Source organism: Mesorhizobium sp. WSM4819 (assembly GCF_055811215.1).
The window spans coordinates 1-55,462 of the sequence record NZ_JBVVQO010000041.1 but is presented as its reverse complement, the minus strand read 5'-3'; the positions used below and the strand labels follow the sequence as shown (position 1 = coordinate 55,462).

Below are 55,462 nucleotides of genomic sequence, written 5' to 3'. Positions count from 1 at the left end.
CAGATGCCCGGCTCGGCCTTGGCCTTGACCAGCGCCTTCATCATGTTCGACATTCTTTTTTCCCTTGAAACTCTTGACCCGGAATCACTTTTCGCTTCCGGCCGTTCAGGAAATCACACCAAGTTCGCGCCCGACCGCGCCGAACGCCTCGACCGCACGGTCGATGTCGGCGCTGGAATGGGCGGCCGACATTTGCGTGCGGATGCGCGCCTGGCCCTTCGGTACCACCGGAAACGAGAAGCCGATAACATAGATGCCGCGCTGCAGCATGCGCGCCGCCATCTCCTGCGCCAGCGTCGCATCGCCGAGCATGACCGGAACGATCGGATGATCGGCGCCGGCCAGCGTAAAGCCGAGCTTACCCATTTCAGACCGGAACTGCGCCGCATTGGCATAGAGGCGCCGGCGCAGCGCATCGCCATTTTGGATCAGTTCGAAAACCCGGATCGAGGCGCCGGCGATCGCCGGCATCAGCGTGTTGGAAAACAGATAGGGACGCGAGCGTTGGCGCAGCCAGTCGACCACCTGGCTCTTGCCCGATGTGTAGCCGCCCGACGCGCCGCCCAATGCCTTGCCGAGCGTGCCGGTGATGATGTCCACCCTGCCCTCGACGCCGCAATGCTCGGCCGAGCCGCGCCCGTTCTTGCCGACGAAGCCGACTGCATGGCTGTCGTCGACCATCACCATTGCATCGTACTTGTCGGCGAGATCGCAGACGCCCTTCAGATTGGCGATGATGCCGTCCATGGAAAAAACGCCGTCGGTGGCGATCAGCTTGAAGCGGCTGCCTTCGGCCTTCTTCAATTCCTCCTCGAGCGCCGCCATGTCGTTGTTGGCATAGCGAAAGCGTTTTGCTTTGGAGAGCCTGACGCCGTCGATGATCGAGGCGTGGTTGAGCGCGTCGGAAATGACCGCATCCTCCTCGGAAAGCAGCGTCTCGAACAGGCCGCCATTAGCATCGAAGCAGGAGCCATAGAGGATCGTGTCCTCCATGCCGAGAAAGCCTGAAATCGTCGCCTCGAGCTGCTTGTGCTCTTCCTGCGTGCCGCAGATGAAACGCACCGACGCCATGCCATAACCATAGCGGTCGAGTGCCTGCTTGGCCGCATCGCGCAAGTCGGCGCTATCGGCGAGGCCAAGATAATTGTTGGCGCAGAAATTCAGCACCCTCTCGCCGCCTACCTCGATCTTAGCCGATTGCGTCGAGGTGATCACCCGCTCGGATTTGTAGAGGCCGGCCGATTTCAGCCCTTGAAGCTCGCTGTCGATATGGGAGAGGAATGCCGCGCTCATGATCTGGCCCTGTTGAGATTGAATGGACTGTCGCCCCGCGCGGGCGAAAAATCCACCGCAAAAGCGACGGCTTCGGTGACCCGACGGTCAGTGGCCAGAATGCCGCCCCAGAATGCCGCCAAATGGCAGATGTTCAAATGCAGCTGCGGCGCGAAAGAAGGCGATAACCATTTTGCGAGCTTTCCACCGCTGCTGCTGTGTCGGCTTCCGGAGCTGTTAACCTTTCAAGCCAATGGTTCTCATACCCAACAATCTGTCGGCGAGAGGGACCGCCCCAGAAAATGTCGCAGCAACCGATGCAAACCATTTCGGGCAAGCTCATATTGCTGATCAAGGCAGGCTATTGGCTGGCGCTGCTGATCATTGCAGCCATGGTGATGGCCTCCTTCATCCTTCTCCAGCAGATGATGGCTGGCCATCGGCACGACGACACGCTGCTCGATATTGTCGGCATGCAAAAGGTGCTGTCGCAACGCATTGTCTTCCTTGCCAACGCGGCAGGAGCAGCTACGCCCAACCAACAACCGGCTCTGGTCACCGCATTCAAACAGGCCACGGCCGACTTCGAGAGGAACTACGACCTTCTGCTCGAGCGTGTGGTCGCCGACCCGGCGTCACCGGCAAGGGTCGATCCAAAATCAGTCGAGAACGTCCTTTTCGCCAAGCCGTTTCATCTCGATTACTTCTCGGTCGGGCTTATCGCCAACGGCGAACGGCTGGTTTCGGCGTTTGAATCGCAACTCGGCATGGCCGACAATGGCGGCTACAAGGGTGGCGGCGAACGCGTCAACCTCGACGCTTCCGTCGCCAATGCGGCCCTGTCGGGCTATGCGGCACTCGGCCAGCGCATCAGCGCCCAAGCCGACGCGCGATCGGAGGGCCTTCTCGCTCTCCATCAAACGCTGTTCTACTCCACCCTCGGCGTCATCGTGCTGGTGGCACTTTTCATCTTCAGGCCGATGTCGAACACCATCCTGCGCAAGACGCGTGAACTGATCGATACCCGCAATTCCATGGCCTTCATCGCCGTGCATGACGGCCTTACCGGCCTGCACAACCGCACCTTCCTGACCGACCATTTCGATACGCTGATCAAGGGCGCGCAGCGCCGGCGGGAGCGGCTTGCGGCGGTCCACCTCGACCTCGACCGGTTCAAGCAGATCAACGACACGCTTGGCCACGCCGCCGGCGACTATGTGCTGGTGGTGACGGCGCAGCGTATGCGTGATTCCTGCCGGGCGTCGGACCTCTGCGTGCGTCTCGGCAGCGACGAATTCGTGATGATCCTCAACGGTGCCGGCGGCACCGAGGACATCAACACGGTCGCCGGGCGCGTCCTGTCGCAGATCAACGAACCGATCGTCTATCGGGGCGCGACCATCCTTCCGGGCGCCAGCGCCGGCGTCGCCGTCTATCCGGTCGACGCCGACAATGCGCAAGATCTGCTCGTCCACGCCGACCTCGCGCTCCACGCCGCCAAGAAGCAGGGTGGCGGCAGTCTCTCATTCTTCTCCGAGGAGTTGCGGCATGAACTCGACTACCGCAAGCGGCTCGAGCATGACATCAGGATCGCTATCGCGGAAAAGACGTTCCAGGTCTATTTCCAGCCACAGGTTTCGTTGTCGAACGGCACGATCGGGGGCATCGAGGCGCTGGTTCGCTGGAGACATGCCGAGCGCGGCATGATCGCACCGGGCGAGTTCATTCCCATCGCCGAGAAATGCGGACTCATGCCTGCGATCGGCCGCATCGTCATCGCCAAGGCAATCGGCGAGGCGGCGGAGTGGAACCGTGCCGGCATTGCCTTCGGACGGCTCGCCGTCAACGTCTCCGGCGCCGAATTGCGTGAGGCCAATTTCGACGCCTTCCTCTTCGGTGCGCTGGAAAAGGCTGGGCTGCCGCCACAAAAACTGTCGCTCGAAATCGTCGAATCCGTCATTCTCGACGACGAGAAGACCGGCATCGCGGCAAAGCTGCGGCACATCCGCGCCGCCGGCGTTCATCTTGAACTCGATGATTTCGGCACCGGCTACGCGTCGCTCAGCCACGTCAACCCGAACGAGATCGACAGACTGAAGATCGATCGCCGCTTCGTCCAGAACATCAATGAGAACGGCGACAACACCAAGATCGTGCGTGCCATCACCGAACTCGCCCGCGGCCTTGGCATCTCGATCGTCGCCGAGGGCGCCGAAACCGAGGCTGAACTCGATTCGCTGATGGCGATCGGCTGCGACCAGGTGCAGGGCTACTCGATCGCCTTCCCGATGCCGCAGGACCAGGTACGCGAATGGCTGGTCGCGCGGGCGCCGAAGAGAGCCAGGCTGACGGTGCTGCAGGGAAGGCTGGCGTAAGGCGCCAACCTGACACGCCGCTTCGGAAATGTCGGCCTGATGGGGTTACGGCCGGTCTGTAGCTGGCACCGCTACATCTTGGGCTCGCTGAAACAATGCGTTCGGCGGTTGGGATCAATCGACATTCGCCCGCAGCGTCGCCAAGACTTCCGCGAACTCCGCCAGCCTGTCGTCCGACAAGCCGGTCCGCAGCCGCTTGTCGAAGGCAATGGCTGCCGTGCGCAATTTCAGGAACAGCGCCTCTCCCGCTTCGGTCAGTTCGACCTGATGGACGCGGCGGTTTTCCGGATCGCGGCGCCGGGTCAGCAAACCTTGCGTCTCCATCGCGTTCAGGTGGTGGGTCAGCGTCGCGCCTTGGATTCCGATCATGCCGGCGAGCTCACGCTGGTTGGCCAGTTCGCGCGACTTGATCGACAACAGCGTGACCCAGACCGGCAGCGTGCCGCCCGCCTCGACCAACGTGGCGTCAAAGGCCTGGGCGACAAGTTTTGCGGTGCGGGCGAGATTCATCCCGACTGGCGGGCGGTCAAAAAGCGTCATGATCCGACACTAGAGTAAGGGAAAGGGCGATGGAACTGGCCCTTTGACTTTACATTGACATCTAATCATTTGATATCTAACTTTGTGGTTGACGGTAGGAAAGGAGGAACGCGGTCATGCAGTATGTCTACATCATCGTCCTCGGCCTTCACGTATTGGCCGGTGTGTTCTGGGCTGGAACGACCATCGCTGTCGCCCGCGATCCGGAGATTCGGATCCAACGGTTTTTCCGGCCGCAAATGAACGCGGCCGGCATGGTTTTCCTGACCGGCGCCCTGCTCTGGTATTTCTTCCACAGCGGCTCTTTCGGTTCGATGGAAATGATTCTGGCCCTGGGTATCGCGACGGCCTTGATTGCCGCCGGTGTTCAGGGAGCGCTGGTCGGCTCTGCCAGCAGGCGGCTTGCCGGCACTGACTCGGCGACGGAAACGCAGTTGCGCGCGAAAATGACAAGGGGCGAACGCATCGCTGGTGGGCTGCTGGTCATCACCGTGCTCTGCATGGCCACCGCCAGAATGTTTTGAGCGGCCAGCCGCTATCGCGGTTTAAGAGATCGTACGGTGTCTGGCTGCAAGCCGGCGGCGTGCGCAGCGCGCAGATCGGACCGACGTGCCTGGTGGCTCTCCGTGCGGAGGTTCGGCTGCGCGCCATCAAATCAAATCCGAAGTGATCTTCAGATCCATACCGTCCTCGGAAATAGGCCGGTTCGTGGCTGGTCGACATGACCCGGTTCTTCAGCGTCAAATGTTTGAGCTGATAGGGCTGGAGAAGCGGATCGCTGGTGGTCATCGTCTTCCTGTTTCAAATTGTGCTAATGAGCGGCAAATTTTTGTTTTTGCGCATGTCGTACCCAAGTCCGCGCACCCTCGGGTCGGGCCCGTGGGCAGGCTTTTGGGCGACATGCAGTAAGGAACCCGCCGATGACCGATACGAAAAACCTTACCCAGCTCGGCACCAACGTCGAGGCGCCAAAGAACCCTGACGCAGCAGTCCTGGAGACCGTGCCGTTTTCGCGCGGCGACGGGCCGCCAGCCATCGTTCGCTTCACCTGCCCGGAATTCACTTCGCTCTGCCCGGTCACCGGCCAGCCGGACTTCGCCCACATCGTCATCGACTATGCACCCGACGCGCTGCTGGTGGAATCGAAGTCGCTGAAGCTGTTCATGACCTCGTTTCGCAACCATGGCGCCTTCCATGAAGAGTGCACCATCATGATCGGCCGCCGCATCATCGCTGCGACCAAACCACTGTGGTTGCGGATTGGCGGCTATTGGTATCCGCGCGGCGGCATTCCGATCGACGTATTCTGGCAGACCGGCGCGCCGCCGGAAGGCGCATGGCTGCCCGACACCGGTGTTGCGCCCTATCGCGGACGCGGCTGAATTCTGCTGCGAGATGTCCGGCGGGACAGCAGGATCGCCAACTCTGGTTTCAATCGCCATCAGGCGATCAACTCATCGGTCCGTTCTCACTCACACTGATATTGGCTGAGCGCCCATTCGCCGGTCACCGACAGAAGGTCCGATATCTTCCAGTCGCCGTCGACCTTTTTGAACTTCCATTCCAGCCGGTGCGGATTGCCGGCAACGGTAAAGGCGACGATGACCTTGGCCTCACCGCCTTTGACCGTTTCAACAGTCTTCGGGCTGTTGTCGATCTCGGCCCTGTCGTACGCCGCATTGTCGAGCGCCATGTTGGGATCGAGGCATTCGCCCTGCCCCGATTTCCGCAGCGCATCGCTTTTGTCGAGCACCGACTTCGCGGGATCGACGAAATGGCGGCGCTGAGCCGGATCGAGCTCGAGCCCGACATGCTCGTAAAACGGTTTCACCACCGCCGTCGGCGAATCTGGCCGCAGCGGGGCTGCCCGTGCATTTTCTGCTGAGAGCGGCGCGCTGAACAGGCCCTGGCCAGCGGTGCTGCTCAAACCCGCGGCCAGCAGGCACGCAGTCGCCAGGGCCAGGGCGCGAGCCATGGCGTCACTCCGGAGTCTGGCCCGCCAGGCATTCGAGCGCACTCAGCGTCCAGCCGCTGGTCTTCGAGGTGATGTCGGCTACCTTCCACTGGCCGTCGACCTTCTTCAGCGACCAGACCATTTCGCGTTTGGATTCATCGCCTTCCGGGAAAAGGTTGAACGTCACTGTCACGTTGGCGCTGTCGCCATCCACTGCTTCGGACAGCTTCAGCGTCTTGGCGACTGTCTTCTCGTCAAAGTCCTGCGCGTCGAGACCGGGGGCGAAGTCGATGCAAGGCACCTCGTCCGGCTTGTTCTTCTGCGCCTGGTCGTTGAGGTCGAACAGCCTTGTCACCGGCTCGGTGAAACGGTCGCGGTATTTCGCGTCGGCCTCGAACTTGACCTCGGGCATGTAGAAGAACTTCACCGCATTGGAGGCCGGCCCGGCCAGGGCGGCCGCAGGCGCTGCGATCGAGAGAGCGGCGGCAAGCACAATCAGTCTCATCCGATAATCTCCAAGCTTTCGTGGTGGGTACCCGTTCAATACCACGAATCCATAGCGAGCGCGGTGACGTGAGGCCGCCCGAAGAAGTCAGCGAGCAAGAGAGCAGCTGCTCAAGAGCTTTTGGCGAGCCAGCTCGCAAAAAGCCGCGCTTTCGAACCTGCCCTGGGATGGATTTTCAGATAAAATGCCCTGGGTGAGGGAATGTTGTCGGGTACAAGTGTGACCAGCCGGCCCTGTTCCATCAGGCTTTTGACCAATCCATCCCACCCCAAGACCGCCCCGATATCATCCTGAGCGGCCTGGAGGGCAATCATGTAGTTGTTCACGGAAAACCTGCGGCCTTTTGGGATGGTGTGTCCAAGCGCTTGAAACCACTCCGGCCAGTTCGTCCAGTCGGTTTCCTCGTTGTTCATATGAATCAAAGGCGCCTTGAGCAGATCCTCAACTCGCCCAATGCCGTGCTCGGCGGCGAATTTTTGAGTTCCAAGCGCGACAATGCGATCTTGAAAAAGTTTGTGACACTCCTCGGGACTTTCCTGCGCATCTCCGTAATGAATACTTAGATCACAGCGGATCGCTGTTGCGGGCACGTCGCTGACGATCTGCGAGACAGTGATGGTGGGATGGCTCTTCCAGAAGGCTGAAATCTTCGGTGTAAGCCATAGCGAGCTGACGGCCGTCGTTGTCCGGATGGTCACGTCGGCGGTTTCCGGGCGATCGCGCATGTGAGTGACGGCGTCGGAAATCGTCTCAAGCCCGCGCTGCACGGCAACGAACAGGAACGCCCCTTTCTCAGTCAATTCGACGCCGCGGCTCAAGCGCAGGAACAGGTTGCATCCCAAGTCACCCTCAAGCGCCTTGATCTGGTGGCTGATCGCCGCGGGCGTCACATTCAATTCCTGGGCGGCGTTTTTGAAACTCGCATTTCGGGCGGCTGCCTCGAAGCAGATGAGAGCCGTCACCGAGGAGAGATCGTACGGTCTTGGCATCAACGCTTCTTCGGACCCGCTTTTTGGATGGCTCGCTGAGTGCAACAGATTAGCTGAACTAAATCGTTCTGAAAATTAGTGCTGTTGCGCAAAAGGCCTTCAGGCAAGAAAATTTCATCTCAAATGTGCATGCCATCTATGGAATTCCGCATGAACGCCCCCTCGCCCTCGATCCAAGAGTTGCTAGCGCGCCGCGTCTCGGGCTATGCCCTTGAGCAGCCCTTTTACACTTCGCCGACGATTTACCAGCTCGATCTCGAGCACATCTTCTACCAGGAATGGCTCTACGCGGCCCCGGCATGCCAGCTTGCGAAAGCTGGTAGCTACGTGACGATGCGCGTGGGTGCCTATGAGGTGGTCATTGTGCGCGCCCGCGATGGTGAAATCCGCGCCTTCCACAATTCCTGCCGCCATCGCGGCTCGATGATTTGCAAGGCGCGCGAAGGCCAAGTGGCCAAACTCGTCTGCCCCTATCACCAGTGGACCTATGAGCTTGACGGCAAGCTCATCTGGGCAAATGACATGGGGCCCGACTTCGACATGTCCAAACACGGGCTTAAGCCGGTCCATCTGCGCAATCTTGCCGGCCTGATCTACGTCTGTCTGTCCGCTACGCCCCCAGACTTCGAACCGTTTGCCGACCTGGCCCTTCCCTACCTAGAGGTCCATGACCTCAACAATGCGAAGGTCGCGCATACGTCGACCATCATCGAGAAGGCCAACTGGAAGCTTGTGTGGGAAAACAACCGCGAATGCTACCACTGCAGCAGCAACCACCCGTCGCTCTGCCGCTCCTTCTCGCTCGACCCGGAAGTGGCCGGGGTGTCTACCGACGGGTCGGTCTCGGCGACCCTCCAGGCGCATTTTGACCGTTGCGAAGCCTCAGGCGCGCCGGCGCAGTTCCGCCTTGGCGGCAGCGGCCAATTTCGCCTGGCGCGGATGCCGCTGCAGCAAAAGGTGGTGAGCTACACGCTCGACGGCAAGACTGCCGTTCGCAAGAATCTTGGCCAGGTGGCGCTGCCCGAAGCAGGCTCGCTGTTGATGTTCCATTATCCAACGACCTGGAGCCACTTCCTGCCGGATCACTCCTTGACCTTCCGGGTCACGCCAATCAGCGCCACGGAAACCGAGGTCACCACCACCTGGCTGGTGAACAAAGATGCCGTCGAAGGGCTCGACTACGACCTCAAGCGCCTGACCGAGGTCTGGATTTCTACCAATGATGAAGACCGTGATATCGTCGAGACCAACCAGCAAGGGATCTTCTCTCCTGCCTATGTTCCCGGACCATATTCGCCGGTTCAGGAAAGCGGTGTGACCCAATTCGTCGATTGGTATGCGAACTGGCTTGGGCGCTCTCAGGCCTCGATGCGATTGGCCGCGGAGTGAAGCAATGAACGTGGTGGCAAAACCCAGGCTGGTCTTCTGGACCGACGCGGAAGAACTCGAATGTGCCTCCTTTCTTCCGGAGGCGCCGAACGTCCTGACCTTTTGTTTCCGGTCGCCGTCCGGAGCGCTGTTCAATTTTGATCCAGGGCAGTTCCTCACCTTGGATCTGCCCACTCCCGGCGGTCCAATCTACCGGACCTACACGATATCCTCATCTCCGTCGCGGCCGACCTCGCTGACCATTACCGTAAAGGCGCAGGCCGACTCCGTCGGAACGCAGTGGATGTTTGACAGCCTCCGTCCGGGAATGCGCCTGCGGGCAATAGGTCCGGGGGGCACCTTCTCGATGGCGCATCAGCCAGCCGAAAAGTATCTTTTCATCTCGGCCGGCTCGGGCATCACACCGATGATGTCCATGACTACACATCTGTATGATTCCGGAGTTGATCCGGACATCGTCTTCGTCCACTGCGCGCGCCGTCCTTCTGAGATCATCTTCCGTGAACGGCTGGAGCATATGGCATCGCGCGTAACCGGCATCGACCTGAAATGGGTGGTTGAACAGACCGATCCATACAGGCCGTGGACCGGCTACAGAGGCATGTTCAACCAGCTGATGCTCGGACTGATGGCGCAGGATTATCTTGATCGCGAGGTGTTCTGCTGCGGGCCCGAGCCCTTCATGCAGGCCGTGCGGGAGGCGCTGGCCGCTCTCGGTTTCGACATGGCGCATTACCATCAGGAAAGCTTCCGCGCGCCGCTTCCTGAGGCCGAGAAGGTCCCGGATGACTTCGTTCCCGCCGAGAACAACGAGGCCGAGATCGAATTTGTCCTATCCGGCGTCTCGGCGAAATGCGTCGAGACGGATACGATCCTGACTGCGGCACGGGCTGCCGGTCTGGTGATCCGATCGGGTTGCAGTATGGGGATATGCGGGACATGCAAGGTTCGCAAAACCGAAGGCGATGTGCATATGGTCCACAATGGCGGCATCACCGACGAAGAGATTGCCGACGGCTATATCCTTGCTTGCTGTTCCAATCCGGTTGGCCGTGTGAAAGTCGAGATATAGCAACCATTTCGCGATCTTTGATCAAGGCGCTTCTTCGAAATCGGCAGCGCCTTGACGGTCCGCGGTCAACCGAAGTCGATGATGAAGCTATTGATGAGCCACGCGCTTCACCCGCAAGGCGGTCTTGGCTCTTCCTCGGCCGGTAGCCGGGTTTCGGGCAAGCTCAGTGATGCGTCTGGTCCACCAACAGCGCCCAGAATGCGAACAGCGGCCGATCCAGCGATCTCATTGCGTGTTTGATGCCTGGCGGATTGTAGAGTGATCCACCGATGCCGGGCGAAAACCAATCCATGTCAGCCTGCTTGAACTCGCCATGCGAAAGCACGAGGTAGGTTTCTTCCGGCGGATGATCGTGGTCGGGATACCGGACGTGAGGAGCCATCAAAGTGACGCCGAGCCACAGATCGGTTCTGTCCTCGAGGCCGCCCGGGCCAAGAATCATCGCGTTGGCGTGACCGTCGCGGAAATTGCTGCTGGCAGACGGGGCGGGATTTGATTTCAGCCGCCATTCGAGCAGCGGCTCGATCGCCTTGAAGCGCTCAATCAAGTTGCGGAGCGTAGACGGGATCGCCTCTTCCGCCAACGCCGGGCCGAGATAGGAACAGACCGGCAAACGGCTCCCGGCCCTGGTCTTTTCAGGCCCGGGAACCTCCGATTGGGCGAAGAGCTGGATGATCGATCTGCGCGATCGCAGGTCGTGTGAGAACTGGTCAAAGGCCACGAACGCTGTGTCTACAAAATATTGCAGGGCCTCACTTCTGTTCATCTTTCAGCCCTTGTTGTGAGCGGACGCTATGGTCCGTTGCCGGATGTTAAATATCTTTCGCCAGTCGCAGTGCATCGTAGATCGCGGCGTGGGTGTTGCGAGCTGAAACGGCGTCGCCGATACGAAAGAGTTGGAATTGGCCCTGCGCATTCCGCACCACCGACTGCGGCTGCCCGGCGATGAGCTCATCTTGCGAAATCTCGCCGAGATTGGTCGATTTCGGTTTCAGTTCGAAATAGATGTCGTCCAGCGGAATGGTGCCGTGATTGACGACAACCTGATCCACGACGCGCTGTTTGGATATGCCGCCGTAGTCACTGCCGACATTTGCAATGAGCTGATTGCCATTCTTTTCAACTGACTCGAGCCGATAGGTAACGGTGAAGGTCACATCGAGTTTTTGAAGAGACCTCATGTAGGGCACGAGGTTCATAGCCATGACCTCGGGTGAGAATGACCGGTCCGGTGTCATGATTTCAACCTTCGCTCCGGCGCCGGCGAGGAATTCCGCGGCCTGTAGTGCGGCGTGGTCACCGGCGTCGTCGAAGATGAGGACATTGGTTCCCGGCTTTGCGTCTCCGGAGATGATGTCCCAAGACGACACCACGAACTCGTTGCCCTTGGAAAGGACGTCGGTGTGCGCCACCCCGCCCGTTGCGACGATGACAACGTCCGGATTTTCCGCCTCGATGGTTTCGGCTTCCGCCCAGGCATTGAACCTGATGGTCACTCCGTGTTTTTCGCACTGGGCCATGCGCCAATCGATGATGCTCATCATCTCCTTGCGGCGCGGGCTCAGCGCTGTCAGCCGGATCTGCCCGCCAGGGTCGCTGGCGGCCTCGAAGACCACGACCTCGTGTCCCCGCTCACCCGCCACGCGGGCGGCCTCGAGGCCAGCCGGACCTGCACCGACCACGACAATCTTCTTGCGGCTGTCGGCCTTGGCGACAATATGCGGCATGGTCAGCTCACGGCCAGTCGCGGCGTTATGAATGCAGTATGCCGCCCCGCCCTGATAGATACGGTCAAGGCAATAGTTTGCGCCCACGCATGGCCTGATTTCGTCTTCGCGCTTTTCGATGATCTTGCGCACGATGTGAGGGTCGGTCATGTGCGCGCGCGTCATGCCGATCATATCCACCTTACCCGACGCAATCGCGTGCCGGGCAGTCGCCACATCCGGTATTTTCGCTGCATGGAAAGTTGGGAAGTTGGTTGCCGCACGAATCTCGCCGGCAAAATCAAGATGCGGCGCATTCGCCATTCCCTGAATTGGAATGACGTCCGTCAGGCCCGCATCGGTATCGATGTGCCCGCGGATCACGTTGAGGTAATCGATCAGTCCGCTTTCCTTGAGACGCTTGGAGATTTCCATGCCCTCGGACTTGCCAGTGCCACCGGGGAGACGTTCATCCGCAGTATATCGCACGCCCAGGATGAAGTCCTCGCCGACCCGTGACCGGATCGCCTTCAAGACATCCATGCAGAAGCGCATGCGGTTATCAAGCGAACCGCCATAAGGGCCGTCAAGTTCGTTCGTGAGAGGAGACGTGAACTGGTCGAGCAGGTGGCCGTAAGCCTCCAACTCGACGCCATCCATCCCGCCCGCCTTCATCCGCTCAGCGGCGTCCGCAAAGTCCTTGATGATGCGCTCGATATCCCAGTCTTCAATTTTCTTGGGAAACGCGCGGTGGGAGGCTTCACGATGATGGGACGGCGCCAGAACGGGAAGCCAGTCACCTTTGTCCCAGCGTGTACGCCGTCCAAGATGGGTTAGCTGGATCATGATGGCGGCGCCCTCTTCGTGCACCGCATCTGTCATCTGCCTGATCCACGGCACGATCTCGTCCTTGTAGGCGAGCAGGTTGTTGAAAACCGGGGGGCTGTCCTTCGAGACCGCAGCGGACCCGGCTGTCATCGTCATCGCCACACCGCCCTTCGCCCTTTCAACCGTATAGGCGAGATAGCGCTCCTTCGGCATCCCGTCCTCCGGATAAGCCGGCTCGTGGGAGGTCACGATGATGCGATTGCGCAGGGTCAAATGCTTGAGTTTGTACGGCTGCAGGAGGGGATCGCTCGACATCTGACGGACTCCGGGCTGAGATGGCAAGTGCGAACGCTATCGAAAATGTACATGCATGTCAAGTTTCGCTTCTGAGAAGTCGATAGAGTCGACATGTGTGTACATTTTGCTGGTTTTCACTTTGATATTTTGTTAGGCTGATCACTCATGGAGCAAATTTCGAACGATAGCGGATGGCGCGGATCGCCTGAGGGGTGGCTTGAAGCCGCCTACGACCTGCTTCTTGAATCCGGCGTCGACACGGTGAGAATATCGCCACTGGCCAAGAAATTGGGCCTGTCGCGCACCAGCTTCTATTGGTTCTTCAAGGATAGAGAAGAACTGTTGGCTGCCCTCGTGACCCGTTGGCGGGACAAGAACACCGGCAACCTCGTCAAGCAGGCTGAGGCATATGCCGAGACGGTCGCCGAAGCGATGCTGAACGTTTTCGACTGCTGGCTCGACAAATCCTTGTTCGATTCCCAGTTCGAGTTCGCAGTCAGAAGCTGGGCGCTTCAATCCCCTGACATCCTGGCGGAAGTGCAGAAAGCCGACCAGACGCGTCTCGATGCGTTGAGCCAGATGTTTGTCCGCTTTGGTTACGACGAAGGCTCAGCCGATGTTCGAGCGCGCACCATCTACCTCGTGCAGATCGGCTACATCTCAATGCAGACCAGCGAAGATCTCGCGGACCGCATGAAGCGCATTCCCGGGTACGTGGAGATTTTTACAGGTAAGGCCCCGCGGAAGCGCGAACTCGACCGGTTCTTCGCCAGACACGGCCATTCGGCGGGCTGAGGAAGCGTTTCGACAATGGGTGAACCCCTGAGCATCGGAATAATCGGCGGAGGTGGCTGGCTTGGACGCGCTATCGCCGAGGCCATTATTGATGCGCAAACAGTCGCCGCAGAGCACCTCACGCTCTCTCATAGAAGTGGGCAACCCGACTTTCTGCCAAACGCTACATGGACCGGGGACAACCAGGAACTGGTGGATCGATCTGATGTCATCATCGTCTCGGTCCGGCCCCAGGATTGGCCTGCCATCGACATTGCTGCGTCCGGCAAGCTCGCCGTGTCGGTTATGGCCGGGATCACTCTCGACCAACTGGCGGGACGTCTTAAAACCGACCGCGTCGTCCGCACGCTTCCGAATGCAGCGGCAGAGGTGCGGAATTCCTATACTCCCTGGATAAGCTCTCAGAGCATCACCGCGGATGACCGCAATGTCGTTCGCCGGATTCTGGAGGCCTGTGGCGCGGCCGATGAAGTCAAAAGCGAAGCAGATATCGATTATCTGACAGGCCTGACTGGATCCGGCCCGGCGTTTCCGGCGCTTTTGGCGTCGGCGATGATAGACGACGCCCTCAGCCGAGGAATGGATCCAGATATTGCCCGGCGGAGCGTCAGCGCGGTGCTTGTTGGAACCGGAAAACTCCTCGAGGCTCGTCCAGACAATCCCCAAGATATCGTCCAGACCTTCCTCGACTACCGCGGCACCACCGCGGCAGCGATCGAGGCCATGCGCGCAGCCGGGTTTGAATCTGCCGTGGCAGACGGCCTTGCCGCGGCGCTCCAGAAATCCGTGACTATGGGACAAGCCACCTGACTGCCGAACGAGCCGGGCCTCCCTCCGACCGCTGGTGAGAACTATGTCAAAACTCTTTCCGCATCTGTTTTCACCTGCAAAGCTAGGCAGTCGCACGCTCCGAAACCGGATCGTGTTCGGGGCTCATACCGCCAACATGGCCGAAAATGGCGTGCCGACCGAACGACACGTTGCCTACTATGCCGAGCGAGCGCTCGGTGGGGCCGGCATGATTGTTGTCGAACCCATGCCCGTCCATCAGGCCGCCGTCCTGACACGCGGCAATTTTCGACCTGGCGACGATAGCGTCATTCCTCATTTCCAGCAGGTCACACGCGCAATCAAGGACCACGGGGCGATCGCCATCCAGCAGCTCTATCACATCGGAGCGCACGGGGATTCGGACAATTCATTTCATGCGCATTGGTCGCCCTCGGGCCTGCCGAGCTATCATGACAGCGACGGTTCCCACGCCATGTCCGAGGGTGAGATTTGGGAAACCATCGACAGCTTCGTTCAGGCGGCGCGCCGCTGCCAGGAAGCCGGTTTCGACGGCGTCGAAGTCTGGGCTGCCTATCTCGGACTGGTCGATCAGTTCTGGACGCCCTGGACAAACCGACGCGAGGACCAATGGGGAGGGTCGCTCGACAACCGCACGCGGATCTCGCGCGAAATCCTAACCCGCATCCGCGAAACATGCGGCCTCGATTTCATCATTGGACTCTCGGTCAGCGACGAACCCGACTACACAGTAGCGCTCAGTCGCCAGGAACTGGCGGAGATCATTCGGCTGCACGATGAGCAGGGGCTGATCGATTACGTGACCTGCGGCACTGGCAGCTACCTCGATTTCTACAAGATAATGCCGACGTTTCTCTATCCGGAGAAGCTTGGCACCGATCTCGCGACGACCCTCAAGGCCGCGGTCAAGAAGGCCCTCGTGGTCGCCGAAAGCCACATCAGGACGCCTGAAAACGCCGAAACCGTGCTCGGCGAGAAGGCTGCAGATCTGGTCTCGATCGTCCGGGGCCAGATCGCCGATCCGCATCTGGCACGCAAAGCCGCGGCAGACCGGCCCGAGGATGTGCGCGGATGCATATCCTGCAACCAGATGTGCTGGGGCCGTCGTTCGCGCGACTACTGGATCAGCTGCCTTGTCAATCCCTCTGCGGGGCGCGAGTTTGAATGGGGTGGTGACCGGTTCACGTCCGCTGCCATCAAGAAACGGGTGCTTGTCGTCGGCGGCGGTCCCGCCGGCCTCGAGACGGCTCGGGTTGCCGCCGAGCGAGGGCACGACGTGGTGCTGGCCGAAGCCTCCAGTAGGCTGGGCGGGAACTTTCTGCTCGCAGGACTGCAGCCGCGCCGCGGGCAAATCCTCGACCTTCTCGGGTGGTATGAACGCCAGCTCAGCAAACTGAATGTCGACGTACGACTGAACACCTACGTCGAGGCCTCGGAAATCGCCTCTTTCCAAGCTGACACCGTTATCCTGGCCACGGGGTCGGTGTCTCCCGACACCGGCTTTCAGAAGGCTTTGCCGGCAGTGCCGAGCCTGCCCGGCATAGAAAGGGGCAATGTCTTCTCGATCGAATCCGTCATGGCCCGCGTTGTGCGGCCGGGTAAGCACGTGCTTTTGCTCGACGAGGGCGGAGGCTGGCGCGGTTGTGGCACCGCCTGGAAACTTGCCGAGGATGGCCATCAAGTGACCATTCTCACGCCCGATCCGTTGGTCGGCAAGGAACTGCAGCGGACGGCTGCCGATTTCCCGCTGCGACGGACATTGCGCCAGCTTGGCGTCACATGGTTGTTGGATGTCAGCGTGCTGGAATGGCACGGGGACGGCGTGACCATCGTTGACCACAACACGCGTGAAGAAAGCTTCGTGCCTGGCGATTGCCTTGTACTTGCAACCACCAATGTGGCGGCGAATTGGCTGGCGAAAGAGCTGGAAAAGACCCCCCGGCCGTTCATAGAGGTCGGCGACGCCGTCGCTCCGCGCCAGGCGCCCTACGCCTTCCACGAAGGACGGAAAGTTGCCTTGCGGCTATGATACGCGCACATTGTGCTTGCGCTTCATGAAATCCTTGGCGGTTCGACTGCCACGGCCGCGTCGCGGCAATAGGCGTCGGCGCCGACGGCCTTGCCGAATTCCTCGTTGAGCGGGGCACCGCCGACCAGCACGACGTAGTCGTCGCGGATGCCCTTTTCCCTCATCGTGTCGATGACGACCTTCATGTAGGGCATGGTCGTCGTCAGCAGCGCCGACATGCCGATGATGTCAGGCTGGTGCTGTTCGATGGCGTCGAGATATTTTTCCACCGCATTGTTGATGCCGAGGTCGATGACGTCGAAGCCGGCGCCCTCCATCATCATGCCGACAAGGTTCTTGCCGATATCGTGGATGTCGCCCTTGACGGTGCCGATCACCATCTTGCCCTGCTTCGGCGCGCCGGTGGCGACAAGCAGCGGACGCAGGATGAACATGCCCGCCTTCATCGCGTTGGCCGACAACAGCACTTCCGGCACGAACAGGATGCCGTCGCGAAAATCCTCGCCGACGATGCGCATGCCTTCGACCAGTGCCTCGGTCAGCACCTTGTAAGGCGCCCAGCCGCGCTCGAGAAGGATGTTGGTGCCTTCCTCGATCTCCTCCTTCAGCCCGTCATAAAGGTCGTCGTGCATCTGCTGCACGAGTTCGTCGTCGGAAAGCTCGGAAAGGATGATCTCGTCGTCGGCCATGTTTGACGCACTCACTGATTTCAATGGCTTGCGGTCCGCCGGCACCTGTTTTCTGCAACGGGTGCCGGCGGGTCATTGCCAGCCTTGGGAGCTAACTCAGGCGTCCAGCCAGACGTTCTGAAGATCCATCTCGAAAGTCTGGTGGACCGCGTAGTTCTTCACCTTCTTGTTCATGTGGCTGTACAGCTTCTGCCAGAACGGCTGAATGATGACGCCAGAATCCTGCAGGATCTGCTCGACGTCCTTCATGACCTCGCGGCGCTTCTCCACGTCGATGAGTGAGAGGGCCTGCTTGAGCTTGGCGTCGAAATCAGGATTCGAATACGCCGTCTCATTCCAGGCCTCGCCGGTGCGATAACCGAGCGCCAACACCTGAATGCCGAGCGGGCGCATGTACCAGATGGTCATGGAATAGGGGTATTTCGTCCAGTCGTTCCAGAAGGTCGACCCCGGCAGCACCGTGCGCTTCACCTTGATCCCGGCATCGCGCAGCTGGCCGGCAATCGCGTCGCCGGTGTTCTTTTGCCAATCGTCCTCGACGGTGATCAGTTCATGCTCGAAATCGGCCTGTCCGGCCTCGGCCATCAGCTTCTTGGCGCCGGCCGCATCGCGTGTCTTCTTGGGCAGCGGAAAATATTCCGGATGGATCGGGCTGACATGGTGGTTTTCACCTGGGGTGCCGCGCCCGGCGTAGCCAAGTTCGAGCACCGCATTGTTGTCGACGGCCATTTGCAGGGCGTTGCGTACCCGCTGGTCATCATAAGGCTTGTGCGTGATGTTGGTGCGGGCAACGAGCGTGGTTGCTGTCGCGACCTCCGATTTCACCAGATCCATCTGGTCGAGGATGTCGATGAAGTCGGCGGGCGTCTCGAAATTGACGTCGATTTCCTCGGATTCGAATGCATTCACCGAGGCGTTGAAGTCGGTGCCGTAGTCGATGAATTCGACGCTGTCGAGCGGCGCTTCACCGCCCCACCATTTGCCATTCTCGCGACGCTTGACGACCGCGTTCTGGCCGACCGAATAAGACACAAGCTCGAAAGGCCCTGTGCCGATCGGCTTGGCGAGCGGATCGGCGCCATCGGCATCGAATTTGCGGTGGACGACGAGCGCTGGATAGTCGGTGAAGTTCGGGATCAGCGAGATATCAGGTTCGTTCAGCGTCAGCTTGACCGTGTTCTCGTCGACCTTGGTGATCGCCCCGTCCCTGGCCTTGCCGGTTTTGACGTCGATCAGCGCACCGACGCGCGCGGCCATCGAATTGCCGGCGGCATCCTTCTCGCACCAGCGCGTCAGATTGTAGACCACGTCGTCGGCGTTGAAGGCGTCGCCATTGTTCCAGGTGACGCCCTTGCGCAGATGCAGCACGTATTCGGTGGCGTCGTCGTTGACGTCCCAGCTCTCGAGCAGGACCGGCTCGAAAGTGAATTCGCGGGTGTAGCGGACAAGCGGCTCGAGCCAGCAGCGCGAAATGTTTGCAAGTTCGACCCAGTCGTAAGTACGCGGATCCTTCTGCGCCTTTACCGACATCGATACGCGCAGCGTTCCGCCTTTCTTGGGCTCTTCGGCCAAAGCCCGTCCCGGCACCGCAAGACCGATCATAGCGTAGGCAAGGGCAGTCGATGCCCCGAACGCGCTTGCCAGCGCCAGAAACTCGCGCCGGTCCATCCGGCCTGAGCGGGCTTCTTCAGCCATCGCCTCGATAACGCTGGGGACACGATCACCGTTGTTTCTGAAGAGTGCCATTATTTCCTCCCTTATGGTTGCCTTTGGGTCTTCGCCCGTGGATTAACTAACGCTGTCCGGCAGCTTCTCCTCGCGCAGCGCGATCAAATCTTTGAGACCATCGGCGATGCCGTCATCGAGCTTCGGCTCCTCATAATCGGCGAGCATGTTGCGCGCTTTCTCGCGGCCGCGCGTGTCGTGGTCCTTTGCCCCTTCAGCCTTCCACTGTTCGTAGGAATTGAAGTCCATGATGCTGGGCATGAAGAAGGCGGACTGGAAATGCTCGAGTGTGTGCTGGGTGCCGAGGAAGTGGCCCTGCGGCCCGACCTCACGGATTGCCGCCATCGCTTCCTTGAAGTCGTCGAACGGCAGGCCGCCGGCATATTTGTACCAGCCGACAAGCTGTTCGCAGTCCGTCGCGAATTTTGAATAGCCGCAGGTCAGGCCGGCCTCGAGCCATCCGGCGGAGTGCCAGATGTAGTTGGCGCCGGCAAGGATGGCGGCATGCATCAGCATGTTCGCCTCGTAGCCCGCCTGGGCGTCGTTGAGTTTCGATCCGACATGGAAGCCCGACGTGCGCCAGGGCAGCCGGTATTTCCGCGCCAGTGCTCCCATCAAATACATCATCTGGGCGGCCTCGGGCGTGCCACCCATCGGCGCGCCGGTCTTCATGTCGACCGTGACCATGAACTGTCCGTAGATCTGCGGTGAACCCGGACGCAGCAGTTGCGTGAAGGCGACGCCCGCCAGCGCTTCGGCATTGACCTGCGCCACCGCTCCCACAGCCGAGGCCGAAGTCGAGGCGCCGCACAGCGCGAACGGCGCCAGGATCAACGGCTGGTTGTGACGCGCGTAGACCTTCATCGCGTCCAGCATGGTGGCGTCCCATACCAGTGGCGAGTTGCAATTGGTGATCGCGACCAACACCGGGTTGTCACGGACAAAATCCTCGCCGAACACGATGCCTGCCATCGCCATCGTGTCTTCGGCGCGTTCCCTGGATGTCACGATGCCCATGAACGGCTTGTCGGAATGCTTCAACGCCGAATGGATGATGTGGAGGTGACGCTTCGGCACCGCAATTTCCATCGGCTCGCAGATGATCGAGCTCGACGAATGCAGCGCCGGCGCCATATAGGCGAGCTTATGGAAATTGTTGAGATCGGCGAGCGTGCCATAGCGCCTGACATTGTCGAGGTCGCGCACGTAAGGCGCGCCGTACATCGGCACGAAGATGGAATTCTTGCCGCCGACGCGGACCGAGCGCTCAGGGTTGCGCGCATTGAGCGTGAACTCCGGCGGGACTTTCGACACCAGCTCCATCAAGAGCGCGCGGTCAATGCGGACGCGCGTCTCAGAGACATCGGCTCCGGCGGCCTGCCACAGGGCTATGGCCTCATCGTCGCGGAACTCGCAGCCAACCTCTTCGAGGATCGACAGCGACTCCTGGTGGATCAGCTCGACAGCCTCGTCCGGGACCATTTGGTATGCGGGTATGTTGCGAACCAGCGTCGGAAACGACGCCATCGGAGTTCCCCGCAGCGCCTTGCGGCCCAGGCGGCCGCCACCTCGGCGGCTGGCGTGTTCGGTGACTTCGGCGGCCGGTGCGTTCATGGCAACTCTATCCTCCCAATGACGACCAGCCTAGCGAGAGGAAATATGGCTGTGACGCTGGAAAATCCTGATCACTTGTATAAGCTCAGCTTATGCGAAGCTTGCGCCATCTGCTGCCCTCGGCCGGCAGCCTGATCGTTTTCGAGGCCGCCGGCCGGCTGTCGAGCTTTACCGCCGCCGGGCGGGAGCTCGGCATGACGCAGGCTGCCGTGTCCTATGCTATCCGCGGGCTTGAAGAGCAGCTCGGCGCGAAACTCTTTCAACGCCGCCATCGTCAGGTCAGCCTTACCGAAGCCGGCGAGCGTTTCCACGCCGACGTCTCGCTCGGCCTGTCGCACATCCGCAAGTCGGCGGAGGATTTGCGCCTACAGGCGACCGGCGGCCATGTGACGCTCGCTGCCTCGACCGCCTTCGCCTCTTTCTGGATGATGCCGCGCCTGCAGCAGTTCCGCGACGAACTGCCGGGCATCGACCTGCGCATCCAGACCGCCGACCGCGATCTCGACATCATCGCCGAAGACATTCCCCTCGGCGTTCGTGGCGGCGAACCCCGGGAATGGCGGGACTATCATTCGCTGCCGCTCGCCGATGAGGAAATATTCCCGGTTGCCGGCGCGAGCTATGTGGCGCGGTTCGGACTGCCGGAGAGCGTCGAGGATCTGCCATCGCACCGGCTCATCCATCTCGAAGAGCCGTTTCGCGAAGCCGCGAGCTGGGACGAGTGGTTCGCCTCGGCCGGGGTCAACATCACCGATGCCGGGCGCGGCTTGCGCATCAACGATTATGCGCTGGTGATCCAGGCGGTCATGGAGGGGCAAGGCATCGCACTCGGCTGGGGCCACCTCGCCGAGCGCCTGCTGGCGTCGGGACTGCTGGTGCGTGCGACCGGCCACACGATGACGACCGGCAAGGGCTTTCATGTCATCTGGTCGAGAACCCGCGAGCTCAGCGACAATGCCCGCAAGGTGCGGGACTGGCTGGCGGCGCAGGCGTGAGGCTCCCATTAATGCTCAACCAACCGTCACGACGATCTTGCCGAATTGCTCGTTCGACTCGAGAAAGCGATGCGCTTCGACGATCTGCTCGAAAGGAAAGGTTCTGGCGATTGCCGGCTTTAGCGAACCCGACATCAATCCGTCGAGGATAAACGCCTTGGCAGCTTCCAACTTCACCGGATCGCCAGTGATCTCGTGGACGAGATAGCCGCGCAGCGTCAGCGTCTTGGCCAGCACAGCGAACAGCGGGAACGGCGTCGGCTCGGGGCTCAAGCCGCCATATTCGATGAGAATGCCACCCCGTGCCATCGCCGCCGTCAGAGGTTCGAAAATCGGGCCACCGACTGCGTCGAAAACCACTCGGATGTTGTCCGGACTGGCGATTTCCTTCAGCCGGGCTTCCAGATCTTCGTCCGCTGAAGCGACGACATGGGCCGCCCCGAACTTGAGCAGGGCCTGTCTCTTGGCAGATGTCCGCGTCACCGCGATCGCGGTCGCACCAACGATGTTGGCAATCTGGATCGCGGCAAGTCCGACACTGCTCGATGCCGCGGTAATGACGACAAAGTCGTCTCTGCTGAGCTTGGCAATGTCGATCAGTGCGCCATAGGCGGTGAGATATTGCATCCAGACGGCTGCCGCCTCTTCCCAGGTAAGCGATGGCGGGTGCTTGGCCACGAGATGGGCGGGATATGTGGCAATCTCACCATAGGCGGGCCAGCGGGCCATCGATAATGGCGGCACGACGCTGACGGCGTCACCTGGCGCAAAACCGTGCACGGCTTCGCCGACCGCTTCGACGACACCCGCTGCCTCAAGGCCAAGACCGGAAGGCAACGGCGGCGTCTGGATATAAGTGCCCGAACGCAGCAGCGCCTCGGCCCGGTTGAGACCCAATGCCTTGACCCGGATCTGAATCTCGCCCCGACCGAGCGCGGGAATATCGAGATTCTCGATGTGCAGAACCTCGGGACCACCATGCTCATGAAAGCGAACAACACGTGCCATGCGGCCATAACTCCAAAATATTTGAACCGAATATGCTATGCCATCGGCCATCCGGCAGATAAATGCTTGCTTGGGCAAGACAGTAGAAACTGGGAGTTTTGAATATGGATCGCCTTACGAGCATGGCCGTGTTCGTCAAAACCATCGATCTTGGCTCGTTCGCGGCGACTGCTGCCGCTCTCGATCTGTCCGGACCGATGGTCGGCAAGCATGTCCGGTTTCTCGAGGAGCGTCTGGGCGTGCGCCTCATCAACCGGACCACACGCCGCCAGAGCCTGACCGACTTCGGGCGCGCCTACTATGAGCGCTGCCGATTGGTACTCGCTGAAGCCGAAGCTGCGGATGCACTGGCGGCTGATCAATTTTCCGAACCACGCGGAAAGCTGCGCGTCATCATGCCCGTACACTTCGGCCGGCGCTGCGTTGCCCCGATGCTGCTGGAGCTTGCGCAGCGATATCCCGCTCTGGGACTCGACCTGTCTTTCAGCGATCCCATCGCCGATCTTGCAGAGGATGGCTGCGATCTTGCCATCCGGACCGGCAATCTGGAGGATCAGGCCGGCGTGATGGCGCGTCGCGTCGCGCGCCAGCGCATGGTCGTCTGCGCGTCGCCATCCTATCTCGAGATGCACGGGCAGCCACGGCGGGTAGAGGATCTCGGCAGCCACCAGACCATCATCTACCGCCGTTCGGGCCGTGTCGTCCAACCGTGGTTGTTTCCGCGCCACGGCCAGCCTGCGCTGGAGGTCATGCCGGTCAGCCGGCTGCGGTTCGACGACCTCGCTGCGATCGCCGATGCTGCGGCAGCCGGCATGGGGCTCGCCTGGCTGCCATACTGGCTGGTCCGTGAGCGCATTCAGGCCGGCGCACTTGTCGTGCTGTTGCCGGAACAGCCGGGATTTCTTTACGACGCCTATGCGCTCTGGCTGCAGACGCCTCACTTGCCGCTGAAGGTCCGCCTTGCCGTCGACGCGCTGGCAGCGGCACTGCCCAGGCTGATGACGTGAAATGCAGGAGCACGGTGAGCGGCGCGGATTCCTGAATTCGCCCCTCCCGCTTGGGCGACGAATCCGCGTATAGTATCCCCATGCCCATTCGCCAGCTTTCCGAAACGATGATCAACCAGATCGCCGCCGGCGAAGTCATCGAGCGTCCGGCAAGCGTGGTCAAGGAACTGGTCGAGAACGCACTCGATGCCGGCGCTGCGAGAATAGAGATCGTCACCGCCGGCGGTGGGCTGAACCTGATCCGCGTCACCGACGATGGCTCAGGCATCCCGGAAAAGGAACTGCCGCTGGCGATCGCACGCCATTGCACCTCGAAGCTCGCCGATGACATTCACGACATCCACTCGCTCGGCTTTCGCGGCGAAGCGCTGCCGTCGATAGGCTCGGTGGCGCGGCTGTCGATCCGCTCGCGCCCCGCCAACGGCGACAGCGCCGCCGAGATCGGCATCGAGGGCGGGCGCGTGTCCGCCGTCAAGCCGGCGGCCGCCAATCGCGGCACCACGGTCGAGGTGCGCGACCTGTTCTTCGCCACGCCGGCGCGGCTCAAATTCATGAAGGGCGAGCGCGCCGAAAGCTCGGCGACCAGCGACGTGATCAAGCGTATCGCGATCGCTTTCCCGGCCGTGCGCTTCACGCTGGCCGGTTCCGACCGCTCGACGCTGGAACTGCCGGCGACCGACGACAGCCCGGAAGGCCGGCTGCGCCGCGTCGCGCAAGTGATGGGCGCCGACTTTCCGCCCAACGCGATCGCCATCGACGCCATGCGCGACGGTGTGCATCTTGCCGGCCACGTTTCGATCCCGTCGTTCAGCCGCGCCAACGCGCTGCAGCAATACGCCTATGTCAACGGCCGGCCGGTGCGCGACAAGCTGATTGCCGGCGCTATCCGTGGCGCCTTCGCCGACGTGCTGCCGCGCGACCGCCATGCGGTGACGGTGCTGTTCCTGACGCTCGATCCAGCCATCGTCGACGTCAATGTCCACCCGGCCAAGGCCGACGTCCGCTTTCGCGATCCGGGGCTGGTGCGCGGGCTGATCGTCGGCGCCATTCGCGAGGCGCTGGCCAATGCCGGCATCCGTGCCGCCACATCAGGGGCGGCCGGCATGATGGCGGCATTCCGGCCAGGCGCAGCATCCTATGCGCATCCAGGACCGGCCAACGGCCATCGCAGCTACGAAGCGGCCTACCGGGCCTCCGGCTTCGCCGGTTTCGATCCGGCCCGCTCGCCGCAACGGCCGCTGGATATGGGCTCGGAAGGCTGGGGCCTTGACGATGCAGGATCTGCAAATGGCGGCTTCGGCGAAAACGATCAGGCGGCGTTCGATGCCGGTTCGCTTCACAGCGCCGACGCGCGCGCCGGACAAGACGAAGCGGCGGAGACGCTGCTCGGCATGGCGCTGGGTGCCGCACGCGCGCAGGTGCACGAGAACTATATCGTCGCGCAGACCAGGGATTCGCTTGTTATTGTCGACCAGCATGCGGCGCATGAGCGGCTGGTCTACGAGGCACTGAAGAACGCATTGCATGCGCGCGCCGTGCCGTCGCAGATGCTGCTTTTGCCCGAGATCGTCGATCTGCCGGAAGAGGATGCAGAGCGGCTCGCCTTGCATTCCGAAACACTGGCCCGCTTCGGCCTCGCCGTCGAACGCTTCGGCCCGGGTGCGGTCGCGGTGCGCGAGACGCCGTCGATGCTCGGCGAAACCAATGTCCAGCAGCTGGTGCGCGACCTTGCCGACGAGATAGCCGACAACGACACCGTCGACACGCTGAAAGAGCGGCTGGACAAAATAGCTGCGACCATGGCCTGCCACGGCTCGGTGCGTTCCGGCCGCCTGCTCAAGCCGGAAGAGATGAACGCGCTGCTGCGCCAGATGGAGGCGACGCCCGGGTCCGGCACCTGCAACCACGGCCGCCCGACCTATATCGAGCTCAGGCTCGCCGACATTGAGAGATTGTTTGGGCGGCGGTGAAGAGCTACTGGTTTGGCGGGATCTATGCCCCTCACCGGCCGCTTCGTGGCAACCTCTCCCCCGTTTCACCGGGCGAGGAACCAAAGCTGTCTGAGGTCGCGCTGTGCAACGGATCGTAATTCTCGGAAATGCCGGAAGCGGCAAATCAACTCTTGCACGGGAAATGGGCGAAAGGCTGAAATTGCCGGTCGTGCATTTGGACAAGCTTTTCTGGGGGCCAGGCTGGAGCAAACCGCAAAACGAGGTTTTCCGCGCACGCGTCAACGAGGCCATCTCTGGTGACGACTGGGTGTGCGAGGGAAACTATTATCGGCAGACTTTCGATTTAAGGCTTCCCCGAGCTGACCTCATTGTCTGGCTGGACACCCGTCGCACAACCTGTTTGAGCCGGATCGTATTGCGTAGCGCATTGAACCGGCCTCGGCCTGATCTCCCGGTAGGATGCAGCGAGAGGCTGGACAAAGAATTTTTGTCGTTTCTGCGCTACGTCTGGAATTTCGATCGCAAGAGTCGACCGCACATCGAGGCGGAGCGGTTGGCCAGTGGACCGCTCGTGCCGGTGATGAGACTGCGTGGCAGCCGTCAGATATCAGGCTTCGTAAGCTCGCTTGCTCGCGAACCAACGCCCAGGCGCTGACCAAACGGTCATTTCGATTCAGGAAAATCTTACAACTATTTGATTCACCTCTTCAAATTGACCACGATGACGCCGCCGAGCGCCAGCGCGCCACCGATGATGCCGAGCAGCGTCGGCACCTCGCCCAGCCAGAAGAAGCCGATCAGCGTCGCCACCGGCGAAACCAGATAAAGGAAATTCGAGGCGCGCGCCGCCGGCAGCCGGGAAAGTGCTGTCGCCCAGGCGGCGTAGGCGATGAGGCTTGGCACGATGCCGAGAAAGACGACGGCGCCGAGACCGGCGGTATCGGCAACTGCCGCCTGCGCCAGGCCGTTCGGCAGGAAGGGCAGTAGGCAGAGCGCGCCGAGCAGCATGTTCGAGGCCGAAATGGTCAGTGGATGATGGCGGGCAAACAGCGGCTTTTGCACGATGGTGTTGACCGCCGAGCACAGCGCTGAGCCGAGGACCAGCAGCGCGCCATTGTTGAAATGCAACCCTTGCCCCTCGCCCATGGCGATGATGCCGATGCCGGCGAAGGACAGGAATGTGCCGGCCCAGGCCAGGCCCGAGAAGCGTTCGCCAAGCAGCGCCATCGCCATGATCGCGGTGAAGATCGGGCTGACATTGATGATGAAGCCGGCAGCACCCGCCGAGACGGTCAGCTCGCCGAAATTGAGCATCGCCGTATACAGCGCAACGAAGACGGCGCCGCCGAAGGCAAAGCGCCACAATTCATCGAGCCGGGGCAGCGCCGGCCGCTTGACGGCGAGGAAGATTGCCGCCGGCACCGCCGCGATGGCGAAGCGCAGCGCGCCAAGTTCCAGCGGCCCGAAAGCGACGAGGCCGGCACGGATCGCCGGAAAGGCGGAGGCCCAGCCGACCACCGTCAACGCCACCGCAATGGCCGCCGTGGTGTCGATCCGCTGTGTCGTATTCAACGTGCCGGTACAAGCGTTCATTTCATTAATCCCGCGTTTCATGTCCTCAAACATACAAAGCGCCTTTCCCGATCGGTTGACAAACGACCAAATCGAGGGTCAGCTGTGATTATGGATCACAGCTCAGACGCGATGCTGCCGCTCGAAACCCTGCGCGCCTTCGACGCCGCGGCACGGACGGGCAGCTTTTCGGCCGCTGCCGAAAAACTCAACCTCACCCATGGCGCCGTCAGCCGGCAGATCGCCAAGCTCGAGGACTGGCTCGGGCTGAAAGTGTTCGATCGCGGCGCGCGAGGTGTCTCGCTGACGATCGAAGGCAACCGCCTGCATCTGCGCACCACTGAGGCCTTCGCGCTGATATCGAGCAATTCGGACCGCTGGATCGAGCCGCGCGGCACCGCCGTGGTGCGGCTAACCTCGATTCCCTCGGTCAGCGGGCTGTGGCTGATGCCGCGCATGGCGGCGCTGGAAAACAATCCGTCCAGGCTGCGCATCGTGCTCGACGTCGATATCCGCCAGGCAGACCTTGCCGACGAGGGCATCGATCTGTCGATCCGCTGCGGCCGCGGCCGCATCCCCGGCCGCGTCTCGGTGCAGCTGTTCGAGGAACATGTGTTTCCGGTCGCCTCGCCGGACCTCGCCCGCGAGATCGGCCGAGGCGACCCTGCCCGGCTGCTCAAATTCCCGCTGATCAACGATTCCGACGCCTCGGCCTGGCGTGCCTGGTTTGCCGCACAGGACATCGATTACCGCCCGCGTCCGCAGGACCGCCGTTTCGAGGACTACAATCTGGTGCTCGGCGCCGCAGCCCATGGTCTCGGCATCGCGCTGGCGCGGCCGCCGATGACCGAGGATCAACTGAAGTCTGGCCGTATCATCGCCGCCGACGAGCGCGTCGTCCTCAGCCCGATATCCTACTGGCTCGACCGGCCAATCGGGCGCCCGCGCGCCGCCGCAGCCGAGCTTGCCCGGCGCATCGCGGCCCAGGCCGGACTGGCGGCGGAAAAGATCGAGGATTTCATCGCAGCCGAGCAGTAGGATGCGGGGCATTCACTTTGCCGGCCTGCCCGGCTGGTTGCCGTTCGAAACGAAGCCGACTGAAGCCAATCTTGCCTCGCTCGGAGCTTGACCTTGCCGGCATTTTGTGGCGATGACATCGTCATGAACCTTGGCTCCATGTCATGATGAATCGCTTTGAAGGCCCCGGCGGCAAGGAAGCCCGTATCCGCTACCTGGACGGCGACTTCCAGGTGACCAGCCCCGGCGCCTTCGTGCGCTGTGCGGTCACCGGCGAAAGCATCCCGCTCGATGAGCTCAAATACTGGAGCGTCGCCAGGCAGGAGCCCTATGTGAGTGCCGCGGCCTCGCTGCGCCGCGAGATCGAGGCACATCCCGAACTGCGCAGCCGACGTTAGGGCGGCGCCATCAAAGCCGTTCAGTAGCGATCCTTCGCGCCCCCTCTGCCCTGCCGGGCATCTCCCCCACTTGGGGGGAGATCGGCAGCTTTAGCGCCCTGCTCATCCTGCGACGTTGGTGATTGGCGAAAGCCGGGGTGACGGCCGATCTCCCTCCTTGTGGGGGAGATGTCCGGCAGGACAGAGGAGGGCGCTGTCCCGCCAGCGTCAAACAGCTCTACCAACGACGCAATGCTCCAAGATCAGCCCTGCAGCTTGCGCTGCCGCCAGGCATCCAGCGTCTCGTCAATGATGCGTTCGGGCACGTGGTCGGGATCGAACACGGTGTTGATCTCCAGCACATCGAGCTGTCCGAGGAAATCGGCCGACGCGGCATCGTGGCGCAGCCGGGCGGCGTCCTTGGCGGTGGTGATGAGGCCAAGTCCGGCACCTCGCGCTGTCATTGCCAGTTCGGCCAGTTCGTCCTTGCCATAGAAATGATGGTCAGGAAACGACCGGGCCAGCGCAACCTCGCCGCCGGCCTGACGGACCGTGTCGAAGAATTTGTCGGGGTGGCCGATGCCGGCAAAGGCCAGATATCGCTTGCCGGCCAGCCCCGCCTTGCTGGTTGGCAGCGTATGCGCCTCGAAGATCGGCCGACCGGCGCGCGCCGCCTGGCGAACGACGGCATCGGCAGCAAGGCCCTCGCCCATCTTCAGCAGCGCGCTGGTGAAAACCAGTTGGTCGACGATGCCAGCCCTGAGCGGGCCGCCAGGAATGACGCGGCCGTTGCCGACGCCGTAGCGTGCGTCGACGACGACCAGCGCATAGTCGATGTGGATGCGCGCGCTCTGGAAACCGTCATCCATGATCAGGAAATCACAGCCATGCTTTTCCAGCAGGAGGCGTGCGCCGGCGGCACGGTTCGGCGTCACTGCGACCGGCGCGTGCTTAGCCAAAAGCAGCGGCTCATCGCCGACATGCTTGGCGGCGTCATGGTGCGGATCGACGACATGCGGCCGCGCGAAGGAGCCGCCATGGCCGCGCGACAGGAAACCTGGATTGAGCTGCATGCGCCTGGCTTGCCGGGCCAGTGCGATCGCCACCGGCGTCTTGCCGGTGCCGCCGACGGTGAAGTTGCCGACGCAAAGCACCGGCGCCTCGATCTTCTCGCGCGCCGCTGAGCGCATGCGGCGGCCGGCAACCAGCGCATAGACAGCCGACAGCGGCGCCAGCGCCAGCGCCCGCCAGTCCGGTTCTTCCCACCAGAAGGGGGGCGCTTCGCTGGCCATCTTAACGGCCGTTGGCGCCCTTGAGGCGCGATTTGACGACCAAAGGCTGAATGTAGGGTTCGAGCGACTTCAAGGTGAGCGCCAACGCGCCGCGCATCTCTTCGACAGTCGCCGCACCGGCGGCCATCATCTCGTGGCGAGCCACCTCGTTGGTCAAAAGGAAATTGACGGCGCCGGCCAGCATGTCGCGGTCGCGCACCAGCTTGGCGCCGCCGCTGTCGAGCAGGCGTTGATAGGTCTCGCGAAAATTCTGGACATTGCGGCCGGCCAGCACCGCCGTGTCGAGCATGGCCGGCTCCAGCGGGTTCTGGCCGCCCTCCGAGGTGAGCGACCGGCCAACGAAGGCGATCTCTGTCAGCCGGAGATAAAGCCCCATCTCGCCCATAGTGTCGCCGAGCAGAATGTCCGTATCGGCGATGATCCGGTCGCCCTTGCTGCGCCGAGCGAGTTTCAGGCCCATGCCGGAAATCTGCGCGGCAAGCGCTTCGGCGCGATCGGGATGGCGCGGCACGACGATGGTCAAAAGACCGTGGTGACGCTTGTGCAGCATCGCGTGAACCTCGGCGGCGACCGCCTCCTCGCCGTCATGGGTCGATATCGCCGCCCAGGTCGGGCGGGCACCGATCTGGCGCTTTAACGTGTACAGCGCCCTTTCATCGGCCGGCGGCGGCGTGGTGTCGACCTTGAGATTGCCGGATACGGTGACCGGCCGGGCGCCGAGCGAGAGGAAGCGCTCGCCGTCGACATCCGACTGGGCGACAACATGGGCGAGATTCTCGAACAACGCCTCGGCGATGTTGGCGCGCTTCTTCCAGGATTTGTACGAACGGTCCGACAGCCTGCCATTGACCAGCACCTGCGGCACACGGCGTGCGCCGAGCTCGAGGATGGTCATCGGCCAGATCTCCGATTCGGCGATGATCGCCAGATCCGGCCGCCAATGGTCGAGGAAGCGGCTGACCGCCGGCTTGAGGTCGAGCGGCACGTATTGGTGGATGATGCGGTCGCCGAGCCGTTCCTCGGCAACCTGAGCGGAGGTGACAGTCCCCGTCGTCAGCACGATGTTGACACCGAAATCGAGGATGCTCTCGACCAGCGGTACGACGGCGATCGTCTCGCCGACGCTCGCCGCATGGATCCAGATCAGCGGCCCTTCGGGGCGCTCGCGCCCGGCGATGCCATAGCGCTCGCGCCGGCGAATTCGATCCTCCTTGCCTCTGGAGGTGCGCCAGGCGACATAGGGCCCGACCAGGGGATAGGCGGCTGCGCCTGCGAAACGATACGCGGTCAGGAAAGTGCGCGCCCAGCGCTCGCTCATTTTGGGCCATCCACGAGGCGGTAGGCCTCGGCGGTCGCGGCGTTGAGCGCGGCCGTGACCTCCTGGCGCTTGCGTTCCATTTCAGCCTCGTCGGCATTGGCCGGAACGAATACCGGCGCTCCAAGCACGATAGAGGAGCGGCCGAACGGCAGATTGATCGTGGTCTTGTCCCAGCTGCGCTCCAGCACCTTGCGGCGGCTGGTGGCGATGGCGGCGGGCAGGATCGGCCGGCCCGAAAGCCGCGCCAGGAGAACGATGCCAAGCCCAGCGTCGCGCGGCGTGCCATGCGGAATGTCAGCGATCATGGCGACGTTCTTGCCGGTGGCGAGTGACTTTTTCAGGGCGATCAGCGCTTTGGCGCCGCCCTTGTCGCGACGCTTCGAGCCTTCGCGTCCACCCGAGCCGCGCACCGCCTCGATCCCGAATTTCTCGATCATCAGTGCGTTGAGCTCGGCATCGGCACTACGCGACACCATGGCGACCACTGGCCGTCCCCCGGGATAGTAGGCCGGAGTCAGAAGATGCTGGCCGTGCCACAGCGCGATGATGGCGGGTTCGAACTGCGAGTAGGCGCCGCCCGACATCTGCGCCGATCCGTCGACAGCACGATTGGTCAGGCGGACGAGGCGAACGAACTGCGCAAACAGGCTGGCGATGGCGTTCTTGACGAATCGCGATTGCGCCAGCGGTTCGCGTATCTTGCGCCAGAATGTCTTCGGGGTGCCACCGCGACGCCGCCTTGCCGCGGACCTCGTGGCCGGCCCTTTCACGCCTTCATGATCCATCCATGTCAACCGGCAGGCTTGTTTTCGGGGTCGAGCAACCGGTGCAGGTGAACGACGAAATAACGCATGTGGGCATTGTCCACGCTGGCTTGGGCCTTGGCTTTCCACGCCGTTTGCGCGGATTGATAATCCGGATAGATGCCGACGATATCGAGCGTCTCGAGATCACGGAATTCTGTCCCGCCAAGCGTCTTCAGTTCGCCGCCGAACACCAGGTGCAAAAGCTGCTTCTTTCCGTCTTCCGCGGTCATGTCGGTCCTTCACATATCGTGAGTTTGTGACAGGTCTAGACCAAAGCCGCCGACTTTGGAACCATTGATGATACGTTCAGCCGTCCAGCCCTGCGACGACGGCGGAGAGGACGGCGAGCAGTTCGCCGCTGCCGGCAACCAGCGCGCCGTGCTGGATCACTTCGCCGGCATAGCGCGGTGCGCGGCCCTTCTGGTCGAGCAACGCGCCGCCGGCCTCGCTCAGGATGAGATCCGCCGCGGCGATGTCCCAGTCATGTGCGCTGGGTTTGACGAAGGTCGCGTCGAGCCGGCCATTGGCGACCATCGCCAGCCGGTAGGCGAGCGAGGGAATATAGGGCACGCGGCTCAGCCGGCCCTGCCATTGCGCCGGCATCAGGGCGATCAATGGCTTCGGCCCGCCAATTTCGACCATCGCTGCCGGGCGGCGCACGGCAATGCGCCGGCCATTCAGGAATGCCCCCTCACCGGGCAGCGCCCAATAGGTCTCCTCCGTGGCGGGACATTCGAGCACGCCGGCAAGCGTGCGGCCGTCCTCGACCACCGCGACGCTGACGCACCAGGAGCGCAGGCCTTCGAGGAAGCCGCGCGTGCCGTCGATCGGATCGACGACGAAGGTGCGGCGGGCGGCAAGCCTTGCCGGATCGTCGGCCGTCTCCTCCGACAGCCAGCCATAGTCCGGCCGCGCTGCAAGCAAGGTTTGACGCAGAAAGGCGTCGGCGGCGTGATCGGCCTCGCTCACCGGTGAGGTGCCGCCCTTCATCCACACTTGCGGATTGTTGCCGAAATAGCGCATGGCGATGGCGCCCGCCTCGCGGGCAGCGTCGCGCAGCAGCGGCAGATCCTCACGAGCCCCGGCGGCGGAGGCGACCTGGTCAAGCTCCGGCAAGGGTCATGCCTTCGATCAGCAGCGTTGGTGCGGCGGTGCCGAAATTGCGATCGAGATCGCTCGCCGGAACCATGTTGAGGAACATCGTCTTCAGGTTCGAGGCGATGGTCACTTCCGCAACCGGATAGGCGAGCTCGCCATTCTCGATCCAGAAGCCGGAAGCGCCGCGACTGTACTCGCCAGTCACCATGTCGACGCCCTGGCCGAACACTTCGGTGACGTAAAAACCTGATTTGAGCGACTTGATGAGGTCCTCGGGCGTCCGCTCGCCCGGCTCGATGGCAAGATTGGTCGATGACGGCGAGACCGAGGAGCCGTTGCGCGAGCCGCGCCCGTTGGTGGTCAGCCCCAATTCCCGCGCGACTGAGGTCGACAGGAACCAGTGGTTCAAAACGCCCTTCTCAACCATAAGCAGCTTTTCACCCTCGATGCCTTCGCCGTCGAACGGACGCGACGCCTGGCCACGGAGCCGGAGCGGCTCGTCGGTGACGGTGATCGCGGCCGCCGCCACCTGCTTGCCCATCATATCGCGCAGAAAGCTGGTCTTGCGCGCGACGGAGGCGCCATTGATGGCGCCGGCGAGATGCCCGGCAATGCCGCGGGCGACGCGCGGGTCGAACACCACATCGACCGGCCCGGTCGCCGCCTTGCGCGCGCCGATGCGCCGCGCCGCGCGTTCGCCGGCCTTGCGGCCGATGTCCTCGGGCGCGTCGAGATCGGAGAAATGCTGGCGCGAGGAGTATTCATAGTCGCGCTCCATGCCGGTGCCCTCGCCGGCGATGACGCTGGTCGAGCGCGAAAAGCGCGAGGCGACATAGTGGCCGACGAAGCCATGCGAGGTGGCGAGCACCAGCCCGCCAAGCCCGGCGCTGGCGCCGCTGCCGGCCGAATTGGTAACGCCCTTGACGGCAAGGGCCGCCGCTTCCGCGGCCAGCGCCGCTTCCTTCAACTGGTCGGCCGAGACTTCCGTCGGATCGAACAGATCGAGGTCGCGCGGCTTCTTGACCAGCAAGGCCGGATCGGCGAGGCCCTGATAGGGATCTTCCGGCGAGACTTTCGCCATTGCCACGGCGCGCTCGGCTAGCGCTTTCGGATCGGAGGCAGCGGTTGCCGAGACGCTCGCCACCCGCTTGCCGACGAAGACGCGCAGCGAGACATCCTCGCTCTCGGACGCCTCGGTGCCCTCGACCTTGCCAAGCCGCACCGACACGCCGGTCGAACGGCCGCGCACCGCAACCGCGTCGGCGGCGTCGGCGCCGGCCCGTTTGGCAGCCTCGACCAGGGCCGCGACCCGGTCGGTCAATTTCGCTGAGTCCAGCGTATCGGTCATGCGCATAGTCCTGTTTTTCCGCCTGACATAAGGGGCGGCCGCTCCGCACCATCTATTGTTCTGATGTGGCTTGTGCAATGGCAGAAGTGGCAAGCGGGGTAGATCGGCCAGCAGACACCCGGTTTTGGGCGGCATGATCGAAGCGGGTCCTCAAAGGTTGCTTCGCGGCGGTTTGGGAGGGGCGATAGCCCATTGACGCCGTGCTCCGACCACAAGTGGACGTTCGATTGCGGTAACGCCTGTGTTCCTTTCCACGCATGATCGGCACCTGGCCGAAACCGCTAAATTTAGCGATTTCTTGTATGTCCTTGGAACTTTGTAGCTTTCGTTCCATTTTCAATGGCATGCGAGACCCTGTGATCCAAAGCATCAGGACTGCGGTGAACGTGTCGCCGCCGCGGTACTCGCTGGTCCTTCCCATATACAATGAAGAACAGGTGCTGCCGCGACTGATCGAGCGGATCAGTTCGCTGATCGGCCGGCTGGACGGCGAGACTGAGGCGATCTTCGTCGATGACGGCAGCCTCGATGGGAGCGTCGAATACCTTCGCAACGTCGTCGCCGTCGAGCCGCGCTTCCGGCTGATCGAGCTTTCCCGCAATTTCGGCCATCAGGTCGCCATCACCGCCGGCATGGATGCGGCTGCGGGTGATGCCGTCATCGTCATGGATGCCGACCTGCAAGACCCGCCGGAGGTGGTCCTCGATCTGGTGGCGAAGTGGAAGGAAGGCTTCGAGATCGTCTATGCCCGCCGTGTCAAGCGTGAGGGCGAATCCTGGTTCAAGCGCCTGACGGCGAGTCTCTTCTACCGCCTGCTGGAGAAGATGACGTCGGTCGACATCCCCCGCGACGTCGGCGATTTTCGCCTGGTCGGGCGCAAGGCTCTGGAAACCTTCAAGCAAATGCCCGAACACGACCGTTTCGTCAGGGGTATGTTCGCCTGGATGGGGTTCAAGCAGACGGCGGTGCCTTTCGAACGCCCGGCGCGGACCCTTGGCCAGACCAAATACCCATTCTGGAAGATGATGCACCTTGCCGTTCACGGCATCGTCAGCTTCTCCGAGAAGCCGCTGCGCATGGCGCTGTGGGGTGGATTGGCGATCTCCGCGCTTGCGGTGTTGTTCGGCATTTACGCCATCTTCGCCTGGATATTTGAAACCGGCATCATTGCCGGCTGGACATCCACCGTGGTGATCGTGTCGCTGCTTTGCGGCATCAATCTTTTCATGACCGGCGTGGTCGGGCTCTATGTCGGCGGCATCCACGCCGAGGTGAAACGCCGTCCGCTTTACGTGATCGAGCGGGTGGCCGGCTTCGACAAGGCGATGCGTGCCGCCAGTGAGGGCCGTCGACCGTTTCGAAAACCCAGGAACGGAGCCTCGGCTGATGGCCGAACTCTTCGACAGCTATAAATCGAACTATGGCGAGGCGGTCGCAGGATCCATCCGGTTTTCCGGACTCAGGCACGACTTTTTTCTGATCGCCAAGGCCGACCTGCTGCGGCGTCTCGCCATCGAGCGTGGGCTTCGACAGGGCGGGGTGCGGGCGCTGGATATCGGCTGCGGCGTCGGGTCGCTCCACCCTTATCTCGAAGGCGCGTTCGAGAGCCTGGATGGCTGCGACGTCTCGGAACAATCGATCCTGCGCGCCGGCCAGGACAATCCGTGTGTGACCTACAGGGCCTGCACGACGCCGCGCCTGCCTTATGGCGACGGCGCGTTCGATCTGGCTTTCGCCAGTTGCGTCGTCCATCACGTTCCGCCCGCCTCCTGGCTCGATTTCTTCCGGGAAATGCGGCGTGTCGTGCGGCCGGGCGGCGTCGCCTGCATCATCGAGCACAACCCTTATAATCCGCTGACGCGTCTCGCGGTGTTGCGGTGTCCGTTCGACCAGGACGCGGTCCTGCTCAACGCCGCCAAAGCAAGATCGCTTTTTCAGGAGACGGGTTTTCAGGATATCCGATCCGAGCACTTCCTGCTGCTGCCGTCGGCCAGGTCCTTCGCCAGACGACTCGAGCGCCTGCTCGCGCCTCTGCCGCTCGGGGCCCAGTATGCGTGCAGCGCGCATGTCTGAGGACCGTTCGACTGCCGGTGCCGGGCTGAAGCTGCTGGCGCGCTTCGGGTTGGTCGGCATCGCCGCGACAATCCTGTATGCTGCCCTGGCTATCGGTTTGGTCGAATCGAAATGGATCGGCCTTTCGCCGGTCCAGGCGTCGCTCGCGGCTTACGCCGCGGCTGCCGTGTTTTCATATTTCGCCCATAAATCGGTAACCTTCATGTCGAATGGACCGCATCGATCGGAAGCCGCGCGTTTTCTCCTGCTGACGGCGACAGGCTTTGCCGTGGCTTACGCGGCGCCGGCGATTTTGACGGCGAAACTCGGCCTGCCGCCGATCATTGCCATTGTGGTTACATGCCTGCTTGTTCCGGCGGTCAATCTTCTCATGCTCGACCGATGGGTTTTTGCGCAGCGAGGACCCGGCGAGCACGGCGACCGCTCCACCTGATCCATGACCTTCTGAGTTGGCCTCAGCCGAGGGCCTGGCTGGCCAGGGCAAAAATGCGTGGGTTCGTGGAACCCGGGATATTGCTTGCGCCCCGAAGCATGGCAACCGGCCCGCCCACATGGGCGAGCCCCAGTCCTTCGAGCCAGGGTGAAAGGCCGGCGTCTTCAGGGATGTCGATGCGCACGAAGCGGCCCTGCATTCCGGAGAGAATGAACGCGATCAGGGCTCTCGCCTGATCGCGATCCTCCGCCACGACCGGTCCGACGACCTCGCCCCTGCCAAATGCCCTCACAGCCGCGAGGGCCGCGATGCCGTCCTCGTTGGTGATGGCCGCAAACCGTCCCTCGCCTGCCAAGGCGTTCATGAGCGCGGCGCGATCCGCACCGAAGGCGGCGCGATCGAGCACGGTGAGTGTCGGAAGGTGCTCGGACCCGATCCATTCCACGGCCGGAGGCGCACTGACCTGCCCGACGGTGCCCTGGTGCTGCCGAACATCGTGCGTCGCGACAAAACCCAGCTTTTCATAGAGAGGCAGTCCGTCGGCCGTGGCGGTAAGGCGGCACTCGCGGTCGCCGGCCTGCTCGAGCGCGGTGGTGGTCAGCCGCCGTCCCAGCCCGCGACCACGCATTGCCTCAGCGACGATGATGGTGTTGAGCGTTGCGCAGGTTTTTCCGAAGGGCGTCATGAAGGCGGTTCCCACCACCCTGCCGCCATCCAACGCGACCTGACCTTCGCTCAGGGACCAGATCATGGCCCAGTCTTCCTTCCGGTGCGGCCAGCCGGCCGCTCGCGACAGGTCCGTCGCTTCCTCAAGATGGTGCGCTTCAAAAGGTTCGAATGTGACGGACTGGGTGTTCATGAGCACCAGGACTGTTGGAGTGGGAAGACTGACAGGACGATAGAACCGCCTCTTCCGCGCCACCCGCCGAATGCCGGCGAGATTCGGTGCAAAATGCCAAAATGCCGCTGCAGTCAGTGCATTCTACGGCGCCGGTCGCCGATACTGCGAGCTATCATTGATTGCCGAGGCCGCCATGTCCCCTTTAATCCACCAAATCAGCAGCGATGAAACGCTGCCCAGGTCAGCGGACGTCGTGGTGATCGGCGGCGGGATTGTCGGCGCCAGCGCGGCCTATTCCCTGGCGCGGCGCGGCCTGTCGGTGGCGCTGATCGAAAAGGGCTATGTCGGCTGCGAACAGTCGAGCCGGAACTGGGGCTGGTGCCGCCGGCAGAACCGCGATGCACGTGAATTGCCGCTTGCCAATCTGGCGCTGCAGCTGTGGCAAGAGCTGACCGAAGAGATCGGGCACGACCTTGGCTTCCGCCGTTGCGGGCTCATCTATGCGACGGACGATCCAAAGCAGCTCGCCGAATGGGACAAGTGGCGCGCGGTTGCACGGCGGTTCGACGTCAAGACGCGGATGCTTACGGCCGAGGAGGCCACTGCCGCCGTTCCCGCGGCTGGCGGCCGCAAATGGCTGGGTGGCGTCCACGCGGCAGACGATGGCAAGGCCGAGCCCTGGCTGGCCGCCCCGCGGATCGCCGAGGGCGCCCGCAAGCATGGCGCGACCATTCATCAGAACTGCGCGGCACGCGGCCTGGATATCACCAATGAGCAAGTGAGCGGCGTCGTCACCGAGAAAGGCCTGATCCGCACCAGCGCGGTGCTGTGCGCCGCCGGCGCCTGGGCTTCTGCTTTCCTGCGCATGCATGCGGTTTCGCTGCCGCAGGCCAGCGTCCGTCAGACCACCTTGCGGACCGGTCCGGCACCGGATCTTGGCGGGGCAATCTTTACCTCTGACGGTGCCCTGACGCGCCGGATCGACGGCAGCTACACGATAGCCGCCAGCGGCAGGGCGACGCTCGAGATCACGCCGCAGGGGATCCGCTTTGCCCGCCCGTTTCTGCCGATGTTCATCAAACGGCTGAAGGCCGTCGAGATCGGCATAGGCCGCTCGTTCTTCGCAGGCCCGGAAACACTCGGTCGCTGGCGTCTCGACAGGCCGACCCCGTTTGAGCGCATCCGCGTCCTCGATCCCGCTCCGGACAAGCGGATGGCGGCAAGCATCATGACGCAGATAAAGGCCCTCTTCCCCGCCATCGCCGATGCCGGCATCGTGTCCTCCTGGGGCGGGTATATCGACTTCACACCGGACGCAGTGCCTGTGATTTCGGCGGTGGACAGCATCGGCGGAGCGTTCGTCGCCGCAGGCTGTTCCGGACACGGCTTCGGCGCCGGCCCCGGCATTGGCCATCTGGCGGCGGATCTGGTCGCCGGTGACGCGGCAAGCGTCGATCCGACGCCATTCCGCCTGTCACGCTTCGCGGACAGATCCAAAATGGAAGTCGGCGCCTTCTGATGCGATCGACCGCTGGCGACAGCAAAGCGCGCTGAGCGATCGTTACCTACGGGCTCAGGCGCGATCTGGACCGTTTGATGACCGCTCTCGCCGATGCGGTCGCCGCCGCCGCACCTCTTCCGGCATCCAATACATACAGGCGCGCTTCAGGCACACAGCTTCACCGCGTCCACGGCGCATGTCCGCCATAGTCCGGCGTGGCAGTTCGTTCCTTTCGGACAGAGGAAGCTGTGGTCAGTTCTCAGCGATGACGAAGATCTTCTTGAGTGGACCCTTCGGGGCGAGCTGATTGACTGTTCCGTGCGCAACGAAGATCGCGTCTCGAGCTTTGTTCCGTCGCCGTCGGTCATTTCGGCCCGGCCTACCAGCGCCATGGCACGCGCGTTCCCGTGCCCCGGCTCCTGGCCTGTCGCCAGAGCATATCCGCGACCGTCAGATCCTGCAGCGCGAGCCCGGTCATATCGAAGACCGTGATGTCGGCGGCATCGCGCGTGAACGGAATTTTTCCGGTCAGAAGATCGCCGATTTCGATTGCCCGGCAGCCGGTGTCCCACTGGCCTTCGCCGACAGCGGCCGATTGCTCGCAATCGTCGGCAAAGAGCCGTACCCGGCGAAGCAGGCCGTCGGGTAGTTCCCGCTTGCCTTGCGTATCGGCACCCACGGCGTTGATGTGCGTGCCGGGCCGCACCGCTTCTGGCGGAAACAGCGGCCCGCTGCCAGGGGTCGCGGTGATGATGATATCGCTCGAGCCGACAGCTTTGGCGGCTTGGTTCGAATGGGCCGGCGCGAAATCCTCGAACGCCGCCTCGAACGCCGCGTCGGGCCGGCCGTCCGCCGTCAGGTAATGGATGGTGTCCAGACCGGGCATGGCATGCAGTGCCAGGCGCAGCTGGATCCGGCCCTGGGTGCCGGTGCCGAAAATGCAGATCGACCGGCTTTCGGGGCGGGCCAGCAGGGTCAGGCCAATGGCGCCAGCCGCCCCTGTACGCAAGGTGGTGATGGCGTTCCCGTCGATGATGCACAAGGGACGCCCGGTGTGCGGGTCGAAAAGCACGATGGTCGCCTGATGCGGCTCCTTGCCGGCCTCGCGGTTGGCTGGCCAGAAGCCTGCCGCCTTGAAGCCCAGAAGATCGGCTTTCGGCACGTCGCCCGACTTGATGCCGAAAATGCCGCCGGTATGCAGCTTCTCGCGCACAAGCGGAAAGACCCTGCCTTCGCGCGCACTGTGAAGCTCGAAGGACCGCCGCACGGCATCGAGGACGGCATCCGGCTCCAACAGCGGCGCGACCTGATCGCCCGCAAGCAGCACCAGCTGCGACTCGTCTGCGGTGACGGACATGACATCTCCCCGGCTTTCCCTCATTCTAGCCAGCGGTTCTCAGGGGAAGACAGCGGTGTTGGCCAACGAGCCGCATTTCCTGCGGTTTGTCGCCCGCCATTCGGGCGAATGTTGCGCCGAGCTTCCCATCGAATGCGATCGCCGGTTCGCGCAAACACGTATTCTCGCAGACAAGCCAACCCAGCATCGGCCATCAGCTAGCCCACCATCGGCCCAGCCCACCATCGGCAAAGTGAAGAAGGCGACCCGCAATGCCCCTCAATATCCCGACATTCGACGATGTTCTGACCGCCGCGGCGCGCCTCGCCGGATTGGCCCACGGGACGCCGGTGCTGACCTCGCGCACCTTCAACGAGCTGACCGGCGCCGAGGTGTTCTTCAAGTGCGAAAACTTCCAGCGTGGCGGCGCGTTCAAGTTCCGCGGCGCCATGAACGCGCTTCTGGCCTTGGATATTTCGGCGCGGGCGCGCGGGGTGGTGGCCTATTCTTCGGGCAATCATGCGCAGGCGCTGGCCTATGCGGCCGCGATCAAGGGCGTGAAGGCAGTCATCATCATGCCCAGGGATGCGCCCGAGCTGAAGGTGCGTGCCACCCACGGCTATGGCGCCGAAGTGATATTCTACGACCGCTACAGCGAGAACCGCGAAGAGATTGGCGGCAGGATCGCCGCCGAGCGGGGAGCCGCCCTCATTCCACCCTATGACCACCCCGATGTGATTGCCGGGCAAGGGACGGCGACACTTGAACTTATCCAGGAGGCCGGCTCTCTCGATGCCCTTTATGTCTGCCTTGGCGGTGGCGGCCTGCTCGCCGGCGCCGCACTGGCGGCGGCGGAATGCGCGCCCGCCTGCCGGGTCGTCGGGGTTGAACCGGAGGCCGGCAATGATGGTCAGCAATCGCTCGCCCGGGGTGAGGTCGTCACCATCGAAGTGCCGAAATCCATCGCCGATGGCGCAGTCGTCACTCATCTGGGCGCGCATAATTTTCCAGTCATCCGCGACAAGGTTGCCGCTATCACCACGGTCAGCGACGACGAGCTCATCGAAATGATGCATTTTTTCGCCGAGCGCATGAAAATCGTGGTCGAACCCACCGGCTGCCTTGCAGCGGCGGCGGTTCGCAGGGAATCGCATAGCCTGCGCGGCCAGCGCATCGGAGTCATCGTCAGTGGCGGCAATGTGGATCTCACCCGCTTTGCCAGCTTGATCATGGCGGCCGCAGACAAAACGCCGCGCGAGCAGGCCATGGCGCGCCCCGGGCCGGAGACCTTTCGCTAAGGCGCGCTCGGGCGCAGCTGGTACCGTGCGGCCCTGTACCGGTCGCCAGCGCACGGCAATGCTCGCGCGTCATGAGACGCATGGACTGCAGGCCGTTGAGCGTGATCAAATGGCATCCAGCCGCAACGACACCAGCTTGATGGAGCGCTTGTAGATGTTGCTGGCGGCCGGAGTCGGCGGAATGCCGTCGAGATAGTCGAAGGCGATTTCGAGTGTATCGGCCTTGCCGAGAGCCGCCGGTGGAACGACGAACGAGACCGTTCGTGGTTCTTTGCCAGACAGCGTCTCCGCATGCACCCGAACACCGTTCACCGAGATCACCACCCTTTGCGTGATCTGCGGTGGACGAATGACGGCGGCCATTTGCAGCGTGGCCATCAGGCTGTCGCGGAGCGGCGGTATCTTCACGCGAAGCCGCGAGGTCTCGCCTAGCGAATGGGTGCCGTCGCCTGCCGACCCCGACCAGCCGCAGACCTTTATGCTGGCTGCCCGTTTGGCGCCGTCGCTCCGGAACGACACCGTCTGGCCAAGTGTGTAGCTGCCGGTCGCATCGCGATTGAGGCAGGTCGTTGTCTGATCGATGTAAAAGGCGCGGTAATCGGCGTTGACGTTCGGATTGAGAGCAAGCGCCAGGATGACGACCTCGGACCCGGCCAGAACTGCCGCAAGCGCGTAGCCGCCAAGCGAGGCGGCGCGCCGATACGGGGCCGGAATGTCAGACCAGGGCAAGATAGCCTCCGATCCACGCCACAGTCATCAAATAACAGGCGCCAAGGAAGAGAACCAAAGCCGCGAGCCAAAGGAGCCTCGACGCCGACAACAGGACGACGAACAACATTGTCAGAGGCGCAAGCCCAATCACATATCTGACCATCGAGGCCAGGTTGGTGATCAGCGGCAGGATGATGCAGAGCGCGCAGAACAGTGCCGCGCCATATTGCCTGCGAGCCGCCAGACCGGCCGACAGCGCCAGCCCGGCGATCGCGGAGAGCGCGCTCCATTGCGGCGCCGTGGGCAGCCATCCGGTGGTCGGAACAGCTGAGAGCCCGTCCCATAGAAAGACCAGCGGATTGCCCGCCACCCGTCCGAACGCGCGCTGGATGTGCAGGAATGCAAAGCCGTCTCCGACGGTGAGGTACAGAAACAGGATGTAAGCGAACAAACCGGCAGGCGAGATGAGGACAGCGACCAGCAGATCCGGTCGGCCAAGCAGCCAGCGTGGGAAAGACAGCGCCGATCCGCCCTGCCGGCGGTGCTCGCTGAACATTTGAATGACGGTCGCAAAGACGACGAAGACTCCGACCAGCCTGGTCGCCGACAGCAGCGCGGATGAAACGCCCGCGGCGAGATAGCTGGAGCGTGTGAGCGCCAGAAAAACGCACGAGGTCAGCAGCACGAAAAGCGGTTCGCTCAGGAAGGTCGTGAAGTGAAACGAGAACGGGCCGCTGAGCAGAAACGCGCAATACAGCACATAGGCCCGCATGTTGTTCTCGAGCAGCGGCCACGCCACCAGACAGGCGGCGTAGCTGCACGCAATCGAGGTGACCGTCGCGATCAGTATCGTAGGGTATGGGAAAACAAACCGGATCGCCGCCACCAGCATCGGATAGAGCGGGAAGAAGCTCCAGCGACCGACATTGCTGTGGTTTGGAATGGGAAAACGCTCATAGCCCTGTTCGCTGATGCCAATGTACCAGGCGCAATCCCACCGGCACAGCGCGCGGGCATAGGCCGCGAAACCTGTTTCCTCCGATACCGAAGCAAAAGCCGCATAACGGATGGCCAGTCCACCGATCACGAACAGCAACGGCACCGCCGCGATGGTCATGACCATGGCGCGAGCACCAGCGCTCGGACGCGCGACATCTTCGAGCGCCAACTCTGCCTCCACCCATTCGAGTGGCTAGCGCCACTCTCCCCTCTAAATTAGCGCCGCCGGGGCAAATTCAAGACATCCCTGTCGTAGGCGGCATCATCATCGTCCCCGGATCACGAGTCTCTCAGCCAGACCAGCATCTCGCCGGGATCGCGGTTGTCCCAGGCAAAATACGGCACGGCGGTGATTTTTGCTTCTTCAACCGGCGGCGGTTCGGGGCGGTAGAGGCCGTTGTCCCAGTCTTCAAACTTCTCTTTCCTGGCAACAGCCGAAAGCGTCACGACGCCGCCCAAAAGGTTCGGCTGCTGATGCGCCTCGATCTCGGCTGTCGGCGGCAAGGCGATGCGGTGCAGCTGGCCGGCATTGTCGGTCTCCTCGACGCAATAGATCAGCGGGCCGCGGGCAAGCGCGACGCGGCCGATATCCTGCCGCACCTGCGGGTTGGCATAGAGCCGGTCGATGGCCATTTCGAGATCGAGTTCGACCTGGTCGCCCTTGCGCCATTCGCGCCGGATCGCGGCATAGCCGTCGCTGGTGACCGCCGGCAGATCGACCGCCTCCCCGTTCACCTTGAGCGCCGCCTTGCGGCACCAGGCCGGCAGGCGCAGGTGCAAGGTAAATGTCGTCGGCGCCTCGGGCTCGATCGTGATCGAGACCGCGCCGTCCCATGGATAGTTGCTGGTCTGGCGCAGATCCGTTTGCGTTCCTGCGATATCGAAACGAGCCGTGCTGTTTCCATAGAGATGGACGGCAAGGGCATCGCCGGACAGGCCGTAGAAATAACTGCCGATCGAGGCGACCATGCGGCCGATATTGGGTGGGCAGCACGGGCAGCGGTGCCATTTCCAGCGGTTGTGCTTGCCCCGGCTTTCCAGCGGATTTTCATAGAAGAACAGCGAGCCGTCGAGCGACAGGCCCGAAATCGAGCCGTTGTAGAGCGCCCGCTCCATCATGTCGGCGTAACGCGCATTGGGGCCCATGCCGAGCATGCGGCTCGCCCAGAACACTAGTCCGACCGAAGCGCAGGTCTCGGCATAAGCGGTTTCGTTGGGCAGGTCGTAGTCTGATGTAAAGCCCTCATTGTGCGACGACGGCCCGAGGCCGCCGGTGATGTAGAGGTTCTTGGTGGTGAGGTCGTCCCACAGCCGGTCGAGCGCCGCCCGCAGCGTGTCGTCGCCATATTCGGTGGCGATATCGGCCATCCCGGAATAGAGATACATCGCCCTCACCGCATGGCCGACGACCTTGTCCTGCTCGCGCACCGGCTTGTGCGACTGGCTGTATTCGTAGGTCTTGAAATGATAGGCTTTTGGGTCGGCGCCGCGGGCACGCGCCTCCTCGTCGAAATAATGCGGCTCAAGGCCGCGCTGGTCGATGAAGTATTTGGCCAGGTCCATGTACTTCTGCTCGCCGGTGACCCGCGCGAGCTTGACCAGCGCCAGTTCGATCTCCTCATGGCCGCAATAGCCTTTCCTCTTGCCGGGCTCGGCGCCGAAGGTCTCGGCGATATGGTCGGCATAGCGGCACATGATGTCGAGCAGCTTGCGTTTTCCCGTCGCCTGGAAGTAGGCGACCGCGCCCTCGATCAGATGGCCGGCGCAGTAGAGCTCGTGGCAATCGCGCAGATTGGTCCAGCGCAGGCCGGGCTGGATACGCTGGTACCAGCTCGACAGATAACCGTCGGGTTGCTGCAGCTTGGCGTACATGTCGATGACGGCGTCGATCTTCTTCTCCAGCGCGTCGTTGCGGCGGCGGTACAGCGAGTAGGCGGCGGTCTCGATGGTCTTGCCCCAGTCAGAGTCCCAGAACATCTGGGTCGTCACCGTCGATCCTGTGAATTCGTTGCCGGCGGTGGCTGCTTCGTCCGGCGAAGGTGAGTGGAACGGAATGACGACGCCCGGCGATGGCCGATCCGGATCGATCTGCTCGAGCATGCGCGCCTCGACGCAGCGGTCATAGAGGATGCCGGCGGTCGTGGTGGCGACGGCATCGGCACGGTCGCCCCAGAAGCCGCGCACATCGACCTGCGGCACCGGCAGCGGGCGGAAGGCACGTTTCGGCTTGTCCAGCTCGGCAGCCGGCTTGGCGGATTGCGATGCGGTCATCAATTTACTCCGGTTCGGTTCGAATGGTCACTTCACGGCCCCTGCCATGAGGCCGCGGATGTAGAAGCGCTGCAGCAACAGGAACAGCACCAGGCATGGCACCATCATCACGGTGACCCCGGCCTGCACCGCGCCCCAGTCGATGGCGCCGAAGCGGCCCGACTGCAGCGCCGTCATCATGATCGGCAGCGTGAATTTGGACTGGTCGGTCATCAGCACCAGCGCTGCCAGAAACTCGTTCCAGGCGCCGAGGAACGCGAACAGCGCTATGGTGACGATGCCCGGCCAGACCAGCGGCAGCATTACCCGCAGCAGCATGGTGACATTGTTGGCGCCGTCCATGCGGGCCGCCTCCTCGATCTCGCGCGGCACCGCGTCGAAAGCGTTGCGCATCATGAAGATCGAGAACGGCAGCTGCAGCGTGACATAGACGCAGACCAGCCCGGTCAGCGTGTTGTGCAGGCCGATCTTGGTCAGCACCAGGAAGATCGGCGTCAGGATCGACTGGAACGGGATCATGATCGTCGACAGGATAAGGACGAAGAGCAGGTTCTTCAGCGGAAAGCGGAAGCGCGAGAAACCGTAGCCGGCCAGCACGCTGACGATCACCGACAGCACCACGGTCATGACCGAGACATAGATGCTGTTTTGCGCCGGCAGCCAGAGGCCATCGCCAAAGGTGTTGAGCGTGGCATAATTCTCGACCGAAAAACCCGTCGTCGGCCAGGGCGGCAGCGGCGGCTGGCGCGATTCCTGTGCCGGCTTGAAGGCCGAAAGCACGGTCCAGACGATCGGCGCCAGAAACAGCAGCGAGGCGATGATGCCCGTCGCGTGCTCGGCGATCTGCGTGCCGATGCGGCGTTTGCGGCTTCGTGCCTGCGCCATCAGTCAACGCCCTCCGGTTGGCGCAGCAACCGCAGCTGGATCAGACTGAGCGCGACCAGGATGACCAGCAGGACCATCGACAGGGCGGCGCCGTAGCCGAGCTTGAACGACACGAACGACTGGTTGAAAATCCAGTAGACGGCGGTCAGCGTCTGGTTGCGCGGTCCGCCGCGCAGGATGATGTAGAACTGGTCGAAGGCGAGCACCGAGCCGGCAACCGACAGGATCAGCGCCAGCGCCAGAGTGCGGCGCATCAGCGGCAGGGTGATGGCGCGAAACCGCGCCAGCGGCCCTGCCCCGTCGATCATCGCCGCCTCCTGCAGATCCGGCGGGATCGATTGCAGGCCGGTCATCAGGATGATCATGGTAAAACCGGCCACCTTCCAGACGACCATGGCGATGATCGACCAGAACGCCGGTTGGAACGTCGCCAGCAGATTGACCTTCCTTTCGGTCAGGCCGAGTTCGAAGGCGGCCGGGCTGAACAGGCCGGAATCGACATTGAGCAGCCACGACCACAGCAGGCTGGCCGAGGCGAAACCGATGACGGCCGGCATGAAGAACGACGTCCGGTAGAAGCCGGTCAGCGGCCGCGGCCTTTCGATGAACAGTGCCAGCGGAAAGGCGACGACGAAGATCGCGATGGTGACGATCACCGTATAATAGCCGGTGAATTTGAGCGCGTTCCAGAACCTGGTATCGCGCAGGATCGCCCAGTAATTGTCGAGGCCAATGAACGAGTGCGCGCCCATCAGCGGCCAGTTGTGCAGCGACATCCACGCCGTCATGCCAAGCGGAATGATGAAGAAGACGACGACCAGCGCGACGGCCGGCGCGACATAGAGCAGGCCGACCCACTGCCGGCGGCCGGCGCCGACCAGTTTTCTGGGGCGGGCTGGGGTGGAGATGGCTGCGATGGAGGTCATGCCTGCTCTCTCGTTAGCGCTACGTCCCCCTCCCCCTTGAGGGGAGGGTCCGGCCGAAGGCCGGGGGTGGGGTCGCCTGTGCAGCGCGCCGACGCAAAGAGAACGTCGAGCATTTCCGCAACGACCCCACCCGGACCTGCGGTCCGACCTCCCCTCAAGGGGGACGTAAGCCGGCGCTTACTGCTGCGGCGCCGAATCGATGATCGACTGCATGGTTTCCTGCGCGTTGGCGATGGCGCCATTGACGTCCTCGCCGAAGAAGACCTCGTTGACCATCTGGTTCCACGGACCGTTGGCGGAGTTGATCAGGTCGTTGAACACCACCGAATAGGGCGTGCGACCCTTGGCCATCGCTTCGGCGGCGATCTTGTAGCGCGGGTCCAGATCTTTCAGCGCCTCGTTGGCGATGTCGCCGCGCACCGGCAGGCTGCCGTATTTCGCCAGGATAGTCTGGCCCTCGAGCGAATAGGCGAAATCGAGGAATTCCTTCACGACCGCAACCTTGGTCGTGCCCTTGGTGACGACGAAATTGTCGCCGCCGGCAAAGGACGACCAGCCGCCATCCTTGCCTGGCAGGAAGGTGACGCCGTAGTCGATGTCCGGGTATTGCGTGTTCAGCGCGCCGATGGCGAAGGCGCCGGACGGCGAGATGCCGATATTGCCGGCGGCAAACGCCGCAAAGAAGTTGGAGCCGGTATCGGTCTGCGCGCCTGCCGGCACCAGGTCCTTCTTGACCATCGACCGATAAAGATCGATGGCGCCGCGCAGCTGCGGGCTGTCGAGCGTCGCCTTCGAGCCGTCCTCGGTGAGGATGTCGCCGCCCGAGGCCCAGATCAGCGGCGTGAAGGTGAAGATGTTGCAGCCGCCGCAATTGCCGGAGAAATAGAAGCCTTTGATATCGCCGCCAAGCGCGTTGACCTTTTCGGCATAGGCCTCGATCTCGGCCCAGTTGGTCGGCCCCTTTTCAGGGTCGAGGCCGGCCTGCTTGAACAGTTTTTTGTTCCAGATCAGCACCGAGCTATCGGCGGAGAACGGCAGCCCGTAGATGCGGTCCTTGTAGGTGCCGGTTTTGACGTGCGCCGGCGACAGGCTGTTGAAATAGGGCAGCGATTTCGCCCAGTCGGTGATGTCTTCCAGCTGGCCGGCGGCGGCGAAGGACGGCGTGTAGATCAGATCGAGCGACAGCGCATCGGGCGCCGTGCCGCCGGCGGCGGCAGCGCCGTATTTCGGGATGATCTCGGCATTGGGGATGATGTCCAGCTTGATCTGGTTCTCATGTCCCTTGTTGAAGGCATCGACGATGCGCGGCATGAAGTTCGAGCCGTCGGCGCGGACCCAGATGTTGGCGGTCTCGGCGGCCGCGGCCGACCCGACCGCTGCGAGCGTGGAAAAAAGGCTCGCGGCAATAGCGAGCCCGGCAATGATAGTTCTCATGGTTCTCCTCCTGATGGTTCTGCTTAGGCCGCGCTCCCCGCGCGGCGTCTTAATCTCAGCCGTCCGGTGGACGGCCGCATGACTGACGCACCACCAGCCGGCACGGCAGTTTTCGGATGCCCGGCTCGGCGGGTTCGCCGCCGACGAGCGAAAGCAAGGTGAGGCCGGCCTCGCGCCCCAGTGCCGCCAGGTTCATGTCGACGGAGGTCAGCGGCGGGCGGGTTGCCTCGGCGACGATCTGCCAATTGTCGAAACCGATGACGCCGACATCGTCCGGCACGCCAAGCCCGCGCTCGCGCAGCGCGTCGATGACGCCGCGCGCGATCTGGTCGTTGCCGCAAAACACGGCGTCGGGCTTTTCGCCCCCGCGCTTCGACAGCCTGCCGTCGAAAAGCGTCTTCACCGCCTCGTGACCCCACGCTTCCGACCACGATCCGAGCAATGGTTCCATGACCGGCAAGCCTTTCTCGGTCAGCACGTCACGATAGGCCTGTGCCCGCGCGTGCACCACCGCAAAACTCGCCGGCCCGCTGACATGGGCGATGCGCCGCCGGCCAAGCCGCCAAAAATGCTCGACCGCCAGGCGCGCACCGCCGGCATCATCAGAGACAAACGCGATGGCGCCGGGATCGGGCTGGGTGAAGGCGTAGATCACGGGAACGCCGAGATTGGACAGGTCGACCGGCAGATGGCGATCGATCCGCTTGCCGGTGGCGATGATGCCGTCGACGCGCTTGTCGAGCATGGCATCGACATGCAGCTGGCCGAGACGCTGGTCATCCTCGACATTGCACAAAAACACCGAGACGCCCTTGTCGACCAGCGCATCCGAAATGCCCGACATGACCGGCAACGAAAAACGGCCATAGGTATCGTTGGTCAACAGGCCGACGGTAAAGGAGCGCCGGCGCAACAGGCTCTGCGCCAGGCTGTTCGGGCGAAAGCCGAGCCGCTGCGCCGTCTCGCGAATGCGCTCGCGGGTCTCGGCCGTCATCCGCCCCTGCCCGTTGAGAGCCTTCGACGCGGTGGCCACGCTGACGCCGGCGGTGGCGGCCACCTCACGGAGGGTGACCGGGTTTTTGGCGGGCGCTGGCGAGGCGTCGGAAACCATGGTGCGCGGCGAGTTCCTTGGTTGGGAAAAGGTTTTCTCTAATCACCCTGCGAGACGCCGACTGGTGAGGTCAGCAGATGCAAGCTGATTTGGGAAAAGGTTTTCTCAGAGGAGATTAGGGGAAGGTGGTGGGGATGGCAAGAGGGGATGACAAGCAGGCGACGCGGTTGTTCGTCAATGACTGCCTTGCGCCATAACCTGTCATTCGCGGCGCTTCTCCAAACCTCCCCTTCGCGCAATGGCTCGAGCCGACCCCTTGCCGTCATTCGCGACAGTGCAATGAATGACTTGATTGAGCCCCGTCTCGGTCTTTCCGGGATGGGTCGCACTTTGCGGTCTTCAGGACAGATTTATTCCAGATGCTCCACGAAGGCCGCCAACTGGTCGATCGTTGTGCCCCAACCCTCCTGAAAGCCCATTTCTTCGTGCTTGCGGCTGTCAGCGGCGTTCTTGTGCATCACGCGGGCTGAATAGTGGGTGCCGTTACCTTCGGCTGCAAATGTGATGATCGCTGTCAGTGCCAGCCAGGGTTCTGTCGGCCGCCAGCCCTCGCCGAGAGTCGTCGTCCACACCAGACGCTGCTCAGGAACAATGTCGAGGAAACAGGCTTCGACATGGGGCTTGAAGTCTCCGTCGCCCTCGCGCATCCGCGTCTCGAAGCCGCCTCCAGGGCGCAGATCCAACTTGACGACCTTGCACTCGATTGGATGGGGTATCCACCACCTCGCCAGATGTTCGGGCTTGCTCCACGCCTTCCAGACCTTGCTCGGCGCGGCATTGATGAGGCGCGAGATGGATAGCTCATTGTTAACGGCAGTCATTCGTCATCGTCCTCTGTCATTTGGTTTTCCACATAGGTGGCAAGCCGATCGGCGCCTGCCTGCCAGAGTGCACGTTGCTCAGAAAGCCATGCCTCTGCTTCCGACAAGTGCTTGGGCCGTATCCGGCAAGTTCGAACACGGCCGCTCTTTTCGGTCGCTATCAACCCGCTTTCCTCAAGCACGCGTAGATGCTTCAGGAATGCAGGGAGACCCATGTCGAAGGGTTCAGCGAGTTCCTTGACCGGGGCCGGCCCCTTCATCAAACGACTGATCACCGCCCTTCTGGTCGAGTCCGCGAGCGCGTGAAATGCAGTGTCCAAAGAGAAGCTACAGTTTTCCATGTGGTGAACTATAGCATTCAGTTCACCACTTGGCAAACAAAAAGGCTGTCTGTGACAACGGGCCCGGGGCGCGGTCCGACTCGCTCTGACGTTTCATCGTCAATATCCATTTTGTACGCATCCCGGCCATTCCGTGAGTTCGCGTGGAGCGTCGACTCACCACCCAGGCCGGACCTTGCCGAGCCTCATCAGGCAATCTGAAGTCGGAACGCACCAACTGCCCACGTGCGCCATAACCTGTCATTCGCGGCGCTTCTCCAAACCTGCACTCGGGCCGACCCGTTGACGACCTTGGGCGTTGCAGACTTGAACCTCCAAATCGAGGTCGGGAACCTGACCTTCAGCGCAAGAGCATTCGGGAGTGCGCTCGCGTAAGGTAATTCACCACATTTGGCGGCACCCGCGGATGCTTTTTCGTGTTAGGATGGGCTTGCAACGCGCGTAATCTCGACCTCGGCAATATGGCAGAGGTCGAAAGCTATTGCCTTGGCACAGGAAGCTTTCGCCCCAGCACTTGATCGCCTCCGAAACGCTGGGTGTGCTGCTTTCCCTGACTGACCCCGGGGCGAGGAGGTTGTCCATGTCCACGAGTAGTGTTGACCGCCCGCTGCAGCCGGGCGACCGGGCACCGAATGTTGTGCTCAATGCGATCTCACGCGAAGGCAAGATCGCGCTCGATGATTTTCGAGGCCGTAGCCCGTTGTTGATCGGTTTGTTCCGAGGCCTGCACTGTCCGTTCTGCCGGCGCCATGTCGCGGCGATGGCGCAACTCAAGCCGGCCCTGCGTGAGAAAGGCGTCGAATGCCTGGCGGTGGTCAACACGCCGGTCGAGCGGGCGCGGCTCTATTTCCGTTACCACCCGGCACCCGATCTTCTCGCCGCATCCGACCCGGAGCGAGCCTCGCACCGTGCTTTCGGCTTGCGCGAGGTCGGGATGGACACGGTCATGGCGATACCGTTCCATATCCCGGGCGAGTTGCCCGAGCCTATGAACGTCATGGCAATGAATGAATTTCTTAACAAGAAGGAAGGATATGAGATTACGGAAGTCGATCAGCAGGCGATGGCTTCCAGCCAGGCGCAGCTTGTCGGTCAGTTCCTAATCGACCGGGCGGGCATCGTACGCTGGAACTTCACTGAAGTTCTGGAGGATGGCCTCAACACCTTCAGAGCGCTGAATCCCGAGGAATTGATGTCGGCAGCTTCGCAAGTTGCACATTAATAGGCTGCGGAAATGGGCTGCTGAAAACTCGCTCGACGGCCACCGTCCTGTGGTGATTCTTTGGATTTAACAAAACAATCATCGAAATGCTCAGCGCGGGAGGCTAAGGTCTGCCCGTGGGGTTCGTAGCGATTTCGATTCAACGGTCTGCGGACCGCCCCGACGCTAGAGTGAGCAAGCCGCATAGGCGGGGCGACGTCCGCTCCTTGCCGCAATCACGTCGTTCCGACAGGCGCGCATACGGCAAGTTTCCACCCAACCTAGTCCTCCAACGGCTTCTTCCGCGTGCAGAGCGGTTAAAAGCACGGGTCGCCTCGATTGCGCCATTTCCAGACATTCCCGACGCTTTTCGGGAGCGGACCTTCGCTTATCGTCCGAAACCGACCCCAAGGGGTCATCTGCGGTGCAGGCGATGAACGTCTCAATCGAGCCCATTCCAGACCTTCCGGTGCATGCACAGCAAAGGGCCTTGCGGCGATACAATGCCTCCGACTTCTGCTATGGTGCATTCCTCGGGCATAGGTGGTCTTAAAACGCCGTCGTGGATCGCAAGCTTGCTGCCATTCTTGCTGCCGATGTGGTGGGCTACTCCGCGCTGATGGAGCGTGACGGCCAAGCAGGCGGCCGACGCGCGCATGTGGGCCGGGGTCCATTTTCGCTCCGATGTGGTTGCGGGCCAAAAGATCGGTGAGGGTGTGGCCGAGCAGGTCATAGCGTTCGCGGTTCCACCTAGCGGTGGGCGCGACGCTCGCCTTCGATTGGGGGCTCCTTGGGCTAAGCACTACGGAGCCCTAGGTTCCGTAGTGCTTAGCCCAGAGCTATCGGAAAAAGGTGGCCGAAGCGCACGGGGGAGAGTCGGATTGTCAACCGAGCATGTAGAGCGGCGACTTACGGCCATTCTAGCGGCCGACATCTCCGGCTACAGCCGGCTGATGGGCAACGACGAGGAAGGTACGCTCGCCCAGCTGAAGGCGCATCGGCGTGCTCTGGTCGACCGAAAGATCAACGAACACCGCGGGCGGATTGTCAAGACCACCGGCGATGGGATGCTGATCGAGTTCGCGAGTGTGGTCGAGGCCGTGCGCTGCGCCGTCGAGATCCAGCGCGGCATGGCGGAACGCAATGTCGCGGTGCCGGCAGGACAACGTATCGAGTTCCGCGTCGGCATCAATGTCGGCGACATCATCATCGAGGATGACGACATTTTCGGGGATGGCGTCAACGTGGCGGCTCGCTTGGAGGGGCTCGCGGAGCCTGGCGGCATCTGCGTCTCGGGCCGCGTGCAGGAAGACGTGCAAGGCAAGCTCGACATTGCCTTTGAGGATATCGGCGAACAGAAGCTCAAGAACATCGCTCGGCCGGTGCGCGCCTTTCGCGTGCGGCTCGACGCCACGGCCGCTCCGGCGCCCGCCGGCTGGCGCCGGGGATTGTTCGCCGCTCTGGCTCTGATGATTTTGCTTATTGTAGGCGCGCTGTGGGCCGGTCTTGGCTCTGAGTGGAAATTTCTCAGCATTCTGCGCTCTGGCGATCAATTCACAAAAAGTGCTGAAGTCAGCACGAAACCCGCGATCGCCATTCTCCCGTTCCTGAACCAGAGCGACGATTCGGCTCGTCAGTATTTCGCGGATGGATTGACGCAGGATATCATCAACGCACTGGGTCGGTTCTCCGCGCTGACCGTGATGTCGTGGAACGCTGTCTTCCCCTACAAGGGAAAGCCCGCAAGCCCGGAGGAGATCGGCCGCGGTCTCGCCGTCAGCTATCTGGTCGAAGGCAGCGTCCGCCAGACCGGCGACCGCGTGCGGGTCATCGCGCAACTCGTCGACACAAGGCAGGGACGGGTGATTTGGTCTGCACGCTTCGAGGAGGCGCTGGCGGACGTGTTCGCGCTGCAGGACAACATTGTCACTCGCATCGTCAGAGTCCTGGCGATTCGCGTGACCCAAATCGAACAAAATCGGGTGTTCGCGAAGCCAACCGAAAATCTCGCAGCCTATGATTACGTGCTGCGCGCCAGGCCGGCATTGCAGAGCCCGACGCATGCAAACAATGTCGAGGCGCGCGCCCTGCTCAGACGCGCCATCGAGCTTGACCCGAACTACGCTGCTGCATATGCGGCACTTGCCGAAACCTATCACATTGCCAGCTCGATGGGCTGGGCGGAATCGCCAACCGCCTTCCTGAGCCGTGCCGAGGAACTGGCAATCAAGGCGCTGAGCCTTGATGATTCCGACGTGCGCGCGCGCATCACTCTCGGCCACATCCACCTCTTTCGTCAGAGATACAACCAGGCAGAGGTTGAGATCGAGCGCGCCATTGCGATCAATCCGAACGATGCTCACGGCCTCGCCGGGCGCGGCACCATCCTGTTGTGGCTGGGACAGACGGATGCGGCGATCGAGGCCTTGGAGCAGGCGCAGCGTATCGACCCCGATCTCAATGCGATCGATCGCTTTGCGCTGAGCCTGGCCTACTATCTGAAACGGCGTTACGACGCGGCGATCGAACAGGCGGAACTTAGTCTTCGAACAACCGCAGGCGCGAACTTCAGCCGTATCCTGCTGGCGGCCGCCTATGCACAAGTCGATCGAGCGGAGGACGCCGCGCGTGTCGTGACGATGATACGCCGCATCGACCCAACCTTCGACCCGCAGGAGTTCGGAACCAAGTTTCTAAGCTCTGGCGATCTCGAACATCTGCGCGACGGATTCCGCAAGGCCCGCCTCTACCCCGTCGGCCGTGAAGAATACGGAAGCCGCTGATATCGCATAGGAATAGTCTACTTTTCAGGCTTCCGAATTGCAGGTAACGGCCAGTTTGTGGATAGTTTCCTTGCAATTCCAGTTTGCGATTTCGCCGCCTGGCGAAGCGTGATTCACT

At 62.4% G+C, this 55,462-nt stretch carries 49 protein-coding genes and 1 pseudogene; 21 read left to right on the top strand and 29 right to left on the bottom strand.

Features of this window, described 5'->3' with window-relative positions; translation table 11 throughout:
* Nucleotides 1-105: 105 nt before the first annotated feature.
* On the bottom strand, nt 106-1,293 hold the full coding sequence (locus AC0L18_RS27455; RefSeq protein WP_473495001.1) for a glycine C-acetyltransferase: 1,188 nt from the start codon (nt 1,291-1,293) through the stop codon (nt 106-108).
* 281 nt (nt 1,294-1,574) lie between these two features.
* On the opposite strand from AC0L18_RS27455, the gene AC0L18_RS27450 reads away from it, so the two are divergent.
* Nucleotides 1,575-3,647, top strand: coding sequence for a putative bifunctional diguanylate cyclase/phosphodiesterase (locus AC0L18_RS27450; protein WP_473495000.1), 2,073 nt, complete (start codon nt 1,575-1,577; stop codon nt 3,645-3,647).
* A 114-nt stretch (nt 3,648-3,761) separates the two neighbouring features.
* Here AC0L18_RS27450 and AC0L18_RS27445 read toward each other — a convergent pair whose 3' ends face one another.
* Nucleotides 3,762-4,187: a MarR family winged helix-turn-helix transcriptional regulator gene (locus tag AC0L18_RS27445; RefSeq protein ID WP_027153887.1), complete on the bottom strand. Its 426-nt coding sequence runs from the start codon at nt 4,185-4,187 to the stop codon at nt 3,762-3,764.
* A 164-nt stretch (nt 4,188-4,351) separates the two neighbouring features.
* On the opposite strand from AC0L18_RS27445, the gene AC0L18_RS27440 reads away from it, so the two are divergent.
* Together AC0L18_RS27440 and queF are read left to right on the top strand one after the other, a co-directional pair.
* On the top strand, nt 4,352-4,711 hold the full coding sequence (locus AC0L18_RS27440; protein ID WP_473495003.1) for a hypothetical protein: 360 nt from the start codon (nt 4,352-4,354) through the stop codon (nt 4,709-4,711).
* A 396-nt stretch (nt 4,712-5,107) separates the two neighbouring features.
* Nucleotides 5,108-5,569 carry a preQ(1) synthase gene (gene queF / locus AC0L18_RS27435; protein ID WP_473494999.1) on the top strand — a complete coding sequence of 154 codons (462 nt, stop codon included), beginning with the start codon at nt 5,108-5,110 and terminating at the stop codon, nt 5,567-5,569.
* An 86-nt stretch (nt 5,570-5,655) separates the two neighbouring features.
* Here queF and AC0L18_RS27430 read toward each other — a convergent pair whose 3' ends face one another.
* The 3 genes from AC0L18_RS27430 to AC0L18_RS27420 form a co-directional block, all read right to left on the bottom strand.
* Nucleotides 5,656-6,162, bottom strand: coding sequence for an MTB12 C-terminal domain-containing protein (locus AC0L18_RS27430; RefSeq protein ID WP_473494998.1), 507 nt, complete (start codon nt 6,160-6,162; stop codon nt 5,656-5,658).
* A gap of 4 nt (nt 6,163-6,166) precedes the next feature.
* A complete protein-coding gene (locus AC0L18_RS27425) occupies nt 6,167-6,646 on the bottom strand; it encodes a DUF3828 domain-containing protein (RefSeq protein WP_287176290.1) in 480 nt (159 codons plus the stop codon).
* 110 nt (nt 6,647-6,756) lie between these two features.
* Nucleotides 6,757-7,635, bottom strand: a complete 879-nt coding sequence (locus tag AC0L18_RS27420) for a LysR substrate-binding domain-containing protein (RefSeq protein ID WP_473494997.1) — start codon at nt 7,633-7,635, stop codon at nt 6,757-6,759.
* Between the two features lie 150 nt (nt 7,636-7,785).
* Here AC0L18_RS27420 and AC0L18_RS27415 point away from each other — a divergent pair, with 150 nt between their 5' ends.
* Together AC0L18_RS27415 and AC0L18_RS27410 are read left to right on the top strand one after the other, a co-directional pair.
* Nucleotides 7,786-9,024: an aromatic ring-hydroxylating oxygenase subunit alpha gene (locus AC0L18_RS27415; RefSeq protein WP_473494996.1), complete on the top strand. Its 1,239-nt coding sequence runs from the start codon at nt 7,786-7,788 to the stop codon at nt 9,022-9,024.
* 4 nt (nt 9,025-9,028) lie between these two features.
* Nucleotides 9,029-10,096: an FAD-binding oxidoreductase gene (locus AC0L18_RS27410; RefSeq protein WP_473494995.1), complete on the top strand. Its 1,068-nt coding sequence runs from the start codon at nt 9,029-9,031 to the stop codon at nt 10,094-10,096.
* Between the two features lie 163 nt (nt 10,097-10,259).
* On the opposite strand, the gene AC0L18_RS27405 is transcribed toward AC0L18_RS27410, so the two are convergent.
* Both AC0L18_RS27405 and AC0L18_RS27400 read right to left on the bottom strand, forming a co-directional pair.
* Nucleotides 10,260-10,862 carry a dimethylsulfoniopropionate lyase gene (locus AC0L18_RS27405; RefSeq protein WP_473494994.1) on the bottom strand — a complete coding sequence of 201 codons (603 nt, stop codon included), beginning with the start codon at nt 10,860-10,862 and terminating at the stop codon, nt 10,260-10,262.
* Nucleotides 10,863-10,908: 46 nt separating this feature from the next.
* Nucleotides 10,909-12,945, bottom strand: a complete 2,037-nt coding sequence (locus AC0L18_RS27400) for an oxidoreductase (RefSeq protein WP_473494993.1) — start codon at nt 12,943-12,945, stop codon at nt 10,909-10,911.
* A gap of 147 nt (nt 12,946-13,092) precedes the next feature.
* Between AC0L18_RS27400 and AC0L18_RS27395 the strand changes: the two genes are divergently transcribed.
* From AC0L18_RS27395 to AC0L18_RS27385, 3 genes are read left to right on the top strand one after another with little or no spacing between them, the layout of a single operon-like run.
* Nucleotides 13,093-13,722, top strand: coding sequence for a TetR/AcrR family transcriptional regulator (locus tag AC0L18_RS27395; protein WP_027153879.1), 630 nt, complete (start codon nt 13,093-13,095; stop codon nt 13,720-13,722).
* 15 nt (nt 13,723-13,737) lie between these two features.
* The gene (locus AC0L18_RS27390) at nt 13,738-14,532 is read left to right on the top strand and encodes a pyrroline-5-carboxylate reductase family protein (protein ID WP_473494992.1); all 795 of its coding nucleotides are present in this window, start codon (nt 13,738-13,740) and stop codon (nt 14,530-14,532) included.
* A gap of 43 nt (nt 14,533-14,575) precedes the next feature.
* The gene (locus AC0L18_RS27385; RefSeq protein WP_473494991.1) at nt 14,576-16,561 is read left to right on the top strand and encodes an oxidoreductase; all 1,986 of its coding nucleotides are present in this window, start codon (nt 14,576-14,578) and stop codon (nt 16,559-16,561) included.
* On the opposite strand, the pseudogene AC0L18_RS27380 reads toward AC0L18_RS27385, so the two are convergent.
* The 3 genes and pseudogenes from AC0L18_RS27380 to AC0L18_RS27370 form a co-directional block, all read right to left on the bottom strand.
* Nucleotides 16,556-17,250: pseudogene (locus tag AC0L18_RS27380) on the bottom strand (corrinoid protein). The gene AC0L18_RS27385 and the pseudogene AC0L18_RS27380 sit on opposite strands and share 6 nt — an antisense overlap.
* Before the next feature lie 96 nt (nt 17,251-17,346).
* Nucleotides 17,347-18,996, bottom strand: coding sequence for an ABC transporter substrate-binding protein (locus tag AC0L18_RS27375; RefSeq protein ID WP_473494990.1), 1,650 nt, complete (start codon nt 18,994-18,996; stop codon nt 17,347-17,349).
* A 42-nt stretch (nt 18,997-19,038) separates the two neighbouring features.
* A complete protein-coding gene (locus AC0L18_RS27370; protein ID WP_473494989.1) occupies nt 19,039-20,589 on the bottom strand; it encodes a trimethylamine methyltransferase family protein in 1,551 nt (516 codons plus the stop codon).
* 92 nt (nt 20,590-20,681) lie between these two features.
* Between AC0L18_RS27370 and AC0L18_RS27365 the strand changes: the two genes are divergently transcribed.
* Nucleotides 20,682-21,584 (top strand): LysR substrate-binding domain-containing protein, encoded by a 903-nt coding sequence (locus tag AC0L18_RS27365; protein WP_473494988.1) that lies wholly within the window; start codon nt 20,682-20,684, stop codon nt 21,582-21,584.
* Between the two features lie 15 nt (nt 21,585-21,599).
* Here AC0L18_RS27365 and AC0L18_RS27360 read toward each other — a convergent pair whose 3' ends face one another.
* A complete protein-coding gene (locus tag AC0L18_RS27360; RefSeq protein WP_473494987.1) occupies nt 21,600-22,592 on the bottom strand; it encodes a zinc-dependent alcohol dehydrogenase family protein in 993 nt (330 codons plus the stop codon).
* A gap of 104 nt (nt 22,593-22,696) precedes the next feature.
* Between AC0L18_RS27360 and AC0L18_RS27355 the strand changes: the two genes are divergently transcribed.
* From AC0L18_RS27355 to AC0L18_RS27345, 3 genes are all read left to right on the top strand, one after another.
* Nucleotides 22,697-23,599 carry a LysR family transcriptional regulator gene (locus AC0L18_RS27355; RefSeq protein ID WP_473494986.1) on the top strand — a complete coding sequence of 301 codons (903 nt, stop codon included), beginning with the start codon at nt 22,697-22,699 and terminating at the stop codon, nt 23,597-23,599.
* 80 nt (nt 23,600-23,679) lie between these two features.
* Nucleotides 23,680-25,569: a DNA mismatch repair endonuclease MutL gene (gene mutL, locus AC0L18_RS27350; protein ID WP_473494985.1), complete on the top strand. Its 1,890-nt coding sequence runs from the start codon at nt 23,680-23,682 to the stop codon at nt 25,567-25,569.
* A 103-nt stretch (nt 25,570-25,672) separates the two neighbouring features.
* Nucleotides 25,673-26,206 carry a P-loop NTPase family protein gene (locus AC0L18_RS27345; RefSeq protein WP_473494984.1) on the top strand — a complete coding sequence of 178 codons (534 nt, stop codon included), beginning with the start codon at nt 25,673-25,675 and terminating at the stop codon, nt 26,204-26,206.
* A 44-nt stretch (nt 26,207-26,250) separates the two neighbouring features.
* Here AC0L18_RS27345 and AC0L18_RS27340 read toward each other — a convergent pair whose 3' ends face one another.
* Nucleotides 26,251-27,144 (bottom strand): DMT family transporter, encoded by an 894-nt coding sequence (locus AC0L18_RS27340; RefSeq protein ID WP_473494983.1) that lies wholly within the window; start codon nt 27,142-27,144, stop codon nt 26,251-26,253.
* 90 nt (nt 27,145-27,234) lie between these two features.
* Here AC0L18_RS27340 and AC0L18_RS27335 point away from each other — a divergent pair, with 90 nt between their 5' ends.
* A complete protein-coding gene (locus tag AC0L18_RS27335; RefSeq protein ID WP_128247848.1) occupies nt 27,235-28,161 on the top strand; it encodes a LysR substrate-binding domain-containing protein in 927 nt (308 codons plus the stop codon).
* 143 nt (nt 28,162-28,304) lie between these two features.
* Nucleotides 28,305-28,538: a DUF2093 domain-containing protein gene (locus AC0L18_RS27330; protein WP_027153867.1), complete on the top strand. Its 234-nt coding sequence runs from the start codon at nt 28,305-28,307 to the stop codon at nt 28,536-28,538.
* Nucleotides 28,539-28,780: 242 nt separating this feature from the next.
* On the opposite strand, the gene lpxK is transcribed toward AC0L18_RS27330, so the two are convergent.
* The 6 genes from lpxK to AC0L18_RS27300 form a co-directional block, all read right to left on the bottom strand.
* Nucleotides 28,781-29,809, bottom strand: coding sequence for a tetraacyldisaccharide 4'-kinase (gene lpxK, locus AC0L18_RS27325; protein WP_473494982.1), 1,029 nt, complete (start codon nt 29,807-29,809; stop codon nt 28,781-28,783).
* 1 nt (nt 29,810) lies between these two features.
* Nucleotides 29,811-31,127, bottom strand: a complete 1,317-nt coding sequence (gene waaA, locus AC0L18_RS27320) for a lipid IV(A) 3-deoxy-D-manno-octulosonic acid transferase (protein WP_473494981.1) — start codon at nt 31,125-31,127, stop codon at nt 29,811-29,813.
* A complete protein-coding gene (locus AC0L18_RS27315; protein ID WP_128170771.1) occupies nt 31,124-31,912 on the bottom strand; it encodes a lysophospholipid acyltransferase family protein in 789 nt (262 codons plus the stop codon). Before AC0L18_RS27315 ends, waaA begins: the two co-directional genes overlap by 4 nt.
* 5 nt (nt 31,913-31,917) lie before the next feature.
* Nucleotides 31,918-32,163 (bottom strand): DUF4170 domain-containing protein, encoded by a 246-nt coding sequence (locus AC0L18_RS27310; RefSeq protein ID WP_023802307.1) that lies wholly within the window; start codon nt 32,161-32,163, stop codon nt 31,918-31,920.
* A gap of 76 nt (nt 32,164-32,239) precedes the next feature.
* The gene (locus AC0L18_RS27305; protein ID WP_473494980.1) at nt 32,240-33,049 is read right to left on the bottom strand and encodes a 3'(2'),5'-bisphosphate nucleotidase CysQ; all 810 of its coding nucleotides are present in this window, start codon (nt 33,047-33,049) and stop codon (nt 32,240-32,242) included.
* Nucleotides 33,036-34,379 carry a TldD/PmbA family protein gene (locus tag AC0L18_RS27300; RefSeq protein WP_027153862.1) on the bottom strand — a complete coding sequence of 448 codons (1,344 nt, stop codon included), beginning with the start codon at nt 34,377-34,379 and terminating at the stop codon, nt 33,036-33,038. Before AC0L18_RS27300 ends, AC0L18_RS27305 begins: the two co-directional genes overlap by 14 nt.
* A 356-nt stretch (nt 34,380-34,735) precedes the next feature.
* On the opposite strand from AC0L18_RS27300, the gene AC0L18_RS27295 reads away from it, so the two are divergent.
* The 3 genes from AC0L18_RS27295 to AC0L18_RS27285 are packed head-to-tail and all read left to right on the top strand — an operon-like array spanning nt 34,736 to nt 36,885.
* The gene (locus AC0L18_RS27295; RefSeq protein WP_473494979.1) at nt 34,736-35,791 is read left to right on the top strand and encodes a glycosyltransferase family 2 protein; all 1,056 of its coding nucleotides are present in this window, start codon (nt 34,736-34,738) and stop codon (nt 35,789-35,791) included.
* Nucleotides 35,766-36,452 (top strand): class I SAM-dependent methyltransferase, encoded by a 687-nt coding sequence (locus AC0L18_RS27290; protein ID WP_473494978.1) that lies wholly within the window; start codon nt 35,766-35,768, stop codon nt 36,450-36,452. Before AC0L18_RS27295 ends, AC0L18_RS27290 begins: the two co-directional genes overlap by 26 nt.
* Entirely contained in the window at nt 36,445-36,885 is a 441-nt protein-coding gene (locus AC0L18_RS27285; protein WP_473494977.1) for a GtrA family protein, read from the top strand. The genes AC0L18_RS27290 and AC0L18_RS27285 overlap by 8 nt, the downstream gene beginning before the upstream one ends.
* A 22-nt stretch (nt 36,886-36,907) precedes the next feature.
* Here the strand turns inward: AC0L18_RS27285 and AC0L18_RS27280 are convergent, their stop codons facing one another.
* Nucleotides 36,908-37,744, bottom strand: coding sequence for a GNAT family N-acetyltransferase (locus tag AC0L18_RS27280; protein WP_473494976.1), 837 nt, complete (start codon nt 37,742-37,744; stop codon nt 36,908-36,910).
* A 175-nt stretch (nt 37,745-37,919) separates the two neighbouring features.
* Here AC0L18_RS27280 and AC0L18_RS27275 point away from each other — a divergent pair, with 175 nt between their 5' ends.
* Nucleotides 37,920-39,245, top strand: a complete 1,326-nt coding sequence (locus AC0L18_RS27275; RefSeq protein WP_473494975.1) for an NAD(P)/FAD-dependent oxidoreductase — start codon at nt 37,920-37,922, stop codon at nt 39,243-39,245.
* Between the two features lie 361 nt (nt 39,246-39,606).
* Here the strand turns inward: AC0L18_RS27275 and AC0L18_RS27270 are convergent, their stop codons facing one another.
* The gene (locus tag AC0L18_RS27270) at nt 39,607-40,584 is read right to left on the bottom strand and encodes an ornithine cyclodeaminase family protein (RefSeq protein ID WP_128176838.1); all 978 of its coding nucleotides are present in this window, start codon (nt 40,582-40,584) and stop codon (nt 39,607-39,609) included.
* 251 nt (nt 40,585-40,835) lie between these two features.
* Here AC0L18_RS27270 and AC0L18_RS27265 point away from each other — a divergent pair, with 251 nt between their 5' ends.
* Nucleotides 40,836-41,861, top strand: coding sequence for a threo-3-hydroxy-L-aspartate ammonia-lyase (locus tag AC0L18_RS27265; protein ID WP_473494974.1), 1,026 nt, complete (start codon nt 40,836-40,838; stop codon nt 41,859-41,861).
* Nucleotides 41,862-41,966: 105 nt separating this feature from the next.
* On the opposite strand, the gene AC0L18_RS27260 is transcribed toward AC0L18_RS27265, so the two are convergent.
* The 9 genes from AC0L18_RS27260 to AC0L18_RS27220 form a co-directional block, all read right to left on the bottom strand.
* A complete protein-coding gene (locus AC0L18_RS27260) occupies nt 41,967-42,590 on the bottom strand; it encodes a hypothetical protein (protein ID WP_473494973.1) in 624 nt (207 codons plus the stop codon).
* A complete protein-coding gene (locus AC0L18_RS27255; protein ID WP_473494972.1) occupies nt 42,577-43,740 on the bottom strand; it encodes a hypothetical protein in 1,164 nt (387 codons plus the stop codon). Before AC0L18_RS27255 ends, AC0L18_RS27260 begins: the two co-directional genes overlap by 14 nt.
* A gap of 110 nt (nt 43,741-43,850) precedes the next feature.
* A complete protein-coding gene (locus AC0L18_RS27250) occupies nt 43,851-45,842 on the bottom strand; it encodes a glycoside hydrolase family 127 protein (RefSeq protein ID WP_473494971.1) in 1,992 nt (663 codons plus the stop codon).
* A gap of 27 nt (nt 45,843-45,869) precedes the next feature.
* Nucleotides 45,870-46,727, bottom strand: a complete 858-nt coding sequence (locus AC0L18_RS27245) for a carbohydrate ABC transporter permease (RefSeq protein ID WP_473494970.1) — start codon at nt 46,725-46,727, stop codon at nt 45,870-45,872.
* Nucleotides 46,727-47,653, bottom strand: coding sequence for a carbohydrate ABC transporter permease (locus tag AC0L18_RS27240; RefSeq protein ID WP_287186211.1), 927 nt, complete (start codon nt 47,651-47,653; stop codon nt 46,727-46,729). Before AC0L18_RS27240 ends, AC0L18_RS27245 begins: the two co-directional genes overlap by 1 nt.
* A 177-nt stretch (nt 47,654-47,830) precedes the next feature.
* Nucleotides 47,831-49,087 carry an ABC transporter substrate-binding protein gene (locus AC0L18_RS27235; protein ID WP_473494969.1) on the bottom strand — a complete coding sequence of 419 codons (1,257 nt, stop codon included), beginning with the start codon at nt 49,085-49,087 and terminating at the stop codon, nt 47,831-47,833.
* Nucleotides 49,088-49,142: 55 nt separating this feature from the next.
* On the bottom strand, nt 49,143-50,198 hold the full coding sequence (locus AC0L18_RS27230) for a LacI family DNA-binding transcriptional regulator (protein ID WP_473494968.1): 1,056 nt from the start codon (nt 50,196-50,198) through the stop codon (nt 49,143-49,145).
* Between the two features lie 350 nt (nt 50,199-50,548).
* Complete coding sequence (locus AC0L18_RS27225) at nt 50,549-51,019, bottom strand: SRPBCC family protein (protein WP_473494967.1); 471 nt, start codon at nt 51,017-51,019, stop codon at nt 50,549-50,551.
* On the bottom strand, nt 51,016-51,339 hold the full coding sequence (locus AC0L18_RS27220; protein WP_473494966.1) for an ArsR/SmtB family transcription factor: 324 nt from the start codon (nt 51,337-51,339) through the stop codon (nt 51,016-51,018). The genes AC0L18_RS27225 and AC0L18_RS27220 overlap by 4 nt, the downstream gene beginning before the upstream one ends.
* A 601-nt stretch (nt 51,340-51,940) precedes the next feature.
* Here AC0L18_RS27220 and AC0L18_RS27215 point away from each other — a divergent pair.
* Nucleotides 51,941-52,582 (top strand): peroxiredoxin-like family protein, encoded by a 642-nt coding sequence (locus AC0L18_RS27215; RefSeq protein ID WP_473495002.1) that lies wholly within the window; start codon nt 51,941-51,943, stop codon nt 52,580-52,582.
* Between the two features lie 605 nt (nt 52,583-53,187).
* Nucleotides 53,188-55,344 (top strand): adenylate/guanylate cyclase domain-containing protein, encoded by a 2,157-nt coding sequence (locus AC0L18_RS27210; protein ID WP_473494965.1) that lies wholly within the window; start codon nt 53,188-53,190, stop codon nt 55,342-55,344.
* The last annotated feature ends 118 nt before the right edge of the window (nt 55,345-55,462 follow it).

What these genes read in the sequence shown, in the direction of transcription:
- AC0L18_RS27455 (WP_473495001.1), bottom strand. Translation starts at nt 1,293, where the DNA reads ATGAGCGCGGCATTCCTCTCCCATATCGACAGCGAGCTTCAAGGGCTG.
- AC0L18_RS27450 (WP_473495000.1), top strand. Translation starts at nt 1,575, where the DNA reads ATGTCGCAGCAACCGATGCAAACCATTTCGGGCAAGCTCATATTGCTG.
- AC0L18_RS27445 (WP_027153887.1), bottom strand. Translation starts at nt 4,187, where the DNA reads ATGACGCTTTTTGACCGCCCGCCAGTCGGGATGAATCTCGCCCGCACC.
- queF (WP_473494999.1), top strand. Translation starts at nt 5,108, where the DNA reads ATGACCGATACGAAAAACCTTACCCAGCTCGGCACCAACGTCGAGGCG.
- AC0L18_RS27430 (WP_473494998.1), bottom strand. Translation starts at nt 6,162, where the DNA reads ATGGCTCGCGCCCTGGCCCTGGCGACTGCGTGCCTGCTGGCCGCGGGT.
- AC0L18_RS27425 (WP_287176290.1), bottom strand. Translation starts at nt 6,646, where the DNA reads ATGAGACTGATTGTGCTTGCCGCCGCTCTCTCGATCGCAGCGCCTGCG.
- AC0L18_RS27420 (WP_473494997.1), bottom strand. Translation starts at nt 7,635, where the DNA reads ATGCCAAGACCGTACGATCTCTCCTCGGTGACGGCTCTCATCTGCTTC.
- AC0L18_RS27415 (WP_473494996.1), top strand. Translation starts at nt 7,786, where the DNA reads ATGAACGCCCCCTCGCCCTCGATCCAAGAGTTGCTAGCGCGCCGCGTC.
- AC0L18_RS27410 (WP_473494995.1), top strand. Translation starts at nt 9,029, where the DNA reads ATGAACGTGGTGGCAAAACCCAGGCTGGTCTTCTGGACCGACGCGGAA.
- AC0L18_RS27405 (WP_473494994.1), bottom strand. Translation starts at nt 10,862, where the DNA reads ATGAACAGAAGTGAGGCCCTGCAATATTTTGTAGACACAGCGTTCGTG.
- AC0L18_RS27400 (WP_473494993.1), bottom strand. Translation starts at nt 12,945, where the DNA reads ATGTCGAGCGATCCCCTCCTGCAGCCGTACAAACTCAAGCATTTGACC.
- AC0L18_RS27395 (WP_027153879.1), top strand. Translation starts at nt 13,093, where the DNA reads ATGGAGCAAATTTCGAACGATAGCGGATGGCGCGGATCGCCTGAGGGG.
- AC0L18_RS27390 (WP_473494992.1), top strand. Translation starts at nt 13,738, where the DNA reads ATGGGTGAACCCCTGAGCATCGGAATAATCGGCGGAGGTGGCTGGCTT.
- AC0L18_RS27385 (WP_473494991.1), top strand. Translation starts at nt 14,576, where the DNA reads ATGTCAAAACTCTTTCCGCATCTGTTTTCACCTGCAAAGCTAGGCAGT.
- AC0L18_RS27375 (WP_473494990.1), bottom strand. Translation starts at nt 18,996, where the DNA reads ATGGCACTCTTCAGAAACAACGGTGATCGTGTCCCCAGCGTTATCGAG.
- AC0L18_RS27370 (WP_473494989.1), bottom strand. Translation starts at nt 20,589, where the DNA reads ATGAACGCACCGGCCGCCGAAGTCACCGAACACGCCAGCCGCCGAGGT.
- AC0L18_RS27365 (WP_473494988.1), top strand. Translation starts at nt 20,682, where the DNA reads ATGCGAAGCTTGCGCCATCTGCTGCCCTCGGCCGGCAGCCTGATCGTT.
- AC0L18_RS27360 (WP_473494987.1), bottom strand. Translation starts at nt 22,592, where the DNA reads ATGGCACGTGTTGTTCGCTTTCATGAGCATGGTGGTCCCGAGGTTCTG.
- AC0L18_RS27355 (WP_473494986.1), top strand. Translation starts at nt 22,697, where the DNA reads ATGGATCGCCTTACGAGCATGGCCGTGTTCGTCAAAACCATCGATCTT.
- mutL (WP_473494985.1), top strand. Translation starts at nt 23,680, where the DNA reads ATGCCCATTCGCCAGCTTTCCGAAACGATGATCAACCAGATCGCCGCC.
- AC0L18_RS27340 (WP_473494983.1), bottom strand. Translation starts at nt 27,144, where the DNA reads ATGAACGCTTGTACCGGCACGTTGAATACGACACAGCGGATCGACACC.
- AC0L18_RS27335 (WP_128247848.1), top strand. Translation starts at nt 27,235, where the DNA reads ATGGATCACAGCTCAGACGCGATGCTGCCGCTCGAAACCCTGCGCGCC.
- AC0L18_RS27330 (WP_027153867.1), top strand. Translation starts at nt 28,305, where the DNA reads ATGATGAATCGCTTTGAAGGCCCCGGCGGCAAGGAAGCCCGTATCCGC.
- lpxK (WP_473494982.1), bottom strand. Translation starts at nt 29,809, where the DNA reads ATGGCCAGCGAAGCGCCCCCCTTCTGGTGGGAAGAACCGGACTGGCGG.
- waaA (WP_473494981.1), bottom strand. Translation starts at nt 31,127, where the DNA reads ATGAGCGAGCGCTGGGCGCGCACTTTCCTGACCGCGTATCGTTTCGCA.
- AC0L18_RS27315 (WP_128170771.1), bottom strand. Translation starts at nt 31,912, where the DNA reads ATGGATCATGAAGGCGTGAAAGGGCCGGCCACGAGGTCCGCGGCAAGG.
- AC0L18_RS27310 (WP_023802307.1), bottom strand. Translation starts at nt 32,163, where the DNA reads ATGACCGCGGAAGACGGAAAGAAGCAGCTTTTGCACCTGGTGTTCGGC.
- AC0L18_RS27300 (WP_027153862.1), bottom strand. Translation starts at nt 34,379, where the DNA reads ATGACCGATACGCTGGACTCAGCGAAATTGACCGACCGGGTCGCGGCC.
- AC0L18_RS27290 (WP_473494978.1), top strand. Translation starts at nt 35,766, where the DNA reads ATGGCCGAACTCTTCGACAGCTATAAATCGAACTATGGCGAGGCGGTC.
- AC0L18_RS27285 (WP_473494977.1), top strand. Translation starts at nt 36,445, where the DNA reads ATGTCTGAGGACCGTTCGACTGCCGGTGCCGGGCTGAAGCTGCTGGCG.
- AC0L18_RS27280 (WP_473494976.1), bottom strand. Translation starts at nt 37,744, where the DNA reads ATGAACACCCAGTCCGTCACATTCGAACCTTTTGAAGCGCACCATCTT.
- AC0L18_RS27275 (WP_473494975.1), top strand. Translation starts at nt 37,920, where the DNA reads ATGTCCCCTTTAATCCACCAAATCAGCAGCGATGAAACGCTGCCCAGG.
- AC0L18_RS27270 (WP_128176838.1), bottom strand. Translation starts at nt 40,584, where the DNA reads ATGTCCGTCACCGCAGACGAGTCGCAGCTGGTGCTGCTTGCGGGCGAT.
- AC0L18_RS27265 (WP_473494974.1), top strand. Translation starts at nt 40,836, where the DNA reads ATGCCCCTCAATATCCCGACATTCGACGATGTTCTGACCGCCGCGGCG.
- AC0L18_RS27250 (WP_473494971.1), bottom strand. Translation starts at nt 45,842, where the DNA reads ATGACCGCATCGCAATCCGCCAAGCCGGCTGCCGAGCTGGACAAGCCG.
- AC0L18_RS27245 (WP_473494970.1), bottom strand. Translation starts at nt 46,727, where the DNA reads ATGGCGCAGGCACGAAGCCGCAAACGCCGCATCGGCACGCAGATCGCC.
- AC0L18_RS27240 (WP_287186211.1), bottom strand. Translation starts at nt 47,653, where the DNA reads ATGACCTCCATCGCAGCCATCTCCACCCCAGCCCGCCCCAGAAAACTG.
- AC0L18_RS27235 (WP_473494969.1), bottom strand. Translation starts at nt 49,087, where the DNA reads ATGAGAACTATCATTGCCGGGCTCGCTATTGCCGCGAGCCTTTTTTCC.
- AC0L18_RS27230 (WP_473494968.1), bottom strand. Translation starts at nt 50,198, where the DNA reads ATGGTTTCCGACGCCTCGCCAGCGCCCGCCAAAAACCCGGTCACCCTC.
- AC0L18_RS27225 (WP_473494967.1), bottom strand. Translation starts at nt 51,019, where the DNA reads ATGACTGCCGTTAACAATGAGCTATCCATCTCGCGCCTCATCAATGCC.
- AC0L18_RS27215 (WP_473495002.1), top strand. Translation starts at nt 51,941, where the DNA reads ATGTCCACGAGTAGTGTTGACCGCCCGCTGCAGCCGGGCGACCGGGCA.